Source organism: Embleya sp. NPDC127516 (genome assembly GCF_044765325.1).
Taxonomy (GTDB): Bacteria; Actinomycetota; Actinomycetes; order Streptomycetales; family Streptomycetaceae; genus Embleya.
In genome coordinates, this window is record NZ_JBIWJT010000002.1 from 57,672 (window position 1) to 115,342 (window position 57,671).

Genomic DNA, 57,671 nt, shown 5'->3' on the forward strand with positions numbered 1-57,671 from the left:
CCATCCTAGTGACCATTTCTTCTCGCGTGGACATATCAGAACTAACTCGTCAAACGACCTATTCATTGGGGTCGCAACTATACGCCAAAATTGCACCTAAAGATAAGGACTATCTATTTACAATTGCCGAAGAGATGCACCTCTCCAGCCTGAAGACTCTCTGCCAAGACCGCCTTCTTGAGATGCCGGTCCACGAAGTATTTCAGGCAGTCGGGGTGTTTCGTCATACGGCACGACGAGGAGGGCTCCAATCACGTGCGGATGTCGAGGGGCGCTCCGATTGGGCGCGAGATCTCGTTCGCCTCTTCCGTAATTCAAGAACATCCCTGAGAACAGCCGTAGGGTCTCCACAAGTGGAATCCTTCGGCATTTCTATCTATATTCAAACGATGACGGATTCGGTGAGCCATTGGGGCCTGCTTCTTGAAAGCAAGCCCCCTGGGCAACCGTGGTTCTATTCGGTGGCCAACTTTGCCGCTAGGCCGTCACGCGAATCCCTTGCCATCGCATTGCGGGAAGCATCGGGGAATAGAGAATCTATACTGCGTTGTTGTCGAGTTTTCCCCTGGGTTTTTGGACAAATAGTGGTAGAGGAAGAGGATTTGAGTGATGCTGCTAGAAAGGTAGAGGGCGGCATATACGGAGATGTCGCAGATTGGGAGAGCATCGAAGATTCCTGGGGACAGATGGAGCCCTTCTGGCTGTCCGGGAGCTTGAGTAAGAGAATCAGCAATGGAGATCCATTTTTTCCGATCTCGGCGGCGCAGTTCTCATTCACCGTACCAATTAATGGGACTCTCATCACAGAGGCAATAGTGGCGAGTTTCCAAGACTATGAGAATCGACGCCCACATTCAATTCAACTGAGATGCGAGTATGCATCATGGTTGCTCACTTGGTTGTACGTGGGGTCCCATGCAAGCCACCTGGCCCACAATTTGGCGAGCGAAATTGGTCCAGCGAGGATAATGCCGGTCCTACGAGACATCGAGACGCGCCGGAAATCTGGGGCAAGCTGGATTCAAGGTTTACCTGTAAATGAACAATGGATCGATTGTCTGGACTATGTCGGTAAGAATCTCGGGCTGCCTACTACCGGAGACGGGAGTCAGACGTCGAAGCTTATTGAGGCATGGCTCGCCGATACACAGAGATGGGGGTTGGCGCGACTTGCGGTTTGCGAAAGCTACGCCCACTCGGAGTGGAGCGAGGAGATAATCAATGAATGGAGGAAGTCTCCTCCTGTGGCAGGCGGAGTTAAGCCCACGCAAGATACTCGTCATATGATCTCTCTTATGGCTGCTGCATTCGGTAGCCCTAAAGATAGGAGGGAAGCCAAAAAGCTATACGCTGATGTCATGGCATGTCTCGCCTGGAACAAGGATTATGCAATCGAAATACTGGATTGCTTTTATCCTAAAGAATCACCGATGTCACGGTGTTTTGCCTTGATGTGCGCTGATGGGCTCAAAGACATTGCACCCAGAACGCGGCAGATTATTCTCAGAAGATTGGTGGAGGCCCAAGGGGCAGATTTCAGTGGAATGACAGGAGAGGCTGTTCAATCAGGGCAGCTTGGCGAAATTCCTCAGCAAACTTCGTCACGCTGAAAACCCAAAGGTGCTTCATGGCCTATGTCACCTCCTCGGCGTTCGAGTTGCGCCATCGCCACACTGCGACGGAACGATATGGGCAGGAGGCCCGACCCGGCTGATTTTGGGGCTGGCTTCCGTGCACAGAGCAGGCTTGATCCATCGCGGCCGAGTGCTTGGCAAGAGCTAGCACTCTGCAGGCACTGGGCGCCCTGGGCTGGGTAGCGCGCAACACGCGACCCGCGGCGGCTTAAGAGAACGAGATCCCGCCAGCGGTTGTGCGCGATGTCCGGCACGCTGGACGGCTGGAACGTCGCGAAGTCCAGGGCACAGCACAACCGGCGAATCCTGCACCACGCGCTGGAGTCTGCCGTGTTCATTCAGATCCGGCGTGGTCGACAAGAGCTCTCTGGTCAACCCATGCCAGACCGCCGCTCTGCTCGTCGCGATCGGGCAACGACTGGGAGGTCGCCGTTCTGCACAGCGAAGCGATGCTGTTCAGGACCTGAGAAACTTAGCCACGTATTGCCGCAATCATCCGCATAGGTCCGCTGACAGCCAGACAGCGCCGGACGCCCACCGATTCACTTGGCGAGCGTCCGGCGCTTCGGCGTGTCTAAGCGAGACCTGCGCGGACGTGACGTAGGAGTGGGGACGGCGTGGTTGTACCCGGCAAGGACTCAAACCGCAACCAAGTGCTTAGAATGCGCTTGGTCGATTTATCGCGTATGGCCTTCTGACCTGCAGCTTAGCCGGTCTGCCGGACTGGCTTCGCGCCTTTTGCCGCGCATTTTCCGGAAGCACGGGAAGCGGATGCCATCACGGCCGGTTCCCGGGTGCCCCAGAACCGTGCTCCGTCGCGAGTCTCCCTACTGACGGGATGCGCGCTCGGCTGGAGATGATGGAGCCATGCGCGTTCTCGTTCTCGGTGGGACAGCTTTCGTGGGCCGTGCCGTAGTCGTCGCGGCCCTCGAACGAGGCTGGACGGTGACGACCTTCAATCGCGGCGTGACGGATGATGATGTACCTGGTGTTCATGTCGTACGGGGCGACCGGTACAACGCCTCGGACTTGGACCGACTGGTTACGCACGGCCCTTGGGACGCGGTCATCGATACATCCGGCTACATCCCACGGAACGTTCTCGACACTGCCCTGTGCCTCCGCCCCGCGGCAGGTCGTTACGTCTTCATGTCCACGGTGAGCGTGTACGAGGAGTGGCCGGCCACCGCGCTGAGCGAGGCGTCACCCCTGCTTCCCTGTCCCCCGGACGCGGGCCCCGATTACGGCGTGGATGTCGAGGACGGGCCGACGAAATACGGATACCAGAAGGCGGGATGCGAGGCAGCCGCACAGCAGACGTTCGGCGCCGCACACACCGTTGTACTCCGGCCCGGCGTCGTTCTGGGACCGCGTGAAACCGTAGGCAGGCTGCCGTGGTGGCTGCGACGGGTTGCTGCTGGCGGTGTCGTCGTGGCGCCCGGCAAGCCGGACCGGGGAATTCAGCCTGTCGACGTCAGGGACGTCGGAGACTTCGTGGTGCGTTGTCTGGACCGCAGTCTGACCGGCGCCTTCAACCTGACGGCGCCAATGGAACGGGACACGTTCGGCGACCTGCTGGCAGCCTGCGCTCATGCCACCGCGAGCAACGCGACGTTGCGATGGGTGGATGACGATCTACTCCTGCGCGCAGGGGTGCGTCAGTGGTCCGAACTCCCGCTGTGGCGAACGATGGACGGCGTCTGGCGCGTAGACGGTTCGCGGGCAGCCGCAGCAGGATTTGCCTGCCGCCCCCTCGCGGCGACCGTTGCCGACACGTGGGAGTGGCTCAAGGCGTCCGGGGCCCCACTTGTCAACGAGCGGTCCGCCGAAATCGGACTGAGTGAAGTCCGGGAACGATCCCTGCTCGCGGCATCCGGACTCCGGGTCTAATCGGCATGCGGTAGGGGCGCGGTGGCGTTCTCAGCAAGCCATTCGGTAACTGCTCCGGAGAGCCGACGCGCCTCCGGGTAGGGCTCCCATTGCCTCTCGTTGAGCATCCCCCGCACCTTGTCCAGGCGACCGGTCAACGCCGTGTTGCGGTGCGACGGACTCAGCATGAAGACGGGGCTCAGCACCTCCTGCGCGCCGTCAAGCTCGCCTTGCAGGAGGCGCGCCGCCGCGGTGTCGATGCGCGCTCCGTTCAGCGGCGAGAACGGCCGCTGTTGCTCGGGCTCGGCCAAGTAGAGATCAAGGGCCGTGTTCGTGTAGCGCTCGGCCTGTTCACCGTTGCCGAGTTGCAGCCAGGCCGCACCCGCGCACGCGGCGGCGCGTGCGTCGTCAAAGGCAAATTCGCCCTGGATGTTGTCCATCAGCGGATCCGGCACGTGGGTCGGACCCTGACGATCGTCTTCAGCCTCCGCCAGGACACGCGCCGTCGAGGCAGCGTCGTCCCGGAGCGCGTACGTGCGGGACGCGATGTACCGCAGGCGGAACCGGTGACGACCTGGCGGTGCGCAGTCGAGCCCGCGCTGAAGCAAGAACTCCGACTCGATCAGGTCGTCACGCCAGAAGGCGAGGGTGCCCTGAAGACCAAGAGTCCACGCCATCAGCGCCCTGTGGTCGGCAAGCTCGGCGTAGGACGTCGCGGCCTTGGCCATGTGGGCTGATGCGGGCCAGTGCCCGAGATCGAACGCGATTGAGGCCATGAGGGCAGTCGAGCCGCTGACTACCAGGTAGACGTCGGCAAGCTCTCCTGGCCGCCGAGTACGCTCTGCCATTTGTTCTGCCGTTTGGCGCAGTCGGCGCGCCTGCGCAAACACCGACATCGGCGGACGATCCGAGTATTGGCGCGCGACGAGGGTCATTTGACTGTGGAGCAGTTCTATTGCGTCGCTACCGAGCTTCGTTGAACACATTGCCATGCCGTCGGTGACCTCCATTGCCGCCGTCATGAAGACCTCTTCGGGAGGGGCAGTCAAGTTCTCGATTACCGGTTTCATCCGGGCTGGAGGCGCAGGCGAAACAAGGACCGTGAATCGTTCCTGATCGGCATTGCTGGCTTGCTGTAGGGCGGTGTCCAGGAGTTGTTGAACCCACGCTTTGGGAACGACGTCCGGCTGAGCCCTCCACTTCGCCACCGTACGGATGGCGATGCCGAGGTGTGCCGCGAACCCTTCGTTGGTTAAGCGCAGGGCCTCACGTAGCGAGTCAGCCCTGGCACCCGTCCATGTGTCAACTGCCTGCATAGGGCTGCACCTTCCCCCTGGCTCACGTGTCTGCTTGTTGTGCACGTAAGTGCACTGCGAGTGCATCGTGGGTGCATATGTAGTGCATGTTGCCAGCGCCTGCGGGCCGCTTCAATGGTGAGCATGAAGAAGCGACCCGAAGCCTCAACTATTCGAGGATCCCTGCGACTTGGTTTCCAAGACGTTGACACGCTGTTGCAGGTCCTTGAGAAGCTTCTTCATCTCCCGCAAATCGGCTTCGAGGTCTGTGGTCCCGCGCTTACCGGTCTGGCCGGCGAGTGCGGAATCAGCAACAAAAGCCCCCTTGCCCTGGTGCGTCACTACACGACCTTCGTGACGAAGCTCGGCAAGGGCCATTCTGATCACCGTCACCGAAACCCCAAACTCCTCTTGGAGTTTGGGGAGCGAAGGCAGTTTGTCCCCGGGCTTCATCCCGGCGATGCGCTGGCGAAGCTCATCCGCCACCTGTTCATAGGCGGGCGTGCCGGACCACTCGGCCATGTTGGTGGGGCTCCTCTCTGAGCACTCTGCCCACACAGTGCACCACATTTGACCAACTCGGCGCAGCACTCGACGGGCAGGCTCTTGACGAGCTCTGCCTCAGAGTGCACTCTGAGGCAGAGAGCTTCGAGGAAAGCGAACGAACGTCGCTCTTGCCTGCTTGACCTGCATGTTTGCACGTCTACGGGCCCGCTTCGGCGGGTCAAGTGGCCTTGTGGGGCCTTGGGCACCGGCAACCCTTTGCAACCGGATGGCATGAGGCCGAAAGGCCATGTCCCTGCCTACCAACAGGAGCGCGATCGTTCCTGGAAGGGGACACAGCACGAGTGCTCTTGGTCCTCGGCGCGCCGCACGTCGGCGCGTCGGGGGTCATGGCCACTCGTCTTGCGGGACGAGGCACACCGTTGTGTGCCGGGGCGCCCGCTTCCGGCAAGTCGTCGGGCGCCCCGTGGGTCGTTTCTCCAGTGAGGGAGTACGACCGTGAGAATCATTGTGGACGACCGCGTTGCGGCCACGATCGCCGAGTTCGCGGAACTCGCGCTCGGCGTCGACTGGCCCCTGTTCGACGGGGTCGAGGGTGAGTCGGCGGAGGAGGAGGCGGCGCGGCTGGACGCGGCGCGGGACATCCTCTCGGACCTGTGGGCGACCGATCGCGAACTCGCCCGGCACGTCGAGCGGTTGCTGTCCGTGCTGTGGGCGGTGGATCCGGGGACGGCGGTGTGCGCCGAGATGCTGGCGATGGGCACCGCTCCGGCTCCGGTGGGGGCCGTCGAGGTGCGGGAGGGGGCGTGGGCGGCATGAGCGTCCTGCACCCCGAGGCGGAAGCGGGCCGGGGGTCGATGCCCGGTCGTGAGCGGGAGTCGATGGCGCGGGCGGCGGAGGCGCTGCGGGCCCTGATGACGGACGGTCCCGCGTTGCCGGGTGTCTACGTGTGGACCCTTCCGCAGAACGCGTCGGTTGTCGCGCTGGACGGCGGGGAGGTCGTTGGGCAGGCGTCCGGCCTGAATACGACCGACGACGAATGGCGGTCGGTGTTCGCGGATCTCGCCCGCCGCACGGGCGGCGCGCTGGTCGAGTCGCCGTTGTCCGGTGTGCCGATCGCGCACCGGTTGAGCGTGACGTTCCGGTGGCGTGGTGTCCGTGTCGTGCTGTGGCGGCACGTCGCACCCGTCGGGGACGGCGGTGCGCGATGACCGATCCGCGCATCGTGACGTTGCGCCGGGCCGATCGCGGGTTGACGGTGGCGCTGTTGGTCGTGGGCGGGTTGGCGTTGGTGTTCACGTGTGTGAACGTGACGCTGTTCGCGATCGAGCACGGGACCGCGTGGTACATCGCGTGGTTGCTGGATCCCATGGTGTCCCTGTCCCTGGGAGCGGTGCTCCTGGCGGACGGGTTCCTCGGGGATCGGCCGGGCGGGAGCGCCACCGCGCTGCGTCTGTTCGCGGGGTTGGCGACGTGGGCGATGAACGTGTGGGGGTCGGTCTGGCCGGACGGGTCGTTCGGTGTTCCTCGGGATCCGGACGCGGCCGGGATCGTTCTGCACTCCGTTCCTCCGGTGTTGCTGATCCTGTTGGCCGAGGCGGTGACGGTGTACCGCCGCCGGATCGCCGACCTGATCGGGAAGTTGGAGGAGGAGGCCGCCGACCTGCGGCGGGAGCGCTCCGAACCCGCGCGGGACACGGCGGGAACGGCCGTTCCAGAGGTGTTCCCCACCGACGCGGTGCCCGTTGCCGAGATTCCGGCGTGGACGCCGGATGAGCGACCGGTGTTCGTCGATCCGGACGCGCTTCCGGAAACGGTGTCGCAGGCTGACATGCACGCTGTGCTCGCGTTGCTGGACGCTCACGGCGAGCGTGTCTCCTACCGGCGGGTGATGAGCGAGATCGGCGTCGGCTATCCGAAGGCCAAGCTCACGCTGGACACGGCGCGAGCGCTGCGGGGAACGCGTGCCCCTAGCCCGGCGGACGCCGCGCGGCTGAGTCTGGTGCCTCCGGCCGGTGAGCGGGAGTGGACGTCGTGAGGCCGCCGATCGTCGGCGCCCGCCTGTGGGACGCGGTCCTCGGGCGGGAGAACGGCACCTGCGGGTGCGCCGGCGAGTGCGGCAAGTACCACAAGGAGAGCGGCGGCCGGTGCGATCGGCATGACGCCCTGATCGTGGCGCCGCGTGATCTCGCGACGCCGCTCGCTGCGGCCGTCGGCCTGGACCCGGCAGATCTGACGGCCTGGTGTGCGCGCTGCCACGGCCCGGCCCGATCCGCCGCCGCGAAGGCCGCCCGCGCCGCTCGGGCGGAGCGGTACGAGAGCGAGTCCTTGTTCTGAACCGGCCGGGGGCCGGCCCGCTTCCTAGGGCCCGGCCGGGCCCCCGCACTCCGAGAGGAGCACGAACCAGCATGACGGACACGACGACGAAGCCGAAGACGAAGAAGCCCCCGGCGCCGCGCGAGAGTTCGCCGGACAACGAGCCGGAAGCCTTCCCCACCTACCAGCCCACCGCTGCGGCGGTGGCACCTGTGGTGCCGATCGAGGTGACCGTCACGCAGGAGGGTGACGACGTCGCACCGGTTGCTCGGGTGTCGGGGCGGCGGGTGTTGCCGGTGGCGACGTTGGCGGCCGAGGCGACCACGACGGGCGGCGCGGGTATGTACGCGGCGACCGGTGTGGTCGGTGTGGTGGCCGCCGCCGGTGTGGTGGCGGCGGCCGGCCTGGCCGTCGGAGCCACCCGTGCCGCCCGGACCGCGCGCACCGCTCGCGGGCCCCGGGCCGGGCGGATGCCGCGTGCGGGACGGGTCGCCTCGCGAATGGGGATGCCCGGTGCCGCTGCGGGCTGCTCGCCCCACTCCGCGACCGGCGGGCGCCCCAGCGGCTCTAAGTCCGCTGGTGGCGGTCGGCGCGCGAGCGGCGCGGGCACGGGTGCGTCCGGTGGTGGACGCGGGCAGTCCCGAGCCGGGCGCGGCGGCGGCGCGTCTGCCGGTGGCCGAGCCGCCAAGAGTGCCGGGCGGGGCGGCGGCGGGCCGAGTGGGACAGGGTTCCGTGCGGGTCTGGGTGCGGCGAACGCCGCGCATCGCCTGGGCGGTTCCGGCCGGCCCGGCGGTCGCGGGAAGACGAACGCGGGCGGTGACCGGTCGAAGGGCCATGGCGGTTTTGGCCTGTTCGCGGGTCGCGGCGCCTCGGGCGGTGCCGGTGCGGGTGCGCGCGGCGCGGGTCGTTTGGCGGCCGGGCGCGCGGCGGCGGGCCGTGCCGCGACGCGTGGTGGTGCGGCCGGGCGGCGCGGGCGGCGCGCTTTGTCGCAGGCCCGTGGTGCTGCCGGTCGGGTGATGTCCTCCCGCGCGGCGCAGGCGGCCCGTGCTCGCGCGGGTCGGGTGGCTGCGTCCGCGAAGCGTGCCGCGCCGCACTGGGCGCGCACGCTGGGCGCGGGGATGGCGGCGGTGGGCGCGGGTGCGCTCGCGGCGGTCCCGGGCCTGGCCGTCGCCGCCGGTGGTGCCCTGCTGGGTGGCTTGGGCCGTGTGTTCCGGGTCGGCCCGGGGGCGCGGTTGGGGTTGGCGGGGTTGATGTGGGGTCCGCGTGCGGGGACGTGGGTGTGGCGGCGGCTGATCAAGCGCGCCCGCCTCCTGCGGGACACCGCCCGCGGTGAGGGCGTGAGCACGGATTTCACGGAGCCGACGGATGTCGGTTTCACCAGTGCGGCGCCGGTGTTGGCCGGCGGCCGGGGACCTTCGTGGGGTGAGGTTGTGACGAGGAGTGTGTTCGCGGCGCGGGCGGAGCAGGTGCGTGACACCTACTCGCGGTACTCGCCGCCGACGATGTTGAGTGTGGCCGCCGAGTACCGGGGTCTGCCGCAGGGTCTGCGGTCGGCGGCGGCGGCGTTGAGCGAGTTGGCGTGTGCCACGGCCGACCGGTTCCCGGCGCATCCGCAGGTCGGGGCGGCGGTCTCGCAGACCTACGTGCACACGTTGCTCGCGGCGCAGGCCGCCGACGAGGTGGAGGACGTCTTTCGGAATCTGCACCAGGAGGATCTGGCGCGGCACGAGACGCCGCGCAACGGCGAGTACCTGTGGAACATCGGGGAGCGTCGCGGCGATGGGGCGCTGGCCTTTCGGCAGTCGCATTTCGCGGCGTCGTGCGAGGACATCCGCACGGTGTATTCGCGGTGGGCGCCGCAGAACATGATGCAGGTGCTCGCCGAGTACGCGGGCCTGCCGGTGGGGCTGGAGAGTCTGGCCCACGCGATCGCCCACCTGGCCAAGCAGTCGGGTGAGGTGTACCCGGTCCATCAGGGCGTGGTCGAAGCGGTCGCCGTCATCGGCACCTTCCTCGCGCGTGCCGTCAGCTCCGCACAGGAGATCCTGCCGACCGCGCGGCGCCTGCACGCGGTGGACGTCTCCCACCACGAGGCGCCCCGCCGCAACGAGGCCATGTGGGACGTGTGATCCCACCCGCTTGAGGCGTCCACGGCCCGCCACCGCGCTACCGCGGTGGCGGGCCGTTGTCGAACCCATCTCGCACCACACGATCCGAGAGGACTGTCCGCGATGAGCGGGAACGCGAGCACGAACGAAGCGAACACGTGGGACTGGTCGTGGAAGACCACCCCCAAGATGGGCGCGGCGCTGGTGGCGGGCGGCGCCTACAGCGTCGCCGCCATGGGGGCGGCGACCGGCCTTCCCCCGGTCCACGCCGGGGCCGTTGCTGCGGTCGGTGCCCTCGCCCAGGCGACGGTGGACCTGCGGCGTGACCGGCCCGCCGGTCACATCCTCGCCCGAGCCTGCGCGTGGTTGGCGGCGGGCGGCTGGACCGCCACGACCATCGCCCACGGCACCCCGTTCGCCTGGACGCCGTTCGGGGTGTGGGCGGCGGGCGCCACCGCAGGACTCGTCCTCGCCCCGGGCCTGGCCCGGGGTGAACAGGCCACGCGTGCCGGGCGGGCCTCCGCGCTCCTCCAGCGCTGGGCCGACGGGCAGGCCGCCGAGTGGCACCAGCGCCTGACGGCGCTGTTCCGGCTCGAAGGCCACAACGTGAGCGGCGTCAAGCCGTGGCCCGAGGACGTCGGCTACACCGTCAGGGTCGAACTTCCCCCGGGTGTGGAGTCGTTGCCCGCGAACGCGGCGCGGGTGATCGCGGGCGCGCTGCGGCTTCCGCGCGGCGGCGGGGTGGAAGTCGTGGACGGCGAGGAGCACGGCACGGTGCTCATCCGGGTCACCCTCGTGGACGTCCTCGCCACCACGATCGCCTTCCCCGAGGGCGACTTGCCGGTGACGACGATCAACAACCCGATCGAGATCGGCCGTCACCCCGACGGCACGCCGGTGCTGCTGCCGATGGTGGACACCTGCACGGTGATGATCGGCCAGACCGACAGCGGCAAGACCAACGCCGCGAACGTCGTCAACGGCAAGGTGTTGCAGGCCAACGACGTGTTGGTGTGGCACATCGACACCACCGGCGCGGGCCTGTCCCTGCCGTGGCTGCGCGCCTGGGCCCTGGACGGCACCGCGAAATGCCCGGTCCTGGACTGGGTGGCGCCCACGGAGGAGGAGGCGCACATCATGCTCGACGTCGCGATCGAGGGGATGGCGGCGCGCAAGACCGGCTACCAGGACCTGATGCTGTCGGTGGACGACGACAAGATCCCCGTCTCCCCGGACGTCCCCGAGATCCTCATCGTCGCCGACGAGATCGCCGAACTCCCCCAGTCGATCCTGGACAAGCTCAACACCGTCATCAACGTCGGCAGGGCGACACGGTTCCGGGAGATGAGCATCGGGCTGCGGGCGACCGCCGACGTGAGCACCCCCGCGATGAAGAAGCAGTCCCAGAACCGCATCGGCATGCGCGTATCCGACCCGGAGGAACTGGGTCACCTGTTCCCGTACGGGCAGGGCCGGTTGGACCCGCGCGCCGCCCGCCACCAGGGCAGCGGCCACGTCTCCTACCCGAACGCCGAGGGCATCACGGTACCCGCCCGCCCGTTCAAGGCCGAACGGCTCAAGCCCTCGCGCATCGGGGCACTGTCGATCCTGTTCGCCGACCGCAGGCCCACCCTGGACGCCCTCACCGTCGACACCGCCTCCGGTCGGTACTACGCCTCGCGCTGGGCGCGCACCCTCCCGGTGCTGTTCAAGGGCAAGGCGCTGGCTCCGACCACGCGGCCGTGGACGGAGGTGCCGCTGATGCGCCCGCCGATCTCCGAACGCGGCATCCCGATGACCGGCGCCGACCCCGCCAAGCCCACCGCGGGGCCAGCCAGCACCACACCCGCGACCACACCCGGCGGGCCGATCGACGGCGCCGGGATGAGCGAACTCCTCGAACAGGCCCGGCAGAGTCTGCGTAACCCCGACCGCGCCACGGAACACCCGGGCGAGGACGACGCGTTCGCGGCGGTACTCGCACAGACCGGCCCCACCCAGTGGGGCAAGCCCGCCACAGCGGGCAAGGCAGTGCCGGAGTTGCTCACGCGCGCCCACCACACCCTTGAGGAGGCGGGCGGGCGGTTGTACACCGCCGATCTCGCGGACGCGTTGGGCACGGACGCGCAGAGCCTGGGCAACGAACTCAACACGCTCATGCGGGCCGTGGGCGTCTCCCGGCCCGGCGTCGGATCCATCCGCGTCGACGGCGGCCCGCCCCGTTCCGGCTACCTCGCCGAGACCCTCGCCCAAGCGATCGGCAACTACCGCCCGTAGCGATTCGGCCCTGTGTGGGCCCACACACAGGGGCCCACACAGGGCCCACACGGCGCGTGTGGGCCCACACAAGCCGTGTGGGCCTGTGACCTGTGCGTGTGGGCCGTGTGGGCCCACACAGACCACCCCACACAACCCCCTCTTAAGAGGGGGTTGGACCACCGAAGCCCTTCACGGCGCCACAAGCGGCGGCCCGTGTGGGCCCACACGAGCCGACACATTCCGTCACCACGGACGCGGTCACCACGACGGCCTATCGACCGCCACGCGACCACGCCACCCCACCCGGAGCGCCATCACCGGCGCCTCGTCACCGAAGGAGGAAACCCCATGACGATCACCGATGTTCTCCTGCTCCTCGCCGTCGCGGCCGGCTACGCGCTGGTGTGCCGCGTCGCCCCGTGGGGGCACTGCCGCCGATGCGCGGGCACCGGCGCCGACCTCCACCACCACCCGCCCAACACCCCGCCGTGCGGGGCGCGCCGCTGCCGCCGGTGCCGGGGAACAGGCCTGCGCCCGCGCCTGGGAGCCCGCCTTCTCGGCACCGCCCGCCGCCCGCACGACCGATGACCCGGTCCACCGCCGTGCCCGCACGGTCCGGCCGCTCACCCAGCCGAGGGTGAGCGGCCGGGCCGTGGGCGCACGACCCGCCCACCAGGAACCGCCCTCGGGAGGCACCGACATGCCCACCACGACCAACACCCGCACCCGCACCGTCCGCAGGGTCGCCACCGTCATCGGCACGGCCGCCATCCTCGTGCTCACCCCCACCGCCGCATTCGCGGCCACCACCGAAGCCCCCGCGAAGGCGGGGGCGGGCGGCACCGCCATCAGCATCGGTAGCGGCGTCATCCTCGCGCTCATCGTCGGCGCTTGGGCCCACCACCGCCGCACCGTCGGAATCGCCCTGGTGGCGTTCGTCGCCGGGGTGATGCTCGCCGGATCCGCCATCGCGCTCACCGCCGCACAGGCCGGAGACCAGGTCGTCACCGCCGGAGTTCAGGCCGTCAGCGGCATCTTTGCCTGACCGTCCGCCCGTCGTGGCCCCGAGAACGAAACCCGCCAGCACGCGGGAGTTCGGCTCGGGACCGCGACGGCCGAACGGCCGATCCGCACACCTGTTGGGAGACCTGCCGTGAGCAACGCGACCCCCATCACCGTTGTCGGGAACATCACCCGTGACCCCGAGATCCGGTTCACCCAGACCGGCGTGCCGGTGGCCCGCCTGTCCATCGCCGCCACCCCGCGCAAGTTCGACAAGGCCACCAACAGGTGGATCGACGGCGAGACCACGTTCTGGGCGTGCACCGCGTGGCGCTCCCTGGCCGAGCACGCTGCCGAGTCCCTGCGCAAGGGCGACCGCGTCATCGCGTCCGGCACCGTCACCACCCAGCGCTGGACCGACAAGGACACCAAGGAAGCCCGCGAACGCATGGTCCTCGACCTGGACGACGTGGGCCCCTCGCTCCTGTGGGCCGACGCCACCGTCACCCGCACCACCACGCGCCGCGCCGCCCCGGCGGCCGGTGACACCTGGGGCGACTTCGACGCCTCGGGCGCCGCGGGCCCACAGACCCCGACCGACGACAACCCGCCGTTCTGACACGGCCCGCTCCTCGGGCCCGGGGGTGCATCCGCGACCCGGGCCCGAGGACGGACTGTCGATCCGAGCGCCCGAACCCACCACGACGGAGGAAGACGTGTACGACGAAGACTTCGAGGACGACTGCGGCGCCGCGACGACCGAGGAGGCGTGCGGCGGTTGCGCCGTCTGCCGTGACGTCGTTGCGGACGGCATCGAAGGCGACGTGGAGACCGGAGCGCTGACCGAGGCCGAGGCCCGGACCGCGCACCTGCTCAACGGGACGTGGGACGTCTGGGAGGACTGACCCGGCCGCTCCCCATGACCCCGGACCGCGCGTCCGGGGTGGTGGAGGACGGCCGAAGGCCGCCCCGACCACGCACCACCACACCCGCTCGGGAGGAACCCGTGACCGAGATCCCCGACTTCCGCGACCTGGTCCAGGACGTCACCCCGCACATGGGCAGGGACGAGACCCTGCCCATGCTGTGCGGGATCAAGGTGGAGGCCGACGACCGCCACCTGTACCTGGTCGCCACCGACCGCTACACCCTCGCCGTCACCCGCCGCGCCGCGCCCGGCATCGGCACCTGGACCACGTTCCTCGACACCGACGACGTCAAGGCCATCACCGCGCTGGGGCGCATCGCCCGCCTGCGCCGCATCGACCTCGAACACGACGGGCACCACCTGACCGCACGCGTCGGCACCCACGCCCTGACGCTGGACACCAAGGACGTCGAAGGCGTCCCCTCGTGGCGCCCGCTCGTGCGCAAGGCACTCGCGGCCAAGCCGCAGGACGCGCCGCAGATCGTCCTCAACGCGCGGATGCTCGCCCGCTGGGGCCACCACCTGCGCTGGGGCGAGGAACCGCTCCTGATGTGGGCCACCGGCCCGCGCACGCCCCTCGTCATCGTCCGAGGCGAGGACTTCGTGGGCCTGCACATGCCCGTCCGCGTGTCCCTGCCCGACGAGGACGAACGGCCCCGCCGGGACGCGGCCCGAACCGCCTGGACCCAGGCACTGACCGCCGAACGACCGGCGCTCGCGGCCTGACCACCGGCGCCGCTTCACCCACCGAATGCCCCGGGGCGACCGCCCGACTTTGGCGGAAAGACGGTCGCCCCGGACCCCAACCCGCTCATGACAGAACCCGGAAGGGACCACCAGCATGACAAACCACCGGCGCGAGCGGACCATCCGCATCGTGTCCTTCGGCTACGGACACGACCCGGCGCCCGAGGCGGAGATCACGCTCGACCTGCGTCGCCGCTTCCGCAACCCGCACCACGACCCGACGATGAAGCAGCGGACCGGCCTTGACGAGGACGTGTACGCACACGTCCTGAACACCCCCGGCGTGCGCGACCTGGCCGCCGTGACCGCGCTCGCGGCGCACGACCTGTCCCACGCCGTGCCCGACCCGATCACCATTGCCTGCGGGTGCGTGGGCGGCCGGCACCGCAGCGTCGGCATCGCCCGCCACATCGCGGAGATTCTTGCCGACGGCTGCGCGCGGATCGAGGTCGAACACCGCGACGTCCACCGCCCCCTCCTGGACTCCACCACCCACGACCGCGGCGACGCGCGGCCCGGGTGCCGCGACTGCAAGGGGACCGGGTGGGTCGAGTACCGGGCCCGGGACGGCGAGTTCGTGAGCCTCCGGTGCCGAGCCTGCGACCCGGCGTCCCGCACGCTCGCCCCGGCGGAGAACGCGGGCGGTGAGTGGTCGTGACGCTGACCATGACGGACCTGTTCTGCGGCGCGGGCGGAAGCTCGACCGGCGCCGTCCAGGTGCCCGGGGTGTCGGTGCGGATGGCCGCGAACCACTGGACTCTGGCCGTGGAGACGCACAACACCAACCACCCCACCACCGACCACGATTGCGCGGACATCTCGCAGGTGGACCCGCGCCGCTACCCCGCCACCGACATCCTGTGGGCGTCGCCTTCGTGCACGAACCACTCCATCGCCAAGGGCAGCCGGCGCAGGCCCGCGCAGGGTTCGCTGTTCGGGGACGAGGCGCCGTTGCCGGACGAGGCGGCGATGCGGTCGCGGGCGACGATGTGGGACGTGGTCCGCTTCGCCGAGTACCACCGCTATCGCGCGATCGTGGTGGAGAACGTGGTGGACGTGCGGGACTGGGAGCTGTTCGGCGCGTGGCGCCTCGCGCTCCAGGCACTTGGGTATTGCCTGCATCAGGTGTTCATGAACTCGATGTTCGCCGCCGCGTTGGGGCCGGCCGCGCCACAGTCCCGGGACCGCTGGTACGCCGTTGCCCACCGGGCGCCGTCGCCGTGCCCGGATCTGGACCGTTGGACGCGTCCGGCAGCACACTGCCCGTCGTGTGACCGGTCGGTGCGGGCGGTGCAGGCATGGAAGCGCCACGAGCGACCCGGCGGCCGGTACCGCGCACAGTACGTGTGGCGGTGCCCGACGGCCCGCTGCCACGTCGAGGTTCACCCGGCGGTGCGGCCGGCCGCCGACGCGATCGACTGGACCGTGCCCGGTGAGCGCATCGGCGACCGCCCGCGTCCGCTCGCCGACAAGACGCTCGCCCGGATCCGGGCGGGGCTGGCCAGGTACGCCCGGCCGCTCACGACGCAGACCGTGGGCACCACGTACGAGCCGTTCGTCGCCGAACTCCGGGGCGGCGGAAGCGACCACCGGCCGGTGAGCTCACCGCTCGCCACGGTGTGCGCGTCCGGGAACCACCACGGATTGGTCACCGCGGCCGAGCACGCCATCGTCATGCGCAACAACACCCCGCGCGGCGACGCCGGGCAGATGTGCACCCCGGCGACCGAGCCCCTGCGCACGCTCACCACCGCCGGACACCAGTCACTGGTCACATGGCCGCCGCTGCTGGTGCCCTCGGGTGGGACGTGGAACGAGTCCGCGCAGCCGGTGGACGAGCCGATGCGCACCCGCACCACCCGAGAGACCGACGCCCTTCTGGTGCCGTACTACGGCAACGGCAACGCCCGCCCGGTAGCCGAACCCGCGTCCACCGTCACCACCCACGAACGCCACGCCCTGATCGTCGGGGACGTCGACATCCAGGACTGCCTGTTCCGCATGCTCGCCGTCCCCGAGATCCAGGCCGCCATGGCCTTCCCCGACGAGTACATCCTCCTCGGCACCAAACGCGAACGCGTCCGCATGGCCGGCAACGCCGTCACCCCGCCCGCCGCGCGCGACCTCATCGCCGCCGTCGCCCACGCCCTGACCGGCGAGGAGAAGGCGGCGTGAGCCCCGAACGGCCGTTGCGGGTGCTGGTGACCGGGTCCCGATCGTGGGACGACCCGGCGCCCGTGCGCACCGCACTCAGCGCCCTCCTCGAACAAGCCCGCGCCGGGCTGGTCGTGGTGCACGGCGCGTGCCCGCGCGGTGCCGACGCGCACGCCGCCGCCTGGGCTCGCGACCACCACGAACGGGGCATCACCGAGGAAGCCCACCCGGCCGATTGGCGTGCGCTGGGGCGCCGGGCCGGGATCGTTCGCAATCTCGCGATGGTCGCGCTGGGCGCCGATCGCTGTCTCGCGTTCGTCCGCGAAGCCTCACCCGGGGCCACCCACTGCGCGAGCGCCGCCGAACAGGCCGGCATCCCCACCACTCGACACATCCTCGAATCCTCGTCCTCGCCCACCCGGAGGGACACCACGATGACCCGACCCAACCCCCTCAAGACCGCCGCCCTCGCGGCGGCCGAACGCGGATGGCACGTCTTCCCGCTGGTCCCCGGGATCAAGCGACCGGCGGTCAAGGACTGGGAAACGCGCGCCACCACCGACCCCGGCCGCATCACCCGCTGCTGGGACCACGCCCCCTACAACATCGGCCTGGCCACCGGCCCCTCCGGACTGGTCGTCATCGACCTCGACATGCCCAAGCACGCCCACGACGACCCGCCACCGGCGTGGAACGAACGCGGCGCCGCCCACGGCGCGGACGTGCTCACCCTCCTCGCCGCCGATGCCGAACAGCCATACCCCGGTGACACGTTCACCGTGGCCACACCCACCGGCGGACAACACCTCTACCACCGCGCACCCAACGGACTCGCACTGCGCAACACCGCGGGCAGGCTCGGATGGAGGATCGACACCCGCGCCCACGGCGGCTACGTCGTCGCCCCCGGAAGCGTCGTGGACGAGCAGCCCTACCGCATCGTCACCGACCGCGAACCCGCCGAACTGCCCACCTGGCTACTTGAGATGCTCCGCCCCAAGCGCGCCCCGCGCCGGATCCCGCCGACCCCGAACACGCCGGTCGGCGCGAGCGCCTACGCGAGCGCGGCCCTGCGCAACGAGGTGGCCCTGGTGGCGGGCACGCAAGAGGGCACTCGCAACGCCGCCTTGGTGCGCGCGGCCCGAGCCCTGGGGCGCTTCGTGGCAACCGGTGACCTCGACCGCCACACCGTGGAGAACGACCTCACGGCCGCGGCGTCGTGCGCCGGGCTCACCGAGAACGAGAGCCGACCCGCGATCACCAGCGCACTGAACTGGTCGATCGCCCACAACAGCGGGAAGGCAGCATGACCAACCCCTTCAACACCGGCCCCACGGCCGGTGACGCGCCCGAGGACGGCGCGCTTCTCCTGGACGAAGTCGAGGCGTTCCACCGCCGGTTCAACGTGTTCCCCTCCGAAGCGGCCTACGCGGCCGTGACGTTGTGGGACGCGCACGCACACCTGCTGGACTGCTTCGACTCCACCCCGCGCATGGCGTTCCTGTCGCCCGAACCCGGCAGCGGCAAGAGCCGGGCCCTGGAGATCGTGGAGACCCTGGTCCCCAATCCGATGGTCGCGGTCAACGCGTCCGCGCCCGCGCTCTTTCGCGCCGTCTCCGCCGGGGAGAGCCCGCCCACCATCCTGTTCGACGAGATCGACACCATCTTCGGCGCCAAAGCCGGGGACAACGAGGAACTTCGGGGCTGGATCAACGCCGGACACCGACGCTCCGGCGTCACCTACCGATGCGTCGGAGACGGATCCAACCAGACCGTGGTGGCGTTCCCCTCGTACTGCGGAGTCGCCGTTGCCGGACTCGGCTCCCTCCCGGACACGATCCTCACCCGCTCGATCATCATCCGCATGCGCCGCCGCGCACCGAACGAACACGTCGAACCCTTCCGCGCCCGCCTGCACACCCCCGAGGGCAACGCCCTACGGGACCGCCTCGCCAAGTGGGCGAACACCGCCCGCGAACACATCGCCGGCGCCTGGCCCGAACTGCCCAAGGGCGTGACCGACCGACCGGCGGACGTGTGGGAACCCCTGCTCGCCATCGCCGACGCCGTCGGCGGCCACTGGCCCCTCCGGGCCCGCGACGCCTGCGCCGAACTGGTCGAGGCGTCCAAGGCCACCGACAAGGGCTCCCTCGGGATCCGACTGCTCACCGACCTGCGCGACCTGGTCTTCAACGGCGCCGACCGCGTCCCCACCACCGCGATCATCGCCGAACTCGTCGCCAAGGACGACGCCCCCTGGGGCGACGTCAACGGCCGCCCCCTCGAATCCCGTTCGCTCGCCAAATGGCTGCGCGAGTACGTTACCGCCGATAACACGCCCATCGTTGCGCGCAACATCCGAACCGCCTCCGGAACGGTCGTCAAGGGCTACTACGCCACCGACCTTCACGACGCGTGGACGCGCTACTGCCCCCCACCCCCCACGAAGTCCGCTACATCCGCTACATGATCTTCAAAACCCCATCTGACCTGCGCAAACGATGTAGCGGATAACCCCAAATCATCCGCTACACATCCGCTACACATCCGCTACACGCCACGGCCAACCGGGCGGGTGTAGCGGATGTTGCCGCTACATCGCGCACATCCGCTACAGAGAACAGGGCCCTGACCTGCGCTGTAGCGGATGTAGCGGATGTAGCGGACCTGGAGGGGAGGGGGCGCGTGCGCCATGTCGCCCCCGAGCCTCCGGACACAGCAACGGCATTGATCACTCCGACCGTCGCCCGACCATGGAGTCGCCATGTCTACTCTCACTTCGCTCGGACCCGAGCCCGTGCACTACCGCGTGCTTGAAGTCGTGCCCATCCTTCGATTGAGCCGGACGGTCATCTACGACCTGATCCGAACCGGCCGACTGCGCACCGTCAAGGAAGGCCGCGCCCGGCTGGTTCCGGCGACCGCCATCGCCGAATACGCCGCGCTCCTCGAGCGCGAGGCGGGAAGCGCCAAGTGACCAAGCGCCGCAGCAGGGGAGACGGTGGTCTCCACTGGGACGAGAAGCGTCAACGCTGGATTGCCACCGCGAGTCTCGGCTACGACCCGAGCGGGAAGCGCCTCGTGAAGCGAGGGAGCGGCAAGACGAAGACCGAAGCCAAGAACAAGCTCAAGGAAGTCCTTCGCGACTTCGAAGACGGGGTGGCCATCGCCCCTTCGAACTACACGGTCAAGGACGCCGTGGACGATTGGCTCCTGTTCGGTTTGGCCGGACGGGATAAGGCCACGTTGGACTTCTGGTCGTCCCTCGGGCGCGTACACGTCGTCCCGTCGCTTGGTGCCCAGAAGCTTCGCGACCTGCGCGCGGAGCACGTGGACAAGTGGCTTGCGGAGAAGGCGAAGACGCTCAGTACGCGTTCCCTGCGCGGCATCCACGAGTGCCTCAACCGCTCGGTCAAGCGGGCGATGGCCCGCGACAAGGTCAAGCGCAACGTGATTGAGCTGTGCTCGGTCCCCGCAGGTCGGGCGGGGCGCCCGTCCAAGGCGTTGACGCTCGCCCAGGCCGAAGGGGTGCTGCGCGCTGCGGCGGACACCACGATGCACGCGTACGTCGTGGTGGCGCTGCTCACCGGAGCGCGTACGGAGGAACTGCGGCCCTTGACGTGGGATCACGTGTTCCTGCGAGGGGACCCGGACGCGAGCCCGCCCGTCCCGCCGTACATCGCGGTGTGGCGGTCGGTCCGTGCCGGAGGAGAGACGAAGACCAGGAAGTCACGGCGGACCATCGCGCTTCCGCAGCGGTGCGTGGACGTTCTCTGGCAGCACTGGGAAGACCAGGGCTGGGATCGACTGGCCGCGGGTGACAAGTGGGAGGAGAACGGTCTCGTGTTCGCGTCCGCCGTGGGCAAGGAGCTCGACTCCAGCAACGTGCGGCGGGCCTTCCGGCAGTCCCTCAAGGACGTGGACGGCGTGGATGCCGCCGAGTGGACGCCACGCGAGATGCGGCACAGCTTCGTGTCGTTGCTCTCCGACAACGGAGTCCCGATCGAGGAGATCTCTCGGTTGGTTGGGCATTCCGGAACCGCGATTACCGAGAAGGTCTACCGGAAGCAGATTCGCCCCGTGATTCAGACCGGTGCAGTGGCCATGGACGGCATCTTTAAGATCACTCAGGAGCCGTAGTCACGCAGTTAGTCACGCAGAACGAGTCAGGGTCGGTATCTCTCGCGAGATACCGACCCTGAGCTGCATGAACACCGTCGGGACGACAGGATTTGAACCTGCGACCCCTTGACCCCCAGTCAAGTGCGCTACCAAGCTGCGCCACGTCCCGGTGTTCGGCTGGCCGAACACGGAAACCATATCGCACTTTGGGGGGTGGTCCGCCACGTGGTTGTTCGGTGGTGTCGGGCGTGGGGAGGGGGGTGGGCACGGGAAGATCTTGGGGTGGCTTACCCGGTGAATGTCGATGTCGTGCCGCTCGAGACCTATCCCGATCTGGATGAACTCCAGCGGCTCGGGGTCGGGGCGTTGCTGAGTGATGGGCTCGAGTCCGTGGAGGGGTTCGAGGAGGCGGACGGGGTCGGGGTGGACCTGGTGGACTATCGGGTCACGCCTCGGTCGGATGGGGCCGCGGTGTTGTTGTCGGTGGACGCGCCGACGTTGGAGGCGGCCGAGCGCACCGCTCGGCAGATCGTGTTGGCGGTGTTGGAGGCCAGTGTGCTGCTCGCGGATTGGCGGGTGGTGCGCAGTGAGGTGCAGTTGCACGAGGAGTTGGTGTACGAGAGCTTGATGGCCGCCGACGGGCCGGACGCGCCGGCGGGGGATCCGGCGTTGCGGGCGCGCCGGCCGATGCCGGAGGAGCGGCTGCGGATCGAGCGGCAGGCGGCGGGGGTACGGGCCTTCGGGTTGGACGCCTTCGGGTGTGAGCCGGACACCGCGCAGCCGGATGTGCCGGAGGAGAAGGCCCGGCTTGCGGCGGGGGCGGTGGCGAGCTCGGTCGGGGTGCTGGTGGATCTGCTGTTCACGGATCTGGTGAATCTTCGTGAGGCGGACGGGGCCTCGTTTTTCGTGCTGGACGCGTTGCCACTGTTGGAGGAGGGGTTCGTCCGGCGGTTCGTGGTGGCCGCCGTGACCGTCACCGGGCGTCTCGGTGGGACCGACTGGGCGCCGCCGGCGTGCTTCGCGGAGGAGATGGCGTTGCGGTTGTTGGTGGATCAGGCGGCGTCGCTGTTGGAGCGGCACGGGTTGTACGACGACGACGTCGAGGCGGCGTTCGTGACGTTCAGTGACGCGGCGTCGGACGATCCGGAGTCGGTCGAGCTGCGGTTGTCGGATCCCGGGCCGGAGGAGTGGTTCGAGCCGATCGTGCCGGGGCGGCCCGTGCACGGGTACTTGAGAGCGAATCGACATGAGTGGTGACGTGGGACCGGGCAGGCCCGGGGGCGCTGCGGGCGACGACTTCGCCGCCGGGGGCGGCCCTGGGGACGCCCCCGGCAACGACTTCGTCGGCGGGGGCGGCGGGCTCGCGGACGCCCCGGGCGCCCCGGGCGACGGCCTCGCCGGCCGAGGCGGCGCAGGCGGCGGAGGCGGCCGAGGCGGCCGAGGTGGCGAGTCCGCGGTGTGGACGCGCGTGTACGGGGTCGAGGACACGCCGCTCGACCTGATGACCGCGCGATTTCGGCGGCACCGATACGCGCCGCACGCGCACGAGGAGTACGCGATCGGGGTGTGCGTCGAGGGGGTCGAGCAGATCAACTATCGCGGCGCGGTGCACCGGTCCGGACCCGGGACGATCGTGGTCGCCGAACCGCATGAGACGCACACCGGCGGCCCGGGCATCCCGGAGGGGTACGCCTACCGGGTCTTCTACCCCTCGGCCGCGCTGGTCGGCGAGGACCTGCCCGGCCCCGCCCCGCACTTCCCGTCGCTGCTCGTGGCCGACCCGGCGCTCGCCGCCGAACTGGTCGCCGTACACACGCACCTGACCGCCGGCGGCGACGCGTTCGAGGGCGAGACCCGGGTCGTGGAGGTGCTGCGCGCGCTCGTCGGGCGGCACGCGGTACATTCCCGGGCCGATCGGTGTGGCTCGCCGGACGCCGCCCGGGTGGCCCGCGCGGTCCGCGAGCGGCTCGCCGACGAACTCGTCCGGCCCCCTTCGCTGAGCGAGCTGTCGGCCGGGATCGGACTGTCCCGCTACCAGACCCTGCGCGCGTTCCGCGACGTGGTCGGGCTGCCCCCGTACGCCTGGCTCGCCCAGCACCGGGTCGCCCGCGCCCAGGCGCTGCTCGCCCAGGGGATGACGCCCGCCCGGGCGGCGCTCGCGGTCGGGTTCGCCGATCAGGCACACCTGGGGCGATGGTTTCGGCGGGTACTGGGTGTCACCCCGGCCGGCTACCGCAGCAGCGTGCTGCGCAACAACGTTCTAGACCGATCGGCCCCGCGTGGTTGATCATCCTCTTCGATCCAGAGATTGAGGGGACACGGCCGTGAGTCGTCGTGGAGCGTTGTTGTTCGCGTGCATGTGCGTGATCTGGGGGATCCCGTACCTGCTGATCAAGGTCGCGGTGGACGAGGTCTCGCCGGGCGTGCTGGTGTTCGTGCGTACCGGGCTCGGGGCCCTGCTGCTGTTGCCGTTCGCGTTGCGCGGCACGGGGCTGCGCGGGCTCACCCCGTACAAGTGGCCGCTCCTCGTCTTCGCGGTGACCGAGTTCGTCGGGCCCTGGTGGCTGCTCTCGGACGCCGAGCGGCGGCTGTCCAGTTCGACGACCGGGCTGCTGATCGCGTCGGTGCCGATCTTCGGCGCGGTGCTCGTGTACCTGACCGGTGGCACCGAGCGCATGGGGGCGGTGCGCTGGATCGGGCTGGCGATCGGGTTCGGCGGGGTCGCGGTGCTGGCCGGGCCGACGCTCGGCGGCGGGGACCCGTGGGCGGCGGTCGAGGTGCTCGCGACCGCGCTGTGCTACGCCGGTGCGGCGCTGGTGGCCGAGCGCAGGCTCAAGGAGGTGCCGAGCCTGCCGATGACGGTGGTCTGCCTGGGCTTCACCGCGCTGGTGTACATACCGCTCGCCGCCGCGCAGTGGCCCGCCCACGTGCCGGGCGGCAAGGCGCTCGGGGCGATGGGGGTGCTGGCGCTCGTGTGCACCGCGATCGCGATGGTGATCTTCTTCGAGCTGGTGCGCGAGGTGGGTGCGGCGCGGGCCACGGTGATCACGTACGTCAACCCGGCGGTCGCGGTGGCGGCCGGCGTGTTGATCCTGAACGAGAAGTTCACGGTGGCGATCGGGGCGTCGTTCGTGCTGATCCTGGGCGGGGCGGTGCTGGCGACCCGCAAGAACGCGACGCCGGTCGCGGCGACGGAGGACGCCCCGGAGTTGCCGGGAGCGGTGGACGCCTCCGAGCGCTGCTAGGCGGTCCTCACGTGGGCGCCCGGTCGAGCGGGTCCCGTTCGGTCGGGTCGGCGGGTTGATGGATCGGTGCGGTGGTGGGGGGACGGGGAGTGAGGACTCGGGGCGGGGTTTCGGCAACCCGGGCGGAGGCGGCGGGAGCCGGGCGGCGGGGGCGGGGGCGGGACCAGCGCTGTATGAGGGGGAGTTCGTAGTAGCGGTAGACCACCAGGGACAGCGCGATGGAGGCTGCGGTCAAGGTCGTGACGATCAGGGTGCCGGGTAGCGGGGTGAAGGTTTTCTCGACGCCGAGCATGTGGCGGATCGTCAGTATGAGTGGGTAGTGGGTCATGTAGAGGGCGAAGGACGCCTCGCCCAGCGCGATCAGGTACGGATGGCGCATGACCCGGGTGCGGCCCTGGAGGTCGGCCTGGGTGAGGGCGGCGATGATCAGGGCGAGCGGGGCGGCCATGGCCATGCCGAGGGCGTACTGGGCGGGGAGGTAGGCCACCGCCACGAAGACGACCACCGCGGGGGCGGCGACCTGCGCCCGGTTCAGGTGGGGCCAGCGGCCGGTTCGGATGAGGCGGGCGGTGAGGATTCCGAGGGCGAACTCCGTGAGCCGCACCGGCGGGCAGAGGTAGACGAACCAGAGGCTGGTCGCGTTGATGGGCAGCCAGTCGTACAGGGGTGGCCCCGGGACGAGGGTGGAGATCATCGGCATCAGCAGCGTGGCCGCGGCCAGCGCCGCCCAGCAGGCGGTCAGTCGCCGGGTGGGAATCCTCGACGCGGCGGTGAGGAGCGCGGGGAAGAGGGCGTAGAAGAACGCCTCGCAGGAGATCGACCAGGCCGGGGCGTTGAAGCTGAAGAAGAAGTCCGGGTCCGGGATCCAGCTTTGCAGCAGGAACAGGCCCGCCACCGCGGCGCCGATACTGTCGCCGTCGGCCAGCACGGTGGCCGGCGTGGCGGTGATGACGGCGAAGAAGGCTACGGCCAGGGCCCAGCCGATGACGTGATTGGGGACGATCTTCCACAGGCGCCTGCGCCAGAACGCCCTCCGTGACTCTCCCGGGGTGTGCGCCCAGGTCAGGACGAATCCCGACAGCACGAAGAAGCCGCTGACCGAGCCGGTGGCGATCGGCTCCATCACCGCCAGCGGGCTGTCCGGCCCCACATCGAAGATGCCCGAGATGAGGGTCAGGTGACACAGCACCACGGTGAGCGCGAGGACGAACCGCAGGCTGGTCAGCGAGGGAAGACGTGCGGGGAGGATTGTGTCGGGGTCGGACATCGGCCGGCTCTTTTCCTTGGCCGGGGCCGCCGGCGCTCCGGGTGAGTGCTGCTCGGGCGTGCGGACGGCGCCCGGGTCTCGGTGGGAAGGGCACCAGAGGGAGATCTCACGTGTGCCGGGTGTGCCGGGTGTGCCGGGTGCGCCAACCGAAGCCCCGGGCGGCGGTTCCGGCCGGGAGAGCGCCGGTGACGTACGGCTTCCCGGCGGTGTTCACCCGGCGTCCCCCGGTCCGGCCGCTCCGGCCGCTCCGGCCGCTCCGACCGCTCCGACCGGTCCGACCGGTCCGACCGGTCCGACCGGTCCCGCCGGATCGCCGGTCGTGTGCACCGGCAGGCTGTGCAGGTGGCGCAGACCGCCCCCGTGCCAGGACAGGCCGGCCGGGTCGGCGGCCGGGGTGAGCAGGGGCAGGCGGGTGAACAGCCCGGTCAGCGCGATGCGGGTCTGCGCGCGGCCCCGGGCGGCGCCGAGGCAGTAGTGCGCGCCGTGCCCGAACGAGAGGTGGCCGCGGGGCGTCGGGCGGTCGAGTCGGACCTCGGTGGGCCGCGGCCAGCGCCGCTCGTCGAGGTTGGTGTGCAGGAAGGACGCCACCACCACGTCGCCGGCCCGGATGGGCGTCCCCTCCAGGACCAGCGGCTCACTGGCCATGCGCCAGGCGCTGTGGTGGAACGGGGTGGACAAGCGCAGCAGTTCCTCCACCACGGCGTCGACGCGTACGGCGTCGCCGGACCGCAGCGCGGCCCGCACCTCGGGGCGCTGCATCGCGATCAGGGCCGCAGTGGGGATGACGGTGGTGAGCGATTCCACCATGCCGACGAGCAGCAGTCCCACCATCGCGGCCGTCTGCGGGCCGGTCAGACGCCCGTCGCCGTGGGCGGTCAGCAGTGCCCGGGCGGCATTGTCCTGGCGTTTCCTGCGGGCGGTGGCCACGATCTGCAGGACCCGCAGTACGAAGGCCTGACCCGCGGCGCGGCCGTGCGGGGCGTCGGGGTGGCCGGCCAGACCCGCGGCCATGGTGGCGCGTACGACTGCCGTCGCCCGGTCGGGGGTGATGCCGAACATCGAGGCGACACCCGCGGCGGCCAGCGGGATCGCGAGGTCGGCGACCAGGTCGCCCTGCGGCCGACGGGCCAGGGCATCGACCAAGTCCGCGGTACAGGACTCGAGTTCCGCCTCGACCAGCCCGGCCTGGGCGGTCTGGAAGTAGGGGCTCACGATCCGGCGCATACGGCGGTGCTCGGCACCGTCGCGCGCCAGGAGTTGGGGCTCGGTGGACAGGAAGCTCTCGGGGTAGCGGGTGCGCGGCAGCCCATGCGGTGTACTCGCGGAGAGGGCATCCACCACGGTCATGTCGTTGACCAGTCGCGGATCCGTGAGCATGGCCTGCGCGGCCGCGTGCCCGGTCACCGCCCACGCCGGCAGCCCGCCGGCCAGCCGCACCGCCATCACACCGGGCCGCGCCGCGGGCGCCGCGTACCGCTCGGCGAAGCCCTGCGCGGGCACCGCCGGGCAGGACAGGGACGGCGCGCGCGACCAGGGCGCGGACAACGCTTCCGCTTCTTGCAAGGTCATGAATCTCCGAACCATCGGGAGATGGCGGCCCGACATGCCGTCACCGACGGAACGAAGCGTAATGAGCGGGATATTTATGAACGAAATTGATAAGTCACATGAATAGCCCAGGTGGTGGAGCGGACCTATGGGCTCCACCATCGAGTGGTGGCACCGCACGCATCGCACTGCGCCGCGCGCGCCGCATCGGGCCGCCCCGCACCGCATCGCGCCAGGCGCAACGCAACGCAACGCACGCCCCGCACCCGAGCCGACTCGCGAGTAACAAAGGTCCCCCTCGGGGCGGACACGACCCGCCCGGCCGTGGCATCGTGGCGGGATGACGAGCCGTGAGGGAAACGATTCGCGTCGGGGGAACGGCACGAGGAGCCGGGCGCGCCGACCCTCCGAAGCCGAACTGCGAGCCGTGATAGAGCCGTTGGCCAAGATCGAGCGTCTGCCCACGTCGTCCGGCGAGCGCGAGGCCGCGCATCGGATAGCCGGGCTGCTGCGTGAACTCGGGGCGCGCGACGCGGTGGTGGAGGAGGAGCCCGCGTACGCGTCGTACGCGCGCCCGATCGGCACCCTCACCGCCCTCGCCGCCGTCGCCGGCCTGCTCGCGAAGCGTTCCCGCGTGGCCGCGACGCTGGTCGCCGGCGCCGCCACACTCGGCATCGCCGACGACATCTCCTACCGCGGCCAGTACGCGCGCCGCGCCCTCGGCGGCCGACCGCGCAGCGCCTACAATGTGGTCGCCTCCGTCGGCGACCCGGACGCGCCGCGCACCCTCGTGGTGACCGCACACCACGACGCGGCGCCCACGGGCGCGGTGTTCGACGAGCGGGCCGCGCGATGGGTCGCCACCCGCTACCCGCAACTGCTGGACAAGGCGCGCGAGAATCCGCCGATGTGGTGGCCGGTGGTCGCGGGCCCCGCGCTGATCGCGCTCGGCGCGGCCACCGGGCTTCGTGGCGTACGCCGAGCCGGCATCGGCCTCGCCGCGGTCAGTACCGCCGCGTTCACCCAGATCGGCCGCAGCCGCGCGGTCCCCGGCGCCAACGACAACCTGTCCGGGGTCGCCGTACTGGTCGCGCTCGCCGCCACGCTGCGCGATCAACCTGTCCACGGCGTACGGGTGTTGCTCGTCTCGGCCGGTGCCGAGGAGGCGCTTCAGGAGGGCATCCGCGGATTCGCGCGTCGGCACTTCCCCGAACTCGACCGCGAGCGCACATGGTTCCTGAACGTGGACACCGTCGGCTCGGGCAACCTCGTCCTGCTGGAGGCCGAAGGCCCGTTGCGGATGGAGCCGTACGACGTCCCCTTCAACAACCTGCTCTCCGAGTGCGCCACCCGCAACGACATCGCGGTGCTGACCGGCCTGCGCTCGCGCAGTTCCACCGACGGCGTGGTGCCCAACCGCCACGGCTACCCGACGGCGACCCTGGTCTCGATCGACGATCAGAAGCTGATCCCGCACTACCACCTGCACACCGACCTGCCCGAACACGTCGACTACGACTGTGTCGCGGACGCCTGCGCACTCACCGAAGCCGCCGCACGAGCCTTGTCCGCGAACGAAGTTCCCACCCCGGCCGACCCGCCAACCCGCACCGACCCATCGGCCCGCTCCGAGTCGCCGACCCGCACCCACCCACCGGCCCGCACCGACCCATCGGCCCGCTCCGAGTCGCCGACCCGCACCCACCCACCGGCCCGCACCGACCCATCGGCCCGCTCCGAGTCGCCGACCCGCACCCACCCACCGGCTCCCACCGACCCACCCACCCCGGCCGCATAGCCCACGCGCGGCCCCCCAACCCTCGCGCCCGGCGCCGAACACGGCACCGGGCGCGAGGTGACCTTGCGTCAACTCTCGGATCGCGGGTCACACCCGACTCAGGACCGCTCGAACAACTCCTCCCACAACCGCTCCAGGCAATCCAGGAAGTCGTTGCCCGTGCTCGGGTGCACGCGCAGCACCTGCGGATCGTGATCGCTCGCCTGGTCCGCGAACGCCGCGTTCACGTGCACGATGTCGTACTCGAACCGGGTGAGCCGAGGGCTGGTCAGGATGTGGTCGAGCATCTGGCTGTTGCCGTTGAACACGTATCCCCAGCGCTCGTTCGCGGGCAGCGTGTCGACCATCGTGCGCAGCGCGCCGCCGTCGGTGAGCGTCTTGAGCGTCGGCGAGAACGCGAAGTCGTTCAGGTCGCCGAGCACCACCAGGTTCGCCCTCGGGTCGGATTTCGACAACTCGTCCACGAAACCGCGCAGCACCTTCGCCTGCGCCACCCGCTGGACCTCCGAACTGCGCGTCGGCGGCTGGAACCGGCTGTCCAGCGCCTGGTCGCCGCCCTTGGAGGCGAAGTGGTTCGCGATCACGAACACCGTCTTGCCGCGGAAGCGGAACTCCGCCGCGAGCGGCTTGCGGCTGTTCTCCCACGCCGGGTCCGCGGGGGAGACCCGACCGGGTGACTGGGTCAACTGGGTACGCCCCAGCCAGTCCTTGCGCACGCCCACCGCGCTGGTGGGGCCGCCGCCGGGACGGTCCACGAACTCGACGCGCGTAGCGTCGAACAGGAACGCGTTGCGGATGTTGCCGCCCGGCTGACCGCCGTCCTTGCCGTCGACCGGCTCGATCGAGCGCCACGAATAGGTGGGGCCACCCGCCGCCTTGATCGCCGCGACCAGCTTGTCCAGAGTCTGATCGGCCGCGACCACACCGTCGTTGGTCGGTCCGCTGTTGTCCTGGATCTCCTCCAGGGCAACCACGTCCGGCGTGGACAGGTTGGTGACGATGCCCTTCGCGAGCCGGTCGAACTTGGCCTGGGCGTCCTTGGGGGAGAGGTTCTCCACGTTGTACGTGGCGACCGCGAGTTCGGTGTTCTTCTGGTCCCGCGTGGTCTCCGGCGTCAGCGCGCCCTTGACAACCTTGCCCAGGGTGGTCGAGGCCAGCGCGTACCCGCCGAAGTTGTCGTACGTCAGCGGTCCCGTGGTCGTGCCGGTGAGCGTGTCACCGACGTTCGCCTGCGGGAACGGCTCCTGGGAGAACGGGATCAGCGAGGAGACCTTGAGCCGGCCGCCGTTCTGCGCGTCGTACCCGGCGTACAGCGTGCCGCCCTGCGCGGTCGCGTTCTGCGTCGGCTCCAGGGTGACCCACAACTCGCCGAACGAGGTGCTCGGACCGACCACACGCGATTCGCCTACGCGCGTCAACTGGCCTTCGAGCGACTCGTACAGGTCCAGCGCGTACTTCGACGGCTCCAGCGCGAGCGCCTCGATCGACGGTGTCCCGGTGGGCACGTACGCGTCCGGCAGGGTCGCCGCGTCGAGCGTGACCGGCGCGGGCAACGCCTGGCCGGACGCGTCGATCACCCAGGTCGCGCCGGTGAGTTGGGTCAGCGACTGGCCGCCGATGCCGATGCCGCCCGGGTAGAACTCCTCGACCTTGCCGGTCACCTTGACCGCGTCGCCGACCGCCACCTGCGGGGTGACCGTACCGGTGAACACGAACAGCCCCTCGGACGTGCGGGGATCATCGTCCGGTCGGATGTCCTGGAACCAGAAGCCACGCGCGCTGCCGAAGGTCCGCACACCGGTCACCACACCCGGAACACTGGTCACCCGGGCGCCGTTCTTCGGCGACACCCGGGTGGTGCCCTGGATTTCGTGGATGCGCGCGTCGGTCGGCTCGGGTTCGCCCGGACCACCGGGGTCGGTCGGACCCTGTCCACGCGCGTTGAGCGGCGTCGGCGCGCCCGCCGCGAAGTCCGCGCCGTTGTCGTCGGTGTCCGCGAGCGCGGAAGTACGGGCCACCGAGGCCGAGTTGGAGGCGCCACTCGCCGGATTACCCTCGCGGACCACCGCATCGCCGTAGCCCGCGACGTCCACGACGCGCGCGTCGGCGAGACAGTCCACCGCGGTCAGGCAGGTCAGCGCGGTGGTGCCGCGGACCAGCGCGACCGTGCCGCCGGTACCGGACATGTTGATCGAGCCCTGCGCGTCCGGCGTGGGCAGCACGAGCGTGCCGCCGGCGCCCTTGGCCTCGCCGATCAGGTACCGGCCGCCGGGTGCCACCGCACCGGTCAGCGGGGTGACCTGCCACGCCGAGGTCGGCTTGGGCGCGGCCGGGAGGTACTGCACGCTCCAACCGTCGACCGCGACCGCGGCCGAACCCTTGTTGCCCAACTCGATGAAGTCGTTGGTCAAACTGGCGCCGCTGTTGCCGCCGCCGCCGTACACCTCGGCGAGCAGCACGTCCACGGCGGGCGCCGCGACGGCGGGAGCGGGCGCGATGACGAGCGCGCCACCGGCGAGGGCGCCGGCCACGGTCGTGGCCACGACACCGATCCGTCGCCGCCGCGAACTCGGCACGGATCGTCGTCGAGACGATTGTTGACGGAATGTCACCCAGGGCCTCCGAAAAGCGAAAGGGACAGGTTCGGGACATTCTCGGGACTCCGGGTGAACGGCGTCCATCCTTTGGGCGACCCGAAGGGGACCAAGGTTCACCCGGAGCCCGAATCTTCTTCCCATCACGCGTCACACGCCCACCGGCGCACCGACGGCGGCCCATCCTTGTCGTTTCCGGGCCGACCTTGTCGTTCCCGGTACCGACCTTGTCGCCGCCCCACGGACCGTGCGGACACCGGTCCTGCGCCGCCCCCCACGGGCCGCGCGAACACCGGCCCCGCGCCGAAGCCCACACGGAACCGCGCGAACACCGGCCCTGCGCTGAACGCAGCGCCCCACAGCTCCCGACAGGGCCCACACACCCGGGTCGCAACGGGACCCCAAGTCCCGTGCACCACATCGGAGATGGAGGCGGGATTCGAACCCGCGTGCACGGTTTTGCGGACCGCTGCCTCGCCTCTCGGCCACTCCATCACATCCGACCACCGCGTCCCGTCGGCCGGGCGGCGCAAGGCATTTCGCCCCGCGCCGCTGACCGACGGTCCGCGTTTCGTTCGTCTTCGAGGTGGAGACGGGATTCGAACCCGCGTGAACGGCTTTGCAGGCCGTTGCCTAACCTCTCGGCCACTCCACCCTGTACAACCGCGTCCCGTCGGCCGCTCGTACGAAGCCCTCGGCTCCGCACGACGCGACCGGCGGTCCGTCCTGCGAGATGGAGGCGGGATTCGAACCCGCGTGCACGGTTTTGCGGACCGCTGCCTCGCCTCTCGGCCACTCCATCGCATCCGACCACCGCGTCCCCTCGTCCCGGTGACGCACGGCATTTCGCCGCGCGCCGCTGACCGACGGTCCGCGTTTCGTTCGTCCTTCGAGGTGGAGACGGGATTCGAACCCGCGTGAACGGCTTTGCAGGCCGTTGCCTAACCTCTCGGCCACTCCACCCGGCCGGGCCGAAGCCCGGTCGGTCCATCCATCCATCCGGCCAGTCGGTGAACACCCGACCCGCCCCCCTGACCCGCCCCCTGACCCGGCCCCCGACCCGAGCCGACCCGACCCGAGATCATCGGTCGCCAACCACCGCCCGGTGTCGGGCGATCCGGTGAGCCTCGACACCGGATCGCCCGCCCCCCGGGGGATGCGCCGCAGACCCCCTCCGCCCGGCGGCACCCCCCAACCGGTCCCGCACCCCGAGATCCCCAGCGCGCGCACGCGTCCCTACGTGCGGCGCATCCCGCAGGACCGACGCCGACCCGACCCCGCGTCGGATCGGCGAGTCGACGGTCAGCCCAGCGACGCCCGATCGTGCGGCGCCGCCCAGTGCTCGGCGGTCGGCGAGGTCGGCGAATCCGGGAACCGGCGCAGCGCGTTCTCCGCCTGGACCGCGAGATCGGTGGTCTCGCGGAACTCCGGCCGGGTGTACAGGTCACGCGCGTACGCCCACAGGTTGGGGTAGTCCACCAGGGTGCGGCCGTCCGCGCCTATCGCCGCCCGGTAGGTCTGCGTGAACCGCAGCAGCTTCACCCAGAACCGGATGTCCGAGATGGTCAGCCGATCACCGAACAGGTAGCGCCTGTCGGCCAGATGCGCGTCCGAGCGCTCCAGCGTGTGGATCGTCTCGCCCTCCTCCGATGTCCACAGGCCGCCCTTGCGCGCGGCGGTCGCGAAGTCCGCGTCGGTGAGGTCGATCGCCTCGCGCAGGTCCTCCGGGTACAGGTCCGGTGCCTGCTCGCCGACCAGTGCGGTGAAGCTCGTGGCCAGGTTGTTCGGGATCGCGTTGAACGCGTTCGCCACGATCCGGCCGCTCTCCCGGTCCCACAGGGTCGGTACCGAGATGTGGCCCGCGTACCCGGGCTCGGTCGCCTCGTACGCCTCCCGCAGCAGCGTGAACCCGTTCACCGGGTCCGGGCCGAACCGCTCCCGGAACGCCCAGCCGCGGGAGTCGCGTTCCTCGTCCACATACGACGCGCTCACGATGTCGGTGAGACCGCGCGCATGTCGCACGATCGCCGCGATGTGCGCCCACGGGCAGCCGTGCGACAGGTACAGGTGATACCGGCCGATCTCCTCCGGGAATTGCGGATCGCCGATCCGACCGGCGAACGGGTACTGCGGGTCGGTGACCGCGTACGGGCCGTACGTGTCGACGTCGACGGGGCTCGCGTAGCCGAGCTGAGTTGTCACCGGGTGGCTCCTGTCACGAGTTCCAGCCGATCGGGAATGCGATCGGCGGCGGGATCGACGTCCCGCAGATGATTGAGTACGCCCCGGACCAACGCGTCGTTGACCCGAAACGCCGGCGCGTCGAAGCGGGGCCGGGAGAACCCCGCGCTCCCGGCACCGCCCGATACGCCGTGCCCGACGGCGAACCGGCCGGGATGCGCGTCGCCGCGCGCGTTGACCACCCGGCGGTCGCCGGCCCGGGTGCACAGCCGTCCCGCCGAGTCCGTGGACGCGTCGCCGCGCGCGGCCAACCGGCGCAGCAGCACGTCCCGGGTGCGCTTGAGCGAGGGCTCCGGCAACCGGGCCTCCACCAGAGCGCGGGCGCGCACCCGCGCCTGCGGCAGACTCGGACTCGCCGCCCGCCAATCGCCGGCCTCCTCGTCCGCCGCTATCTCCACGTCCTCGCCGAGAAAGCGGATCACCCCGGCCCGGGCCAACGCGAGCAGTTCCTCCAGGCGCGGCCCCGGCGGACCGCTGGCCAGGTAGCTGAAGAAACCCAACAGCCGGGTCGTGTCCGGCACCGGATCACCCGCGTCCTGAAGCCGCAGCACCACCCCGTACACGCTCAACAACGCGTGTATCGTGGCCAGATCCTGGCTGTACGCGGGATCGTGCCGGCGGGTCAGATCGGCCTCGATGTGCGCGTGCATCCACTCCTGGAGCGCGCCCTCGTCGGCGAACCGCCGCCCCTGCACCGGACGATCCAGCCGCGCCTGGTCGAACCGGTCGGCCGGATCCGGCACCGCCCGCGCGATCAGTTCGCTCGGATCGGCGGCCGCCGTGAACTCCGCGTCGAACTCGGCCCATTCCATCGTGGTGCGATCGCTGTGCGCGGTGAACAACCGGTGGTAGTGCGCACCGGCCAACTCCTTGCCGATCAACGGCCAGGGGTCGTCCGCCTCGCGTGCCGCCTCCACGGTGAAGTGCCTTGGCAGCGGCGGGCGTTCCCCGGTCCATGGATAACCCGTCTTGGACCGGTAGGGCACCCCGCGCCGAGACGCCGCGAGCAGCAACGGCTCGCGCCCGGACGCCCGATAGCGCAGCACACCGGCCGAGTCCCGCTCGAACGTGCCGCCCCGGCCGTGACTGAGCCGCACCATCAGGTCCACGAACGCCAACCCGATGCCCCGCACCAATACCGGTTCGCCCGGGCGCAACGCGTCCAGATCCAGGTCCGCGGTGTACCCGGTGGGCAGGTACGCGAGCCCGTGCCGGCGGGCGAACCCGATCTGCTCGCGCTCGTGTGGCGTCGGCTCGCTGTCCAGGTGGCCCTGGGCCAGGATCACCGCGTCCACCCGGAGCGGCGGCCGGCGCCCCGCCAGATGCACCAACTGCCGGCGCGGACCCTCGGTGACGTCCACGACCGTCGTCTGGTGCACGATCACCCGCACGTTGGGCGGCGCCCCCTCGACGGTGGACCGGAAGAACCACGCGAGATAGGCGCTGAGCAGCGGCCGGGACGGGAACGAGGTCGGCCCGCAAGCGGCCAACTCCGCGGCAAACAGCCGCAGTTCGTCGGCGCCGCGACCCTCGCGCAGCTCTTCGGTGCGATCCGCGGCCCATTCGGCCAACGAGGGCCCCGGCCGGATCGGTCCCTCGATCGTGGACACCTCGTCGGTGAACAGCGTGATGTCGCAGGCCAGCGAGTTCGCCCAGAGCAGCGGCGACTGGGCCCGCCGCCACACCCGACCCGCGCCCGGCGGGTAGGGATCGACGACGTGCACGTGCAGCGGGCGGTCGCCGAGCAGTTCGGGCACATTGGCCAACAGGCGTTCGAGGACGGACGTGCCGCCGGGACCCGCGCCGACTATGCAGACGGCGACGGGGCGGAGGCGGCCGGACGGATGGTCGGGCATGGCTCTCCCCTCGTGGGGGTGTGGCAAGAGAACGCGAACCGTCACCGGCGTCCGGGCACGGGGACGCCGGGGCGAGGGTTCGGCGGATGGGAAGGGCCTTGCGCCACAAGGCCGGGTGCGCAACCCGGGCGGGAGCTCAGGATTCCTCGGGACAGACCGAGGAGCGCGGCGGCGAGGTCAGCCGCGCGGACGACACAGCCCGCCGGCCACACGACACAGGTCGATGTGGCGGCACGACACGAGGAAGAGGTCGGGGCTCACGACATCGAAGCTACGGAGCCGCCCGACGAATTGTCAACGTCGATCCCACGCGGTCGCCTTCGAGCAATTGACCGAGCACCGCCCGGCGGGTTAGGTTCCGGAACATCTCGCCGTGGCGCTCCGCCACGGCCCAGCGAGGGGATCCCGGTGGCGCAGCACGCGCGACACAGCGACGGGGCGGTCATGTCCGCCGCCGGTTGGCTGCTGTCCGCCCGCCTCCACATCGACCTCGGGCGCGTCACCAGCGCCGCTTGTTGTCGCTGACCCGAGGCCGCGGCCCCGGCCGCGCCGTCCGCGTCGCCCCGATCGGAACCCGACCGCCACACCCGGCCGCCGCGCCACACGCCCTCCGGCACGTCGCGACGCCCGCGTAGGCCCGTTCGCGACCCCACCGGATCCGACCGGATCCGACCCGACTCCCGGGCAGGGCAGCGCCGGCCATCGATCGCGATCACCGTTCGACCGACCCGCGTGGACGCACCGACCTCCGGGACCGGTCACCGGGGCGACCCTCGGGAGAGCCGCCGATCGGGGCCGACCGCTCGGCGACCCCACCCGGCAAGCTCCCGCGCCACCCCCTCGTCACCCCTGACCAACCCCAGGGGTCACCTCTCCGGTGACCCCTGACACCCCCTATCGTCGCCGGCCCTACCACTCGACCGTCGTCCGCACCACCCCTGATCAACCCCGACCAACCCCTGATCGATCCCGGAATCCCCGAGAACCATCACCGGAACCCCGCGAACCACCACCGGAACCACCGCGAACCGAGGTAAAACCCATGGCAACCGTCCTGACCGTATGGGGCAGCCCCTCCGCGACCTCACGCACCGGCGTGGTCGCCCGCCACGTCGCCGCCAGGCTGACCGCCGACGGACACGACGTGTCCACCCTCGCCGTGCGCGACCTGCCCGCCCGGGCGCTCCTGCACGCCGACTTCGCCGACCCGGACCTGCGCGCCGCACTGAACCGGGTCGCCGACGCCGACGCGCTCGTGATCGCCAGCCCGGTGTACAAGGCCGCCTACAGCGGCGTGCTCAAGACGTTCCTGGACGTACTCCCGCAATTCGCGCTGCGCGGCAAGGAGATCCTGCCGGTGCTCACCGGCGGCACCCCCGCGCACGTGCTCGCGCTCGACTACGCGCTGCGCCCGGTGCTGACCTCGCTCGGCGCCGACCACGTCGCGCAGGGCTGGTTCGTGCACGAGCGGTACGTCGGTGCCGACGGCGGGATCGAGGCCGAGGGCGTCGCGCCGCTGGAGGAACTCGCCGACGCGTTCTCCGCCCGGCTGCGTCGCCCGGCCGCCGTCGCCTGACCCGCCCCGGTCGGCGCCCCCGGTCGCCGACCGGGGCGCAGGCCGATCCGCCCGTACGACAAGGGAGTTCGCATGACCACCGGCCATCTCCACCTCGGTGTCGCGCTCGACGGCGCGGGCCGCCACCCCGCCGCGTGGCGCTCGCCGCACGCCCGCCCCGCCGAGTTGTTCGACCCGCGCTACTGGGTCGAACTGGCCCGCACCGCCGAACGCGGCCTGCTCGACTTCATCCGCCTCGACGACTCGCTGGGGCCGCCTTCGCCCCGGGTACCGGGCCGGCTCGACGCGGTCTCGGTGGCCGCGCGGGTGGCGCCCGCCACCGAGTCGATCGGCCTGATCCCGGCCGCGACCACCACGCACACCGAGCCGTTCCACGTGTCCACCGCGATCGCCACCCTCGACCACGTCAGCCGAGGCCGGGCCGGCTGGTGGCCGCTGCCGTCCCGGACCGGCCTCGAAGCCCGCCACTTCGGCCGCAAACCCGTCGCGACCCCCGGCGAACTTGCGGACGAGCAAGCCGAGTTCACCGACGTGGTGAGCCGGTTGTGGGACAGCTGGGAGGACGACGCGATCATCCGCGACGTGGCCACCAGCCGGTTCCTGGACCGGGAGAAACTGCACTACGTCGACTTCGAGGGCACCTGGTTCGACGTCCGCGGGCCCTCCATCACACCGCGCCCGCCGCAGGGCCGACCGGTGGTCGGGATCACCGTGGACGGCCCCGACACGCTGGAGATCGCCGCCCGGTTCGCCGACGTGCTGTTCGTCGACGCGACCGGCCCCGACGAGGCCCGCCGGCTGCGCGAGCGCGCACACGCCATCGCCGAAGGCAACGGCCGTGACCCGGCCGAGTTGCGGGTGCTCGCCGAGATCACCGTGCACCTGGCCGGCACCGACGCGCAGGCCCGCCGCGAACGCGCCCTGCTCGACGCGCGCTCGGACGTACCCGTCGCCGGCGGGCTCGGCTTCACCGGCACCCCCGAGGCGCTCGCGGATCGACTCGCCGGCTGGTACGTGGGCGGCGCGGTGGACGGATTCACGCTGATCCCGGGCGTGTTGCCCCACGACCTGGACCGGATCGTCGAGGACCTCGTCCCGCTGCTGCGCGAGCGCGGCCACACCCGTACGGCCTACACCGCGCCCACCCTGCGCGGCCACCTGGGCCTGCCGCTGCCCGCCAACCGCTACGCCCGGACCTGAGGAGAGGTCACCGATGCCCGAACCCAGCAGCTCCCAGCCCAGCAGCAACCAGCCACACAACTCTCAGCCCAACAACCCCCAGCCCCACAGCTCGCAGCCCAGCAGCTCTCAGCCCCACGACTCCCAGCCCGGCAGCCCCCAACCCCGCGCGACGCAGCCGGGCGCCTCGCCGTCCCGCGCCCCCCGGCCCATCGACACCCGCTCCCGCGCCTCCCGATCCGAAGACCCGGCGCACCGCACGCGCATCCACCTGGCCGCGCACTTCCCCGGCGTCAACAGCACCACCGTCTGGAGCGATCCACACTCGGGCAGCCAGATCGACTTCGACTCCTTCGAACACCTGGCACGCACCGCCGAACGCGGCCGCTTCGACTTCTTCTTCCTGGCCGAAGGCCAGCGCCTGCGCGAACACCAGAACAAAATCTTCGAGTTGGACGTCGCGGGCCGCCCGGACGCACTCACCGTGCTGGCCGGACTGGCCGCGATCACCGACCGGATCGGCCTGGCCGCGACCGCCACCGCCACCTACAACGAGCCCTACGAACTCGCCCGCAAGATCGCCTCGCTCGACCACCTCAGCGCCGGCCGTGCCGCTTGGAACGTGGTCACCTCACCGGACGCCTGGACCGGGGAGAACTTCCGCCGGGGCGGCTTCCTGCCGCGTGAGGAACGCTACGAGCGAGCCATCGAGTTCGTCGAGGCCGCCCGCACGCTGTGGGACAGCTGGGCCCCGGACGCGCACGTCGCCGACCCCGACGGCGGCGTGTTCGCGACCCCCGACGCCGGGCGGTTCGACTACCACGGCCGGCACTTCGCCATCGAAGGCCGCTTCACCGTGCCGCGCACCCCGCAGGGCCGCCCGGTGCTGATCCAGGCCGGCGACTCCGAGGACGGACGCGAGTTCGGCGCCGCACACGCGGACGTGATCTTCTCCCGGCACGGCGAATACGACGCGGGCCGGGCCTTCTACGCGGACATGAAGGGCCGCGCCGCCCGACACGGGCGCGGCCCGGACGAGCTCAGGATCCTGCCCGCGGTGACCGCGGTGATCGGCGCGACCACCGAGGAGGCGCAGGAGAAGGCCGCCTGGATCCGCCGGCAACAGGTCAGCCCGCGCAACGCGATCCAGTTCGTCGAACAGGTCTGGGGCCGCGACCTGTCCGACCTGGACCCCGACGGCCCGCTGCCGGACTTCGACCCGGTCACCGACGGCACCACGATCGCCCGGGGCCGGGTCCGCACCGGCGGCGACCCGCTCGAGGTGGCCCGCACCTGGCGCGAACTCGCGGCGGCCAAAGGCGGGTTGAGCCTGCGCGAGGTGGTGATCGAGGTGGCCGCCCGGCAGACGTTCATCGGCACCGCCGCGCACGTCGCCGAGCGCATGGAGGTGCACGTACGGGACGGGGCGAGCGACGGCTTCATCCTGGTCCCGCACCTGACCCCGACCGGACTGGACGAGTTCGTCGACCAGGTCGTGCCGATCCTGCAGGAACGCGGCGTCTTCCGCGCCGAATACGAGGGCACCACCCTGCGCGAACACCTGCGCCTGCCGGCACCGCGCCCGGCCGGCGCGCACCGCACCGACGTGGCGGTGTGAGCCCCCGGGATCCGGGCCCGCACCGCCACGCCGCGGGGGTCATGTCCAGTCGTTGAGTGCGATCGACACGCCCGAGGCCGCCGGACCCCGACAGTGGCTCCGGTGGTTTCGGGCGATGTGGTCCAGCCGCAGATTGTCGCGGAACGCCGGGATCAGGTTCAACCGCCGTGCGTACGCCCACAGATGCGGGTGCGCCGCGAGCCGGTGCACGTCCTCGGCGTCCAAGTGCCGCTTGTGCACCGCGTCCAGGTGCACGAGCGTGGTCCACAACTGCACGTCCGCCGCGGTGAGCCGGTCACCCAGCAGGAACGGCCTTACCGCGAGCCGGCGTTCGGCCACGGCGAGTGTGGCCAGCACGGTGCCCATCGCCTCGGCCCGACGCGATCCCGCCGGTGCCCGCCCGGCCCGCTGCGCGGCGTCGGTGACGTCCTCCTCGAACAGCGTGTCCAGCGCGCACATCTCCTCGCGCCGCTCCGCCGGATACAACTCGGGCCCGCCGTCGAAGCCGGTGGCCAGGTCGCGCAGGATGTGCGGCGCGTGGTTGCTGACCACCCGTCCGCTCCACCGGTCCCACAACACCGGTACCGTCACCGGCCCGTCGTAGTGGTACTCGGTCGCCTCGTACGCCTCACGCAGGAACGCGAACCCGCCCACCGGGTCCAGGCCGTGCCCGTCCCCGTCCCGAAACGCCCAGCCACGCCCGTCGCGGACCGGGTCCACCAGCGAGGTTCCCACGGTCGCGCCCAGGCCCTTGAGGTCGCGCGTGATGGCCACCCGCAACGAACGCGGGCAGGCCAGGCACAGGTAGAGGTGGTAACGATTGGGCTCGGCGCGAAAACCCGCCCCGAGTCGGCCGCGAAAGCGCTGCATCGGCGGGCGGATGCCCTCCAGACCCGGCAGCGGCGATCCGGGGTGGCGGACGCGGTAGCGCCCGTGGGTGCGGAAGTCGATCGGTCCGGCGGCCTTCGGGGATGTCGTGGACATACGGGTCTCCCTCGCGCGGGTCGTGGAGTGTGGCAACGGTCGAGACGGCACGGCACGGCGTGGTCCGACCCGGATGCGGGCGGACCGGTGGCGTGGAACTCAGACCGCGCTACAACTCGCGCTGCACACGCGCAGGAAGTCGATGTGGCGGCGGATCAGAAGGTGAACGGCAATCAGGACCCGCGCCCCGGGCAATCCCGAGCGGGGGCCCGCGTGACACACGCAGCCGTCCATGACTCGTGATTATTCGCGCTCGAGACAGCCCCCCGCAAGAGCCCCGCACCGATCGCCGCCACATCGGGACCCACCCCCTCGGCACCACCCGCGCCCGACCCCGCCCCGGGGGCCGGACGGGCGTCCAGGAACACCGCCCCGGCCCACGCGCGACCCGCCCCGGGATCCCGAACGGGCGTCCACGCGCACACCCGCCGGGCCCATGCGCGACCGACCCCGGGATCCCGAACGGGCGTCCACGCACACCCGCCGGGCCCAAGCCCGACCCGCCCAAACCCCACCGAGCCCCAACCCCCACCCCCTTCCCCCGCGTTCAGGCAGCCCGATCCCACACCCGCGAAGGAATCGCCGCACGCAACGCCGGAGCCACCTCGCCCGCGAACAGCTCAAGCACCGCCCGCCGTTCCGCGCGATCGAGCCCCTCCGTCCCGATCGCCTGCACCTGATGCCCGTAAGCCGCGTGGTAGCGGCCGATCTTGTCCACGATCTGCGCCGGACTGCCCACCAGAGCGGGCCCGTTCGCCACGTTGTCCTCCAACGACGTGAACGGCGAACGATTGTGCTGCGCCGCCGCCGACCTGGCGAACGCGTCGTAGTAGGGCCGATAGCGCGCCAGCGCCTCCTGCGACGTGGACGCCACATAGCAGCCGCCCGCGCCCGACCCGACCACCGCGTCCGCCGGATCACGCCCGTACGCCGCCCAGCGCTCGCGATAGTGGTCGATCAGGTCGGCGTACTTGGCCATCGGATGGAAGCCGTTCGCGGTGAACAGCGGATCCCCCCACTTGGCCGCCAACTCGGTGGACGCGCGGCTCGTCGCGCTGCCGTGCCAGATCACCGGTGCCCGCCCGTCCGCACGCGGGAACGGCCGCGGATAGGTGGTGACCTCATGCAGCGGACTGCGAAAGCGCCCGGACCAGGTGACCTTCTCCTCGCTCCACAACCTGCGCAACAGCTCGAACTTCTCCTCCTGAAGCTCCCACTGATCGTCCTCCACCAACCCGAACAGCGGGAAATGGCGAGGGTCGTTGCCCTTGCCGACCATCAGATCCAGCCGACCCCGGGACAACTGGTCCAGCGTCGCGTAGTCCTCGGCCACCCGCACCGGATCCAACACGCTGATCACGGTCAGCGTGGTCAACAGCCGGATCCGCGACGTGCGCTGCGCCACCGCCGCCAGGATCACCGGCGGCGCCGAGGACAGGAACGGCTCACCGTGCCGCTCACCCACCCCGAACGCGTCGAAGCCCAATTCCTCGGCCAGTGCCGCCGTCTCGACCAACTCCGCCAACTGCTCGTGCGCCGGAGCCCGATGCCCGGTGAGCGGATGCGGCGCGTTGGCGCCCAACGTGAACACGGCGAACCTCATGACACCGCTCCCAACGGCTGCGGGCGCCGACGCCCGGGAATGGCCGCGATCAACTCGCGGGTGTACGCGTGCGTGGGCGCCGACAGCACCTGCTCGCACGCGCCCTTCTCGACCAGCCGACCGGCCCGCAACACAGCCACCCGGTCGGCGATCTGGCGCACCACCGCCAAGTCGTGCGAGATGAACAGGTAGCTGATCCCCAACTCGTCCTGGAGCCGGCCCAGCAACTCCAGAATCTGCGCCTGAACCGAGACGTCCAGCGCCGACACCGGCTCGTCGCACACCACCAGATCCGGCTCCAACGCCAACGCCCTGGCGATCGCCACCCGCTGGCGCTGACCGCCGGACAACTCGGCCGGTTTGCGCCGCAGCACGCCCTCGGGCAGCGCCACCTGGTCGATCAACGCCGCCGCCCGGGCCCGCTGCTGCGCACGAGTGCCGACCCGGTACGCGCGCAGCGGCTCCTCGACGATCTCGGAGACGGTGAAGCGCGGATCCAGCGAGGCATACGGGTTCTGGTACACCAACTGCATCCGCCTGCGCAGCGCGCGCAACTCGCCGCGCCCGGGCCGGGTCACCTCCCGCCCCTCGATCAGGACCCGACCCGCCGTCGGCGTCTCCAGGCCCAGGATCATCCGCACCGTGGTCGACTTGCCCGAACCCGACTCGCCCACCAGCGCCAGCGTCTCGCCCCGACGCACCGTGAACGACACGTCGTCCACCGCGCGCAGAGTACGCGCGCCCTCCTTGGTCCGGGGCAGCGCGAACTCCTTGACCAAGCCGGTCACGGTCAGCAACGGCTCCGCCCGCGGCACCGGTTCGCGCACCGGACGAGGCCGGGCCCGACGGGTGGTCAGGCTCGGCGCCGCCGCGATCAGCTGCCGGGTGTACGGGTGTTCGGGATCGGTCAGGATCCGCGCCGCGGGCCCCTGCTCGACCACCGTGCCCTGGGACATCACCACCACCCGCTGCGCGCGGTCGGCGGCCACCCCCAGATCGTGGGTGATCAGCAGCATCGCCGTACCGTGCGCGTGGGTGAGTTCGTCGATGTGGTCCAGGATCCGCCGCTGCACGGTGACGTCCAGCGCGCTGGTGGGCTCGTCGGCGATGACCAGCCGGGGCCGGCAGGCCAGCGCGATCGCGATCAGCACCCGCTGGCACATGCCACCGGACAACTCGTGCGGGAACTGCCGTGCCCGCACCTGCGGTTCGGGCAGGCCCGCCTCGCCGAGCGCGGCCACCGCGCGCTGCGCCGCCTCCTTGCCGCTCGCCAGACCGTGCACGATCAGCGCCTCGGCGACCTGATCGCCGATCCGCCGCACCGGGTTGAGCGAGAGCATCGGGTCCTGCGGGATGAACCCGATCGATCGCCCGCGCACCCTCCGCAGTTCGCGCTCGCGCAGCGTCAACAGGTCACGGCCCTCGAACAACACCCGACCCGCGCCGACCCGGCCGCCGGCCGGCAACAACCCCACGATCGCGTGCGCGGTGGTGCTCTTGCCCGAACCCGACTCGCCCACCACCGCGACCACCTCACCGGGCGCCACGCTCAGGTCGGCGGCGGTCACCGCGTCCACCGGGCCGCGGGAGGTGCGGTAGGACACCCGCAGCCCCCGGATCTCCAACAGCGGGTCCACCGAGGTCGCCACCACCGACAACGCGGCCGGCGCCCGTCCCACACCCGCGACTTCGGACTCCCGCACGGGGGAATCGCCGGCGAGCCCCTTGCTCGTCTCCCTCATCGGTCCTGCCTCCGTTCTCCGTCCAAGGCCCGCGAGATGCGGTTCGCGGACAACACCGTCGCCGCGATCACCAGCCCGGGAAATGTGGTCAACCACCACGCCGTGGACACGAAGTTGCGCCCATCGGCCACCAACACGCCCCACTCCGGGGTCGGCGGCGGCGCACCGAAGCCCAGAAAGCTCAGCGCCGACACGGACAGGATCGCGATGCCGAACTCCAACGCGGCCATCACCAGCACCGGCCCGGACGCGTTCGGCAACACATGCCGGGCCAGCACCGCGCCCGAACGCACCCCGCTCGCCCGCGCCGCCTCCACGTACACCGACGAACGCACCCGCAACACCTCGGCCCGCATCACCCGGGCGAAGCCCGCGACACTGGCCACACCCACCGCGATCGCCACCTTCGTGGTGCCGAAGCCCAACGCGCCGACCAGCGCCAGCGACAACAACAGACGCGGGATCGCCTGCAACACGTCGACCACCCGCATCACCACGTCGTCCAACCACCCGCCGAAGAACCCGGACAACAAGCCGAGCCCCCCGCCCACCACCAGCGCCACCAGCACCGCCACGAACGTGGCCCGCAGCGACAACGAACTGGCGTACACGACCCGGGTGAACAGGTCGCGCCCGAGCTGATCGGTACCGAACAAGTGCTCCGCGCTCGGCCCCCGCAACTTGTCCCGGGGCGTGCCCACCAACGGGTCCCCGTCGGTGAACAACCCCGGGAACAGCGCCGCGAGCAGCACCAGCACGAACACCACCAGCGACAACGTCAACCCGGGACGGCGCAGCACGAACCGCGCGTGCCCGCGCGCCGCGGGCAGCACCCCCGTCGGGAAAGCCACGGCCATCGTCACACCGTCCTTCCCACACGCGGATCCAGCACCGGATACAGCAGATCCACCACCAGCGCGACGGTGACGAACACCACCGCCGCGAGCAGCACCACCCCCTGCACCATCGCCAGATCCTGAGTGTCCACCGCCGCCGCGGTCAGCCGGCCCACCCCGGCCCGGGAGAACACCGTCTCCACCACCACCGACTCCACCAGCACGTTCCCCGTCACCACCGCCGCCAGCGTCAACGCCGGCAGCGACGCGTTGCGCAACGCGTGCCGCAGATGGATCCGCAGCCGGCCCGCCCCCTTGGCCCGCGCGGTCTGCACGTACGGCTCCTCCAGCGCCGTGGTCATGCTCTTCGCCAACACCTGCGCGACCATCGCGCCGGCCGGCAGCGCCAGCGTGATCGCCGGCAACACCAGGCTCTCGAAGCCGTCGTTGCCCAGCGCCGGCAGCATCCCCCACTGGAAAGACACCACCTGCACCAGCAGCAACCCCACCCAAAAGCCCGGCATCGAGATCCCGATCGCCGGCAACGACAACAACACCTGACGCAGCGCCCGCAACCGGGTGAACGTCGCCGCCAGCGCCAACGCGCCACCACCGAACACCGCCAGCGCCATCGCGAACCCGGTCAACGCCAGGGTCTGCGGCAACGCGTCCGCGATCGTGCGCGCCACCGGCGCCCCGGTCTGCGCCGAGGTGCCCAGATCCCCGGTGAGCGCGTCGCCCAACGCGTGCCCGTACTGCACGTAGAGGGGATCGTCCAGGCCGTGCGCCGCGCGTACCGCGTCGATCTGCGCCTGCGTCGCGGTGCCCTCCAGACCACCCAGCTTGATCGACAACGAATCGCCCGGCAGCAGATACAGCACCACGAACGAAACGGTGAACGCCGCCCACAACACCACCACCGCCTGGAGCACGCGGCGCGCCAGATACCCGCGCATCAGCTGCTCACCCACGTGTCGTGGAACTGCAGGCGCGAGGACGCCTCGAAGCCGAGCCCGTGCACCTTCGGGCCCAGCCCGTGCACCTGGGACAACTCGAACAGCGGGATCACGTACGCGCGCTCGGCGACGATGCGCTGCGCCTGGGCGACCTTGGCGTCGCGCTGCGCGGGGTTCAGGTTCTGCGCCTGGTCGTCCAGCACGACGTCCAGCTCGCCCGAGGCGATCTTGAGCCGGTTGACCGTCTTGGTACCGAACAGCGTGCGCAGGATGTCCGGATCCGCGCGGGTGACGTTGTAGTACGCGAAGTCGTAGTCGCCCGCGCTCTGCACCTGGTTCTGCTCACCGGCGGCCAGCTTGCGCAGCCGCAGGTCCACGCCGACCTTGCGCAACTCCTGCTGGACCAGCTCCAGGACGGACTGGCTCGCGTTGAACAGCGGCGCGAAGATCACATCCACGCTCAGCCGACGCCCGTCCTTGGCCCGTATGCCGTCCGAGCCGGTCTTCCAGCCCGCCTCCTCCAACAGTCGCTTGGCACCCTCGGGGTCGTACGCCAGCTCCGCGGACAGGTCGACGTAGCCGGGGGTGACCGAGGCCAGCGGCGAGGTCGCCGCCTTGTACTTGGGGGTGAGCACGGTCTGCGCCAGCTCGGGCCGGTTCACCGCCTTCTGGATCGCCCGCCGCACCGCCTCCTCGGACAGGATCGGCCGGGAGACGTTGGCCTGGAGGTTGAACACGACGCCCGGGTTGGGCCGGGTCAGCACGGTGTACCCGGAGGCGAACCGTGCCTCGTCCTGCGGCTGCACGTCGCTGATCGCGTCCACCTGGCCGGACTCCAGGCTGCCCGCCCGCACGCCGGACTCCGGCACGATCTTGAACACGAGCCGGTCCAGGTACGCCTCGCCCTGGTGGGCGAACAGCGACGAGCCCCACCCGTACCCGGTCCGCTTGGCCAACTCCACGCTCTGGTTCGGCTTGTAGGAGCGCAGCGTGAACGGGCCGGAGCCGACCAGGTCGCCCTGGCAGCGCTGCTCCGGGGTCTTGGCCAGTGTGGCGGGGGAGAGCAGGCCCAGCGACATGGTCGAGGTGGCCTGGAGGAACTGGGCGCTGGGCGCCGAGAATTCGACCCGCACGGTGGTGGGATCGAGCACGGTGGTGCCCTGGTACCCGGTCAGGTAGCTGCTCGCGATGGTGGCCTTGGCGCCCAGCGCGACCACGCCGTCGAGGTTGGCCTTGACCGCGGCGCCGTCCAGCGGCGCGCCGTCCGCGAAGGTGACGCCCGGGCGCAGGTGGAAGGTGAAGCGGGTGGCCTGCGGGTCCACCTCCCACGAGGTGGCCAGCCACGGCTTGATCTCGCCGGTCTTGCCGTCCTGGTCGGTCAGCGAGTCGACGATCTGGCGGCCCACGTTCAGGCTCGCGTTCGCGCCGAACTGCTGCGGGTCCAGGCACGTGGGATCGGCGGCCAGCGCGAAGGTGAGCGTGCCGCCGGCCCGCGGCGGGCCGACCTCCGCGGTGTTCGCGGCCTGGTCGCCGCCGTTGTCGCAGGCACCGGCCAGCAGCGCGAGGGCGACGGCGGCGGCACCGGCTTCGGCGACGCGACGCAGTCTTCGAGAGGGAGTGGAGGCGGTGAATGCCGAAATGCGCATGGGAATCTCCGGGCATGGCGAATTCACGCGGCGGCGCGCGTGATTTCGGGCAGGGATATTCCACGATTCGCGCGAGCGCGCGGCATCGGACGCGAACGCGTCAGGAAACGCGCCGGCGCGGGACGCGGCGAATCGAGGAGGAGGTCGTGGAACGGCGGGCGGACGGCCCGGCGGCGATCACAAGGATCGTCGGCGGGCGTCCGGCGGCGGAGCAGCCCGGTCCGCGGGGATCAGCGGGTGCGACAGGCCGAGCTGTGCACGCGACCGAAATCGACATGCCGGCGGGTGCACAGGGGAGTTCGCGGACGGCGCACGGCCGCGCCGCAGGGCGCGACGGCCTCGACACGCCGGGAGGAGACCCCGGGCGTGGAGGCGGTGACCGACACCACGAGCGTCATGACGTCCTTCGACAGGAATGGATCGATATCTGCGACTGCGTGAGCCTATCGAGTCATCCGGCGATACAACAAGTGGCTATTCCGCTTTTCGGTCGGGGCCGGCCGGAAAGTCCGGTCCCGGGCGGGCGCGGGAAATGCGGTGCCGGCGCGGCGATATCGCCGCGCCGACACCGTGACCGGGCCCGACTAGGGAACATCGGAGGAATGCCCGGGGAAGACATGCGCGGAGGGGTCGACCACGGTCATCGCGTTGTTGACCGCGGTGGCCGCCTCGCCGAACCCGGTGGCGATCAGCTTGACCTTGCCGTCGTAGTCGACGATGTCGCCGGCCGCGAACACCCGCGTCAGGTTGGTGCGCATCGCCTGGTTCACCACGATGTGCCGCTTGCGCTGCTCCAGGCCCCAGTGCGTCATCGGGCCCAGGTCCGCGACGAAGCCGAGCGCGGCCACCACCGCCTGGACCGGGAGCGTGCGCACCGCGCCGTCGGCCTTGGCGACCACGTCCGCGCCGCTGACCTGTCCGTCGCCGTGCAGCACGGTGACCTCGGCGGAGGTGATCACCTCGGTGGTGGAGGCCAGCACGCGCCGCACGGTGTGCTCGTGCGCGCGGAACTTGTCCCGCCGGTGTACCAGCGTGATCGACTTGGCGATCGGCTCCAGACTGGTCGCCCAGTCGAACGCCGAGTCGCCGCCGCCCACGATCAGCACGTCCAGCCCGGCCAGATCGGCCAGGCGCGGCACGAAGTAGCGCACCCCCTCGCCGGTGAAGGCGTCGGCGGCGGGCAGCGGGCGGGGGCTGAACGTGCCGATCCCGCCGCTGATCAGCACCACCTTGGCGCGCACCACCAGGCCGCTCGCGCAGGTGACGGTGACCCCCTCGTCGTCCTGCGCCAGCTCCTCGGCACGGTGCCCCAGCAGGTAGCTCGGCTCGAACGGCGCGGCCTGTTCGACCAGCGCGTCCACCAGGTCCTGGCCCTTGATCGCCGGGAAGCCGGCGACGTCGTAGATCATCTTCTCCGGGTACATCGCGGAGATCTGCCCACCGGGTTCGGGCAGTGAGTCCAACAGCGCGGTGCGCAGGCCCCGGAACCCCGCGTAGTAGGCGGCGTACAGGCCGGTGGGGCCCGCGCCGATGACGAGCAGATCGGTGTCGACGGTCGAGGACACGCGCGCTCCTTCCCGAGCAGGGTTGCCCGGACCCTAGCCGAACGGCACACGGGCTTCCTCGAGTTCGTGCCCCGCGTCACACGAACGGAAGCACCCACGAAGTACGAGCTCGCCCAACCACGGGCAAATGTCCGTACGCGACCGTATGGAAAGGATGGAACTTGTTCTCATCCGGCCCGCCGATCGTTAGGGTCCGGTTCATGCAGATCTCCTGTGCGCCGCCCTCGGCCGGCGCCCCGGCGCCCGGCGCCCTCGCCGAGCGCCTCGGCCACGTCCGGGGCCGGGGTACCGGCTCGCCCGACCGGTGCGGCGACGCGCGGACGAGCCCCGGGCGGGTCGGTCGGCTCACCCTCGCCGGCGGCGCCGAACAGGTGTGCGGCAAACTGGCGTCGCCCGCGGACGCGAGCGGCACCGAGATCCCGACCCGGCTCCTCGGTCCCGCCCCGGTGCGCGAGCCCACCGCGCCCGCCGCGGCCGCCGCACCGTCCTGATCCACCTCGACTCCGTTCCGATCCCGCACGACCGCGAGGACGCACCATGACCCTGTTCCCCGGCAGGGACACCGACGTCACCACCGCCGTCGCCGCTCTGCTGGCGAAGTGCAGACTGTCGATACCCCGCAACTGGATACTCACGGCGCTCGACTACGCGTGGCACGACGAACGCCCCGTCGTGGTCGTGCGCCATCAACCGGCCACCCACCCGCACCCGGGCGGCCCGCACGCCAGCGTGGTGGTGGACCGCGCCGACGGCACCCTGCTGGGCTGGACCCGGCTGGACGGCCCGCGCCAGGGTCCGCTGCCCGGCACCGAGGAGGCGCACGCCGCCGCCGAGGCGTTCTGGCACCACGTGGATCCGCTGCACGCCGAGGGGCTGACCGTGCAGTGGGTCGCCCAGCACGACGAGACCATCGGCACGCCCGCCGGCCGGGCCACCTCGGTGAGCGGAATGAGGGTCAACGCGCGTCACATCAACGGGCTCTACACCTGGGCGGTGCTCGCCGGGGACCTGTCCGTGCTCACCTACGAGCGGGACGTGCAGTGGGACGAGCGGGCGGCCCGGAGGCGCACCCAGATGTGGCTGCACGACCGGTGGCGCGCGGCCGTGGACGGCACCGCGCCCGCGCCCGGCGCGCCGTACGCCCCGGCCCGGCGCTGAAGACGGACGGGCGGGCGCCTCGGAAAATTTTGGCAAGTTCGACGAACTCCCAGATCACGCGGGCCCCTCGGGGCCCGCGTGTGGCATTTGCGGTGCTGGGCAAGGCAGTTGGTCCAGACCATTTTGGTACAGACCATTGACCCGTGGTCCAGACCTTTCCTACTCTCACTGGACCTGCGGTGGGGCCGTAGTCGAATCGTTTCCCCACCGGGAGGTGCCACGTCCCCGTATGTCTGGCCCCACTCGAGGAGCACCCTTGAGCACAGGAACCAAACGACGCACGACCTTGTCCCGGCGCACCCTTGTCGCCATGATCAGCGCCCTGCTGCTTCCCCTGGCAGCGATGGTCGGCCTCGCGTCCCCCGCACAGGCCGCCGGTACCACCGCCACGTTCGTCAAGACCTCCGACTGGGGCTCCGGCTTCGGTGGAAGCTGGACCATCAAGAACACCGGCACGGCCGCGATCACCTCGTGGACCCTGGAATGGGACTTCCCCGCCGGCACCGCCGTCGGCTCCTCCTGGGACGCCACCGTCACGCGCACCGGCGACCACTACACCGCCAAGAACGTCGGCTGGAACGGCACCGTCGGCCCCGGCGCCTCGGTGACCTTCGGCTTCAACGGCACCGGCCCCGGCAACCCGACCGGATGCAAGATCAACGGCGGATCCTGCGACGGGGGACCCACGAACCCCGGCGACAACCCGCCCGGCGCACCCGGCACCCCGGTCGCGAGCAACGTCACCGACAACGGCGTCAAGCTGACCTGGACCGCGGCGACCGACGACCACGGCATCAAGAACTACGACGTGCTGCGCGGCGGCAGCAAGATCGCCACCGTCACCACGCCCACCTACACCGACAGCGGCCTGGCCGCGGGCACCGACTACACCTACACCGTCATCGCCCGCGACACCGTCGACCAGACCGGCCCGGCCAGTGCCGCGGTCACCGTGCACACCACCGGCGGCGGTGGCGGCCCCGGCGGCGGCAGCACCGTCAAGCTCGGCTACTTCACCAACTGGGGCATCTACGGCCGCAACTACAACGTGAAGAACATCGTCACGTCCGGCTCGGCCGCCAAGATCACCCACATCAACTACGCCTTCGGCAACGTCCAGGGCGGCAAGTGCACCATCGGCGACTCCTACGCCGACTACGACAAGGCCTTCACCGCCGACCAGAGCGTCAGCGGCGTGGCGGACACCTGGGACCAGCCGCTGCGCGGCAACTTCAACCAGCTGCGCCAGCTCAAGGCCAAGTACCCCAACATCAAGATCCTGTGGTCGTTCGGCGGCTGGACCTGGTCCGGCGGCTTCGGCCAGGCCGCGGCCAACCCCGCCGCGTTCGCCGAGTCCTGCTACAACCTGGTCGAGGACCCGCGCTGGGCCGATGTGTTCGACGGCATCGACCTGGACTGGGAATACCCCAACGCGTGCGGCCTGACCTGTGACACCAGCGGCGCGGCCTCGATCAAGACGCTGCTCTCCGCAACCCGGGCCAAGTTCGGCACGAACAACCTGGTCACTGCGGCGATCACCGCCGACGCGTCCGCCGCGGGCAAGATCGACGCGGCCGACTACGGAGGCGCCTCCGCCTCCGTGGACTGGTACAACGTGATGACGTACGACTTCTTCGGCGCCTGGGACGCCAAGGGTCCGACCGCCCCGCACTCGCCGCTGACCTCCTACACCGGCATCCCGAAGGACGGCTTCAACTCCTCCGACGCGATCGCCAAGCTCAAGACCAAGGGCGTTCCGGCGAACAAGCTCCTGCTCGGCATCGGCTTCTACGGTCGAGGCTGGACCGGGGTCACCCAGGACGCGCCCGGCGGCACCGCCACCGGCCCCGCCCAGGGCACCTACGAGCAGGGCATCGAGGACTACAAGGTGCTCAAGAGCAGCTGCCCCAGCACCGGCACCATCGCGGGCACCGCGTACGCCAAGTGCGGCAGCAACTGGTGGAGCTACGACACCCCCGCCACCGTCACCTCCAAGATGAGCTGGGCCAAGGCGCAGAACCTGCGCGGCGCGTTCTTCTGGGAGTTCAGCGGTGACACCACCAATGGCGAACTCGCGTCCGCGATCCACAGCGGCCTGGGCTAGCCCCGAGGGCGCGGCCACGAACGCGGCCGCCTTCACCGCTTCGTGACCGCAGGTCGTGGCCGGGCCCACCGGGGTGCCCGGTCACGACACCACGAACGGGCCCGCCGTCCACCGGCGCGGACGGCGGACTCGGCACAGACCGCGCGGGTGGGGTCCCAGGACCCCACCCGCACGGGCCGTTCGGCACCGGCCCCCGAGAACACCGGCGGCCTAAACTGGCGGGCATGCACGGCGACGGCACACGCGAACCGACGGACCTCACGCTCCGCGCGGCCCCGAACGGGGGAGAGCCGGACCGGTGGGAACCGCAGACGGACACGCCGCACCCGGCGCCGCACCCGCAAGCGCCGCACCCGCCGCGAGCGGACCGGGAACACCCGCACCAGGCCCACCCGGGCCCGGACACCGCCCGCGCCGACATCACCACCCGCGCCGACCTCGACGCGCTCCTGCGCCGCTTCTACGGCGCGGCCTTCGCCGACCCGGTGATCGGCGCCTACTTCACCGAGATCGCCGGCACCGACCTGGACGCGCACCTGCCCCGGATCACCGACTTCTGGGAGCGCGCGCTGCTGCGCACCGCCGAATACCGCGGCGACGCGTTCGCCGTGCACCACACGCTGCACCGCGCCGCGCCGCTGACCGCCCGGCACTTCGGCCGCTGGGTCCAGTTGTGGCGGGCCACCGTCGACGGCGACTTCGCCGGACCGCGCGCCGAACGGGCCAAGGCACAGGGCGAGCGCATCGCCCTGGCCATGCTGCGCCGACTGTCCGGCCCCGACGCCGCCGCCGAACCGGGCACCGGCGGATTCATCCCGCTCGCGACCCTGGAACTGCGCCGACGCTCGGCCTGACTACCTCGGGGACCGATCACCCGGGTCGATCACCCGGGGCCGACACCCGACCCCGACAGCCTTGCTCCGAACACCGGAGCCTCGGCCATCGGAGCCCCGATCACAGGAGCTCGGTCACCCGAGCCCCGACACCGAAGCCCGATCACCCGAGCCCCGATCACCCCTCGGCCTGATCGCCCTTGCGCTTGAGGTACCGCTCGAACTCGGCCGCGATCGCGTCACCGGACGCCTCGGGCAGGTCCTCGGTGTCACGCGCCGCCTCCAGCGAGCGCACGTACTCCGCGACCTCGGTGTCCTCGGCCGCGAGCTGATCCACCCCCACCTGCCACGCCCGCGCGTCCTCGGCCAGCTCGCCCATCGGGACGGTCACGTCCAGGAAATCCTCCAGCCGACGCAACAGCGCCAGCGTCGCCTTGGGCGAGGGCGGCTGCGCGACGTAGTGCGGCACCGAGGCCCAGAACGTCAACGCCGGCATCCCCGCGTGCGCGCACGCTTCCTGGAACACGCCCACGATGCCGGTCGGCCCCTCGTACCGGGACTGCTCCAGACCCACGTTCGCGGCCACCACCGGATCCGACGTGGTGCCGTTGACCGGGACCGGCCGCGAGTGCGGCGCGTCGCCCAGCATCGCGCCCAGCACCACTACCGTCTCCACGCCCAACTCGTGCGCGAAGCCCAACAGTTCGTTGCAGAACGAGCGCCAGCGCAGATTCGGCTCGATGCCGTGCACCAGCACCAGATCGCGGCGCGGCTCGGCCAACCGGACCACCGACAGCCGGGTGGTGGGCCAGGTGATCCGCCGGGTGTCCCCGTCCAGCCATATCGTCGGGCGATTGACCTGGAAGTCGTAGTAGTCCTCGGCGTCCAAGGCCGCGAAGACCTCGCCCTTCCAGACCCGGTCGAGGTGCTCGATCGCGGCGGAAGCGGCATCGCCCGCGTCGTTCCACCCCTCGAACGCGGCCACCATGACGGGGTCGATCAGCTCGGGCAGGTCGTCGAGCTCGATCACCCAGTGCCTCCTTCCGGCCGTGGCCGGGATCCGTGCGCCGCGGGCACCCGTCCCCGAGGCCGCGAGAGCTGTACGGTCCCCACATTACGGGTTGAGGCACCCTCGGCCAGACCCGCCCGCGTCGACTTCGCCCACAGTGAAATCCGGGCGACGCCCGGCGAACGCGACGCATACGGCCCGGTGAGCGCGGGTGAGCGCCGGGTGACCAGTGGGCGACGTCACCCGCGCGTCACCGGGCCGTGCGCGGCGAGCGCATTAAGCTGGCGCTCTGGCCCGATCCGTCTCGACGGACCCGGGCAAGCCGACAGCCGTCGCACCCATCGGAGACGCATTCTCATGACAGCCACCCCGCAGCAGCTTCGCGAAGCACTCGCCACCCGCGTCGTCGTCGCCGATGGAGCGATGGGAACCATGCTCCAAGCGCAGGATCCCAGCCTGGACGACTTCCAGGGCCACGAAGGCTGCAACGAAATCCTCAACGTCACGCGCCCCGACATCGTGCGCAACGTGCACAAGGAGTACTTCGACGTCGGCGTCGACTGCGTCGAGACCAACACCTTCGGCGCCAACCTCGGCAACCTGGGCGAGTACGACATCCAGGACCGCATCTACGAGCTCGCCGAAGCCGGCGCCCGGATCGCCCGTGAAGTGGCCGACGACTACTCCACCCCCGACCGGCCGCGCTGGGTGCTCGGCTCGATCGGCCCCGGCACCAAGCTGCCCAGCCTGGGCCACGTGCCCTTCGCCACGCTGCGCGACGCCTTCGAAGTGAACGCGGCCGGCCTGATCGACGGCGGCGCGCACGCCCTGCTCATCGAGACCAGCCAGGACCTGCTCCAGACCAAGGCCTCGATCATCGGCTCGCAGCGCGCGCTGAAGAAGGCCGGCATCGACCTGCCGATCTTCGCCCAGGTCACCGTCGAGACCACCGGCGCGATGCTGATGGGCTCCGAGATCGGCGCGGCACTGACCGCCCTGGAGCCGCTGGGCATCGACTTCATCGGGCTCAACTGCGCCACCGGCCCGGTCGAGATGAGCGAACACCTGCGCCACCTGGCCAAGCACGCCGGCATCGGGGTCACCGCGATGCCCAACGCCGGCCTGCCGATCCTGACCAAGGACGGCGCGCACTACCCGCTCACCCCCGAGGAACTGGCGGACGCGCACGACACGTTCACCACCGAGTACGGCCTGGCCCTGGTCGGCGGCTGCTGCGGCACCACGCCCGCGCACCTGAAGGCCGTCGTCGAACGCGTGCACGGGCGCGAACTCGCCCCCCGCAACCCCCGGCACGAGCCCGCCGCCGCGTCGCTCTACCAGTCGGTGCCCTTCCGCCAGGACCTGTCCTACCTGTCCATCGGCGAGCGCACCAACGCCAACGGCTCCAAGGCGTTCCGCGAGGCCATGCTCGAAGGCCGCTACGACGACTGCCTCGACATCGCCCGCGACCAGACCCGCGACGGCGCGCACATGCTCGACCTGAACATCGACTACGTCGGCCGGGACGGCGTCGCCGACATGAAGGCCCTGGCCGGCCGCTTGGCCACCGCCTCCACGCTGCCGATCATGCTCGACTCCACCGAGCCCGAGGTGCTCGAAGCGGGCCTGGAACTGCTCGGCGGGCGCGCCGTGGTCAACTCGGTCAACTACGAGGACGGCGACGGCCCCACCTCGCGCTTTCGCCGGATCATGCCGCTGGTCAAGGAACACGGCGCCGCCGTGGTCGCGCTGACCATCGACGAGGAGGGCCAGGCCCGCACCGCCGAATGGAAGGTCCGAGTCGCCGAACGGCTGATCACCGCGCTCACCGGCGAGTGGGGGATCAAGGTCTCCGACATCATCATCGACGCGCTCACCTTCCCGATCGGCACCGGCCAGGAGGAGACCCGCCGCGACGGCATCGAGACCATCGAGGCGATCCGCGAGATCAAGCGCCGCCACCCCGACGTGCAGACCACCCTGGGCCTGTCCAACGTCTCCTTCGGCCTCAACCCGGCCGCGCGCATCGTGCTCAACTCGGTCTTCCTCAACGAGTGCATCGAAGCCGGCCTGGACTCGGCGATCGTGCACGCCAGCAAGATCCTGCCGATGGCGCGCATCCCCGAGGAGCAGCGCGAGGTCGCCCTCGACATGGTCTACGACCGCCGCCGCGAGGACTACGACCCCCTCCAGCGCTTCCTGGAACTGTTCGAGGGCGTCGACGCCAAGTCGGTGCGCGCCACCCGCGCCCAGGAACTGGCCGCACTGCCGCTGAACGAGCGCCTCGAGCGCCGGATCATCGACGGCGAGCGGGCCGGCCTCGAAGAGGACCTGGACGAGGCACTGCGCGAGCGCAGCGCCCTGGTGATCATCAACGACACGCTCCTGGCCGGCATGAAGGTCGTCGGTGAACTCTTCGGCTCCGGCCAGATGCAACTGCCCTTCGTGCTCCAGTCCGCCGAGGTGATGAAGTCCGCCGTCGCGCACCTGGAACCGCACATCGAAAAGGTCGAGGGCGAGGACGGCAAGGGCACCATCGTGCTGGCCACCGTCAAGGGCGACGTGCACGACATCGGCAAGAACCTCGTCGACATCATCCTGTCCAACAACGGCTACAACGTGGTCAACATCGGTATCAAGCAGCCGGTCTCGGCCATCCTGGAAGCCGCCGAGGAACACCGCGCCGACGTGATCGGGATGTCCGGCCTGCTGGTCAAGTCCACCGTGATCATGAAGGAAAACCTCCAGGAGCTGAACACCCGCGGCCTGGCCGCCGGCTACCCGGTCATCCTCGGCGGCGCCGCCCTCACCCGCGCCTACGTCGAAGAGGACCTCTACGACATCTACGCCGGCGAGGTCCGCTACGCCCGCGACGCGTTCGAGGGCCTGCGCCTGATGGACGCCCTGATGGGCGTCAAGCGCGGCGTCCCCGGCGTCGAACTGCCCGCGCTGCGCCGGCGCAAGGTGGCCGCCGCCAAGGTGATCGAGACCGAACCCGAGGAGATGCCCGCCCGCTCGGACGTAGCCGTCGACAACCCCGTGCCCACCCCGCCGTTCTGGGGCGACCGCGTGGTCAAGGGCATTCAGCTCAACGACTACGCCTCGTGGCTGGACGAGCGGGCCACCTTCATGGGCCAGTGGGGCCTCAAGCCCACCCGGGGCGGCGACGGGCCCTCCTACGAGGAACTGGTCGAGACCGAGGGCCGCCCGCGCCTGCGCTACTGGCTCGACCGCATCGTCACCGACAACCTGCTCGACGCCGGCGTGGTCTACGGCTACTTCCCGTGCGTGTCCAAGGGCGACGACCTGATCGTGCTCGACGACGCGGGCAACGAACGCACCCGGTTCACCTTCCCGCGCCAACGCCGCGACCGG

The 57,671-nt window shown here is 70.6% G+C and carries 47 protein-coding genes and 5 tRNA genes (2 of these 52 cut by a window edge); 31 read left to right on the plus strand and 21 right to left on the minus strand.

Annotated features, from left to right (window positions below; translation table 11 throughout):
- Both ACIRL2_RS02820 and ACIRL2_RS02825 read left to right on the plus strand, forming a co-directional pair.
- Positions 1-1,610, plus strand: partial view of an NACHT domain-containing protein gene (locus tag ACIRL2_RS02820; protein ID WP_402229713.1) — the 3' end only. It extends 2,347 nt beyond the left edge of the window; 1,610 of the gene's 3,957 nt are visible here — the last part of the coding sequence; its start codon lies off the left edge, out of view; the stop codon is at positions 1,608-1,610.
- Positions 1,611-2,501: 891 nt separating this feature from the next.
- Positions 2,502-3,524 (plus strand): NAD-dependent epimerase/dehydratase family protein, encoded by a 1,023-nt coding sequence (locus tag ACIRL2_RS02825; RefSeq protein WP_402229716.1) that lies wholly within the window; start codon positions 2,502-2,504, stop codon positions 3,522-3,524.
- Here the strand turns inward: ACIRL2_RS02825 and ACIRL2_RS02830 are convergent.
- A complete protein-coding gene (locus tag ACIRL2_RS02830; RefSeq protein ID WP_402229718.1) occupies positions 3,521-4,819 on the minus strand; it encodes a hypothetical protein in 1,299 nt (432 codons plus the stop codon). The two genes, ACIRL2_RS02825 and ACIRL2_RS02830, sit on opposite strands and share 4 nt — an antisense overlap.
- A gap of 144 nt (positions 4,820-4,963) precedes the next feature.
- Complete coding sequence (locus ACIRL2_RS02835; RefSeq protein WP_402229721.1) at positions 4,964-5,320, minus strand: GntR family transcriptional regulator; 357 nt, start codon at positions 5,318-5,320, stop codon at positions 4,964-4,966.
- Positions 5,321-5,800: 480 nt separating this feature from the next.
- Here ACIRL2_RS02835 and ACIRL2_RS02840 point away from each other — a divergent pair, with 480 nt between their 5' ends.
- From ACIRL2_RS02840 to ACIRL2_RS02855, 4 genes are read left to right on the plus strand one after another with little or no spacing between them, the layout of a single operon-like run.
- Positions 5,801-6,121, plus strand: a complete 321-nt coding sequence (locus ACIRL2_RS02840; protein ID WP_402229723.1) for a hypothetical protein — start codon at positions 5,801-5,803, stop codon at positions 6,119-6,121.
- Positions 6,118-6,513 (plus strand): hypothetical protein, encoded by a 396-nt coding sequence (locus ACIRL2_RS02845; RefSeq protein WP_402229724.1) that lies wholly within the window; start codon positions 6,118-6,120, stop codon positions 6,511-6,513. The genes ACIRL2_RS02840 and ACIRL2_RS02845 overlap by 4 nt, the downstream gene beginning before the upstream one ends.
- Complete coding sequence (locus ACIRL2_RS02850) at positions 6,510-7,340, plus strand: hypothetical protein (RefSeq protein ID WP_402229726.1); 831 nt, start codon at positions 6,510-6,512, stop codon at positions 7,338-7,340. The genes ACIRL2_RS02845 and ACIRL2_RS02850 overlap by 4 nt, the downstream gene beginning before the upstream one ends.
- The gene (locus ACIRL2_RS02855) at positions 7,337-7,639 is read left to right on the plus strand and encodes a hypothetical protein (RefSeq protein WP_402229728.1); all 303 of its coding nucleotides are present in this window, start codon (positions 7,337-7,339) and stop codon (positions 7,637-7,639) included. Before ACIRL2_RS02850 ends, ACIRL2_RS02855 begins: the two co-directional genes overlap by 4 nt.
- 160 nt (positions 7,640-7,799) lie before the next feature.
- Here ACIRL2_RS02855 and ACIRL2_RS02860 read toward each other — a convergent pair whose 3' ends face one another.
- The gene (locus ACIRL2_RS02860) at positions 7,800-8,039 is read right to left on the minus strand and encodes a hypothetical protein (RefSeq protein ID WP_402229731.1); all 240 of its coding nucleotides are present in this window, start codon (positions 8,037-8,039) and stop codon (positions 7,800-7,802) included.
- Positions 8,040-8,679: 640 nt separating this feature from the next.
- Between ACIRL2_RS02860 and ACIRL2_RS02865 the strand changes: the two genes are divergently transcribed.
- From ACIRL2_RS02865 to xerC, 13 genes are all read left to right on the plus strand, one after another.
- The gene (locus ACIRL2_RS02865; RefSeq protein WP_402229734.1) at positions 8,680-9,747 is read left to right on the plus strand and encodes a hypothetical protein; all 1,068 of its coding nucleotides are present in this window, start codon (positions 8,680-8,682) and stop codon (positions 9,745-9,747) included.
- 102 nt (positions 9,748-9,849) lie between these two features.
- Positions 9,850-12,003, plus strand: coding sequence for a hypothetical protein (locus ACIRL2_RS02870; RefSeq protein WP_402229736.1), 2,154 nt, complete (start codon positions 9,850-9,852; stop codon positions 12,001-12,003).
- A gap of 330 nt (positions 12,004-12,333) precedes the next feature.
- A complete protein-coding gene (locus ACIRL2_RS02875; protein WP_402229737.1) occupies positions 12,334-12,573 on the plus strand; it encodes a hypothetical protein in 240 nt (79 codons plus the stop codon).
- A 112-nt stretch (positions 12,574-12,685) separates the two neighbouring features.
- Positions 12,686-13,030, plus strand: coding sequence for a hypothetical protein (locus tag ACIRL2_RS02880; RefSeq protein WP_402229739.1), 345 nt, complete (start codon positions 12,686-12,688; stop codon positions 13,028-13,030).
- A 108-nt stretch (positions 13,031-13,138) separates the two neighbouring features.
- Positions 13,139-13,606 carry a single-stranded DNA-binding protein gene (gene ssb, locus ACIRL2_RS02885; protein WP_402229742.1) on the plus strand — a complete coding sequence of 156 codons (468 nt, stop codon included), beginning with the start codon at positions 13,139-13,141 and terminating at the stop codon, positions 13,604-13,606.
- A 97-nt stretch (positions 13,607-13,703) separates the two neighbouring features.
- Positions 13,704-13,892, plus strand: a complete 189-nt coding sequence (locus ACIRL2_RS02890) for a hypothetical protein (protein WP_402229745.1) — start codon at positions 13,704-13,706, stop codon at positions 13,890-13,892.
- A gap of 101 nt (positions 13,893-13,993) precedes the next feature.
- The gene (locus ACIRL2_RS02895) at positions 13,994-14,641 is read left to right on the plus strand and encodes a hypothetical protein (RefSeq protein WP_402229747.1); all 648 of its coding nucleotides are present in this window, start codon (positions 13,994-13,996) and stop codon (positions 14,639-14,641) included.
- 115 nt (positions 14,642-14,756) lie between these two features.
- Positions 14,757-15,320: a hypothetical protein gene (locus tag ACIRL2_RS02900; protein WP_402229750.1), complete on the plus strand. Its 564-nt coding sequence runs from the start codon at positions 14,757-14,759 to the stop codon at positions 15,318-15,320.
- A complete protein-coding gene (locus ACIRL2_RS02905; RefSeq protein WP_402229752.1) occupies positions 15,317-16,837 on the plus strand; it encodes a DNA cytosine methyltransferase in 1,521 nt (506 codons plus the stop codon). Before ACIRL2_RS02900 ends, ACIRL2_RS02905 begins: the two co-directional genes overlap by 4 nt.
- The gene (locus ACIRL2_RS02910; RefSeq protein WP_402229754.1) at positions 16,834-18,126 is read left to right on the plus strand and encodes a bifunctional DNA primase/polymerase; all 1,293 of its coding nucleotides are present in this window, start codon (positions 16,834-16,836) and stop codon (positions 18,124-18,126) included. Before ACIRL2_RS02905 ends, ACIRL2_RS02910 begins: the two co-directional genes overlap by 4 nt.
- Positions 18,123-19,286, plus strand: coding sequence for a DUF3631 domain-containing protein (locus tag ACIRL2_RS02915; protein WP_402229756.1), 1,164 nt, complete (start codon positions 18,123-18,125; stop codon positions 19,284-19,286). Before ACIRL2_RS02910 ends, ACIRL2_RS02915 begins: the two co-directional genes overlap by 4 nt.
- Positions 19,287-19,580: 294 nt before the next feature.
- Positions 19,581-19,793 (plus strand): helix-turn-helix domain-containing protein, encoded by a 213-nt coding sequence (locus tag ACIRL2_RS02920; protein WP_402229757.1) that lies wholly within the window; start codon positions 19,581-19,583, stop codon positions 19,791-19,793.
- Positions 19,790-20,956 (plus strand): tyrosine recombinase XerC, encoded by a 1,167-nt coding sequence (gene xerC / locus ACIRL2_RS02925; protein ID WP_402229759.1) that lies wholly within the window; start codon positions 19,790-19,792, stop codon positions 20,954-20,956. The genes ACIRL2_RS02920 and xerC overlap by 4 nt, the downstream gene beginning before the upstream one ends.
- A 77-nt stretch (positions 20,957-21,033) precedes the next feature.
- On the opposite strand, the gene ACIRL2_RS02930 is transcribed toward xerC, so the two are convergent.
- A tRNA-Pro gene (locus tag ACIRL2_RS02930) sits at positions 21,034-21,107 on the minus strand.
- Between the two features lie 125 nt (positions 21,108-21,232).
- On the opposite strand from ACIRL2_RS02930, the gene ACIRL2_RS02935 reads away from it, so the two are divergent.
- From ACIRL2_RS02935 to ACIRL2_RS02945, 3 genes are read left to right on the plus strand one after another with little or no spacing between them, the layout of a single operon-like run.
- Positions 21,233-22,195 (plus strand): hypothetical protein, encoded by a 963-nt coding sequence (locus tag ACIRL2_RS02935; RefSeq protein WP_402229761.1) that lies wholly within the window; start codon positions 21,233-21,235, stop codon positions 22,193-22,195.
- The gene (locus ACIRL2_RS02940) at positions 22,185-23,225 is read left to right on the plus strand and encodes a helix-turn-helix domain-containing protein (protein ID WP_402229763.1); all 1,041 of its coding nucleotides are present in this window, start codon (positions 22,185-22,187) and stop codon (positions 23,223-23,225) included. Before ACIRL2_RS02935 ends, ACIRL2_RS02940 begins: the two co-directional genes overlap by 11 nt.
- A 37-nt stretch (positions 23,226-23,262) precedes the next feature.
- Entirely contained in the window at positions 23,263-24,183 is a 921-nt protein-coding gene (locus ACIRL2_RS02945) for a DMT family transporter (RefSeq protein ID WP_395872982.1), read from the plus strand.
- A gap of 7 nt (positions 24,184-24,190) precedes the next feature.
- Here ACIRL2_RS02945 and ACIRL2_RS02950 read toward each other — a convergent pair whose 3' ends face one another.
- Positions 24,191-25,450: an acyltransferase family protein gene (locus ACIRL2_RS02950; protein WP_402229765.1), complete on the minus strand. Its 1,260-nt coding sequence runs from the start codon at positions 25,448-25,450 to the stop codon at positions 24,191-24,193.
- A 210-nt stretch (positions 25,451-25,660) separates the two neighbouring features.
- Positions 25,661-27,019, minus strand: a complete 1,359-nt coding sequence (locus tag ACIRL2_RS02955) for a cytochrome P450 (protein ID WP_402229767.1) — start codon at positions 27,017-27,019, stop codon at positions 25,661-25,663.
- 406 nt (positions 27,020-27,425) lie between these two features.
- Between ACIRL2_RS02955 and ACIRL2_RS02960 the strand changes: the two genes are divergently transcribed.
- Positions 27,426-28,796 (plus strand): M28 family peptidase, encoded by a 1,371-nt coding sequence (locus ACIRL2_RS02960; RefSeq protein ID WP_402229769.1) that lies wholly within the window; start codon positions 27,426-27,428, stop codon positions 28,794-28,796.
- Positions 28,797-28,894: 98 nt separating this feature from the next.
- Here ACIRL2_RS02960 and ACIRL2_RS02965 read toward each other — a convergent pair whose 3' ends face one another.
- The 7 genes from ACIRL2_RS02965 to ACIRL2_RS02995 all read right to left on the minus strand — a co-directional run bounded on the left by ACIRL2_RS02965 (position 28,895) and on the right by ACIRL2_RS02995 (position 35,487).
- Complete coding sequence (locus ACIRL2_RS02965) at positions 28,895-31,339, minus strand: endonuclease/exonuclease/phosphatase family protein (protein WP_402229772.1); 2,445 nt, start codon at positions 31,337-31,339, stop codon at positions 28,895-28,897.
- 475 nt (positions 31,340-31,814) lie between these two features.
- Positions 31,815-31,885: transfer RNA gene (locus ACIRL2_RS02970), tRNA-Cys, on the minus strand.
- An 89-nt stretch (positions 31,886-31,974) separates the two neighbouring features.
- Positions 31,975-32,045, minus strand: a tRNA-Cys gene (locus ACIRL2_RS02975).
- Between the two features lie 76 nt (positions 32,046-32,121).
- Positions 32,122-32,192 (minus strand) — tRNA-Cys (locus ACIRL2_RS02980).
- A 90-nt stretch (positions 32,193-32,282) separates the two neighbouring features.
- A tRNA-Cys gene (locus ACIRL2_RS02985) sits at positions 32,283-32,353 on the minus strand.
- A 339-nt stretch (positions 32,354-32,692) separates the two neighbouring features.
- A complete protein-coding gene (locus ACIRL2_RS02990; RefSeq protein WP_402229775.1) occupies positions 32,693-33,592 on the minus strand; it encodes a glutathione S-transferase C-terminal domain-containing protein in 900 nt (299 codons plus the stop codon).
- Positions 33,589-35,487, minus strand: coding sequence for an FAD/NAD(P)-binding protein (locus ACIRL2_RS02995; RefSeq protein ID WP_402229778.1), 1,899 nt, complete (start codon positions 35,485-35,487; stop codon positions 33,589-33,591). Before ACIRL2_RS02995 ends, ACIRL2_RS02990 begins: the two co-directional genes overlap by 4 nt.
- 1,042 nt (positions 35,488-36,529) lie before the next feature.
- Between ACIRL2_RS02995 and ssuE the strand changes: the two genes are divergently transcribed.
- From ssuE to ACIRL2_RS03010, 3 genes are all read left to right on the plus strand, one after another.
- Positions 36,530-37,063, plus strand: a complete 534-nt coding sequence (gene ssuE / locus ACIRL2_RS03000) for an NADPH-dependent FMN reductase (RefSeq protein ID WP_395872989.1) — start codon at positions 36,530-36,532, stop codon at positions 37,061-37,063.
- Between the two features lie 72 nt (positions 37,064-37,135).
- Entirely contained in the window at positions 37,136-38,263 is a 1,128-nt protein-coding gene (locus tag ACIRL2_RS03005; RefSeq protein WP_395872990.1) for an LLM class flavin-dependent oxidoreductase, read from the plus strand.
- Positions 38,264-38,276: 13 nt separating this feature from the next.
- Entirely contained in the window at positions 38,277-39,860 is a 1,584-nt protein-coding gene (locus ACIRL2_RS03010) for an NtaA/DmoA family FMN-dependent monooxygenase (protein ID WP_402229782.1), read from the plus strand.
- A gap of 39 nt (positions 39,861-39,899) precedes the next feature.
- Here the strand turns inward: ACIRL2_RS03010 and ACIRL2_RS03015 are convergent, their stop codons facing one another.
- The 7 genes from ACIRL2_RS03015 to ACIRL2_RS03045 form a co-directional block, all read right to left on the minus strand.
- A complete protein-coding gene (locus ACIRL2_RS03015) occupies positions 39,900-40,844 on the minus strand; it encodes a glutathione S-transferase C-terminal domain-containing protein (protein WP_395872992.1) in 945 nt (314 codons plus the stop codon).
- A gap of 547 nt (positions 40,845-41,391) precedes the next feature.
- The gene (locus ACIRL2_RS03020) at positions 41,392-42,447 is read right to left on the minus strand and encodes an LLM class flavin-dependent oxidoreductase (RefSeq protein ID WP_395872993.1); all 1,056 of its coding nucleotides are present in this window, start codon (positions 42,445-42,447) and stop codon (positions 41,392-41,394) included.
- A complete protein-coding gene (locus ACIRL2_RS03025; protein ID WP_402229786.1) occupies positions 42,444-44,189 on the minus strand; it encodes a dipeptide ABC transporter ATP-binding protein in 1,746 nt (581 codons plus the stop codon). The genes ACIRL2_RS03020 and ACIRL2_RS03025 overlap by 4 nt, the downstream gene beginning before the upstream one ends.
- On the minus strand, positions 44,186-45,046 hold the full coding sequence (locus tag ACIRL2_RS03030; RefSeq protein WP_402229788.1) for an ABC transporter permease: 861 nt from the start codon (positions 45,044-45,046) through the stop codon (positions 44,186-44,188). The genes ACIRL2_RS03025 and ACIRL2_RS03030 overlap by 4 nt, the downstream gene beginning before the upstream one ends.
- 2 nt (positions 45,047-45,048) lie before the next feature.
- Positions 45,049-45,981 carry an ABC transporter permease gene (locus ACIRL2_RS03035; protein WP_402230280.1) on the minus strand — a complete coding sequence of 311 codons (933 nt, stop codon included), beginning with the start codon at positions 45,979-45,981 and terminating at the stop codon, positions 45,049-45,051.
- The gene (locus ACIRL2_RS03040) at positions 45,981-47,627 is read right to left on the minus strand and encodes an ABC transporter substrate-binding protein (protein WP_402229789.1); all 1,647 of its coding nucleotides are present in this window, start codon (positions 47,625-47,627) and stop codon (positions 45,981-45,983) included. The genes ACIRL2_RS03035 and ACIRL2_RS03040 overlap by 1 nt, the downstream gene beginning before the upstream one ends.
- Before the next feature lie 584 nt (positions 47,628-48,211).
- On the minus strand, positions 48,212-49,192 hold the full coding sequence (locus ACIRL2_RS03045; protein WP_395872997.1) for an NAD(P)/FAD-dependent oxidoreductase: 981 nt from the start codon (positions 49,190-49,192) through the stop codon (positions 48,212-48,214).
- A 200-nt stretch (positions 49,193-49,392) separates the two neighbouring features.
- On the opposite strand from ACIRL2_RS03045, the gene ACIRL2_RS03050 reads away from it, so the two are divergent.
- From ACIRL2_RS03050 to ACIRL2_RS03065, 4 genes are all read left to right on the plus strand, one after another.
- Positions 49,393-49,683, plus strand: a complete 291-nt coding sequence (locus tag ACIRL2_RS03050; protein WP_395872998.1) for a hypothetical protein — start codon at positions 49,393-49,395, stop codon at positions 49,681-49,683.
- Between the two features lie 46 nt (positions 49,684-49,729).
- On the plus strand, positions 49,730-50,350 hold the full coding sequence (locus tag ACIRL2_RS03055) for a hypothetical protein (RefSeq protein ID WP_395872999.1): 621 nt from the start codon (positions 49,730-49,732) through the stop codon (positions 50,348-50,350).
- 310 nt (positions 50,351-50,660) lie between these two features.
- Positions 50,661-52,454 carry a glycosyl hydrolase family 18 protein gene (locus tag ACIRL2_RS03060; RefSeq protein WP_402230282.1) on the plus strand — a complete coding sequence of 598 codons (1,794 nt, stop codon included), beginning with the start codon at positions 50,661-50,663 and terminating at the stop codon, positions 52,452-52,454.
- Positions 52,455-52,678: 224 nt separating this feature from the next.
- On the plus strand, positions 52,679-53,308 hold the full coding sequence (locus tag ACIRL2_RS03065) for a group III truncated hemoglobin (protein ID WP_402229792.1): 630 nt from the start codon (positions 52,679-52,681) through the stop codon (positions 53,306-53,308).
- Between the two features lie 157 nt (positions 53,309-53,465).
- Here the strand turns inward: ACIRL2_RS03065 and ACIRL2_RS03070 are convergent, their stop codons facing one another.
- Positions 53,466-54,317, minus strand: a complete 852-nt coding sequence (locus ACIRL2_RS03070) for a PAC2 family protein (RefSeq protein WP_395873002.1) — start codon at positions 54,315-54,317, stop codon at positions 53,466-53,468.
- Positions 54,318-54,653: 336 nt separating this feature from the next.
- Here ACIRL2_RS03070 and metH point away from each other — a divergent pair, with 336 nt between their 5' ends.
- Positions 54,654-57,671, plus strand: the 5' portion of a protein-coding gene (metH, locus tag ACIRL2_RS03075) for a methionine synthase (RefSeq protein ID WP_395873003.1). 459 nt of this gene lie beyond the right edge of the window; only the first 3,018 of its 3,477 coding nucleotides appear in the window; its start codon is at positions 54,654-54,656; its stop codon lies off the right edge, out of view.

Excerpts from the sequence above, each read along its gene's own strand:
- ACIRL2_RS02825 (WP_402229716.1), top strand. The coding sequence starts at position 2,502 with ATGCGCGTTCTCGTTCTCGGTGGGACAGCTTTCGTGGGCCGTGCCGTA.
- ACIRL2_RS02830 (WP_402229718.1), bottom strand. The coding sequence starts at position 4,819 with ATGCAGGCAGTTGACACATGGACGGGTGCCAGGGCTGACTCGCTACGT.
- ACIRL2_RS02835 (WP_402229721.1), bottom strand. The coding sequence starts at position 5,320 with ATGGCCGAGTGGTCCGGCACGCCCGCCTATGAACAGGTGGCGGATGAG.
- ACIRL2_RS02845 (WP_402229724.1), top strand. The coding sequence starts at position 6,118 with ATGAGCGTCCTGCACCCCGAGGCGGAAGCGGGCCGGGGGTCGATGCCC.
- ACIRL2_RS02850 (WP_402229726.1), top strand. The coding sequence starts at position 6,510 with ATGACCGATCCGCGCATCGTGACGTTGCGCCGGGCCGATCGCGGGTTG.
- ACIRL2_RS02870 (WP_402229736.1), top strand. The coding sequence starts at position 9,850 with ATGAGCGGGAACGCGAGCACGAACGAAGCGAACACGTGGGACTGGTCG.
- ACIRL2_RS02875 (WP_402229737.1), top strand. The coding sequence starts at position 12,334 with ATGACGATCACCGATGTTCTCCTGCTCCTCGCCGTCGCGGCCGGCTAC.
- ACIRL2_RS02880 (WP_402229739.1), top strand. The coding sequence starts at position 12,686 with ATGCCCACCACGACCAACACCCGCACCCGCACCGTCCGCAGGGTCGCC.
- ACIRL2_RS02900 (WP_402229750.1), top strand. The coding sequence starts at position 14,757 with ATGACAAACCACCGGCGCGAGCGGACCATCCGCATCGTGTCCTTCGGC.
- ACIRL2_RS02915 (WP_402229756.1), top strand. The coding sequence starts at position 18,123 with ATGACCAACCCCTTCAACACCGGCCCCACGGCCGGTGACGCGCCCGAG.
- ACIRL2_RS02920 (WP_402229757.1), top strand. The coding sequence starts at position 19,581 with ATGTCTACTCTCACTTCGCTCGGACCCGAGCCCGTGCACTACCGCGTG.
- ACIRL2_RS02940 (WP_402229763.1), top strand. The coding sequence starts at position 22,185 with ATGAGTGGTGACGTGGGACCGGGCAGGCCCGGGGGCGCTGCGGGCGAC.
- ACIRL2_RS02950 (WP_402229765.1), bottom strand. The coding sequence starts at position 25,450 with ATGTCCGACCCCGACACAATCCTCCCCGCACGTCTTCCCTCGCTGACC.
- ACIRL2_RS02955 (WP_402229767.1), bottom strand. The coding sequence starts at position 27,019 with ATGACCTTGCAAGAAGCGGAAGCGTTGTCCGCGCCCTGGTCGCGCGCG.
- ACIRL2_RS02995 (WP_402229778.1), bottom strand. The coding sequence starts at position 35,487 with ATGCCCGACCATCCGTCCGGCCGCCTCCGCCCCGTCGCCGTCTGCATA.
- ssuE (WP_395872989.1), top strand. The coding sequence starts at position 36,530 with ATGGCAACCGTCCTGACCGTATGGGGCAGCCCCTCCGCGACCTCACGC.
- ACIRL2_RS03005 (WP_395872990.1), top strand. The coding sequence starts at position 37,136 with ATGACCACCGGCCATCTCCACCTCGGTGTCGCGCTCGACGGCGCGGGC.
- ACIRL2_RS03010 (WP_402229782.1), top strand. The coding sequence starts at position 38,277 with ATGCCCGAACCCAGCAGCTCCCAGCCCAGCAGCAACCAGCCACACAAC.
- ACIRL2_RS03015 (WP_395872992.1), bottom strand. The coding sequence starts at position 40,844 with ATGTCCACGACATCCCCGAAGGCCGCCGGACCGATCGACTTCCGCACC.
- ACIRL2_RS03020 (WP_395872993.1), bottom strand. The coding sequence starts at position 42,447 with ATGAGGTTCGCCGTGTTCACGTTGGGCGCCAACGCGCCGCATCCGCTC.
- ACIRL2_RS03025 (WP_402229786.1), bottom strand. The coding sequence starts at position 44,189 with ATGAGGGAGACGAGCAAGGGGCTCGCCGGCGATTCCCCCGTGCGGGAG.
- ACIRL2_RS03030 (WP_402229788.1), bottom strand. The coding sequence starts at position 45,046 with ATGGCCGTGGCTTTCCCGACGGGGGTGCTGCCCGCGGCGCGCGGGCAC.
- ACIRL2_RS03035 (WP_402230280.1), bottom strand. The coding sequence starts at position 45,981 with ATGCGCGGGTATCTGGCGCGCCGCGTGCTCCAGGCGGTGGTGGTGTTG.
- ACIRL2_RS03040 (WP_402229789.1), bottom strand. The coding sequence starts at position 47,627 with ATGCGCATTTCGGCATTCACCGCCTCCACTCCCTCTCGAAGACTGCGT.
- ACIRL2_RS03050 (WP_395872998.1), top strand. The coding sequence starts at position 49,393 with ATGCAGATCTCCTGTGCGCCGCCCTCGGCCGGCGCCCCGGCGCCCGGC.
- ACIRL2_RS03055 (WP_395872999.1), top strand. The coding sequence starts at position 49,730 with ATGACCCTGTTCCCCGGCAGGGACACCGACGTCACCACCGCCGTCGCC.
- ACIRL2_RS03060 (WP_402230282.1), top strand. The coding sequence starts at position 50,661 with ATGATCAGCGCCCTGCTGCTTCCCCTGGCAGCGATGGTCGGCCTCGCG.
- ACIRL2_RS03065 (WP_402229792.1), top strand. The coding sequence starts at position 52,679 with ATGCACGGCGACGGCACACGCGAACCGACGGACCTCACGCTCCGCGCG.